The following is a 50,620-nucleotide window of genomic DNA, read 5'->3' on the forward strand; positions in this document are numbered from 1 at the left end:
GGGCGAGGCTCTGCCCATGAGTGAGACACCGGTCAAGCAGCAGAGCACCACCGCCTACTACGGTCAGGCCATCGCGTCGTTCGCCGTGGCGCTCGCCGCCGTGGCGATCGGCATCTACAGCCTCGACGTCAGCGGCTGGATCCGCGCCTTCCTCGCCATCTCCGTCCTGTACCTGACGACCTCCGCGTTCACCCTCGCCAAGGTGATCAGGGACCGGCAGGAGGCGGACCAGCTCGTCAGCCGCGTCGACCAGGCCCGTCTGGAGAAGATTCTCGCCGAACACGACCCGTTCAAGCCGGTGGCCTGACCGGCGTCCTAAGCGCTTGCTCACCGTCAGGGGTATGGTGTCCCTCCCGACCGGCGGAAGGAGTGGGCGATGAGCACGGCGGAGCAGACCGAGGGCGATGACCTGCCATGGGGCGAGGTCACGCCCGATGCGGCGCGGCGGCTGCTGATCGCCGCCGTCGAGGCCTTCGCCGAGCGTGGGTACCACGCGACGACGACCCGGGACATCGCCGGCCGCGCCGGCATGAGCCCGGCGGCGCTCTACATCCACTACAAGACCAAGGAAGAGCTGCTCCACCGCATCAGCCGGATCGGCCACGACAAGGCCCTGCGCGTCCTGCGCACCGCGGCCGACGGTCCGGGCAGCGCGGCGGAGCGGCTCGCCGACGCCGTACGGTCCTTCGTGCGCTGGCACGCAGACCACCACACCACCGCGCGCGTGGTGCAGTACGAGCTCGACGCGCTCGGCGACGAGCACCGTACGGAGATCATCGCGCTGCGCCGCCAGTCCGACGCCGCCGTGCGGGACATGATCAACGACGGGGTGCGGGACGGGGAGTTCGACGTCCCCGACGTGCCGGGCACCACGCTCGCCGTGCTCTCGCTCTGCATCGACGTGGCCCGCTGGTTCAACGTCGCGGGCACCCGCACACCCGACGAGGTCGGCGCGCTCTACGCCGACCTCGTGCTGCGGATGGTGGGGGCCAAGAAGCAGGACTCCTGAGCCCCTCGGCCCGCCTCAGAAGTAGTAGCGGGAGACCGACTCGGCGACGCAGGCGGGCTTCTCGCTGCCCTCGCGCTCGACGGTGACCACGGCGGTGACCTGTACGCCGCCGTCCTTGGTCGGCTCGACCTCCTTGAGCACGGCGGTCGCCCGCACCCGGGAACCCGAGGGCACCGGCGAGGGGAAGCGGACCTTGTTGGTGCCGTAGTTGACGCCCATCTTCATGCCCTCGACGCGCATGACCTCCGGCACCAGGCTCGGCAGCAGCGACAGCGTCAGATAGCCGTGCGCGATGGTCGTCTTGAAGGGGCCCTGCGCCGCCTTCTCCGCGTCCACGTGGATCCACTGGTGGTCGCCCGTGGCATCGGCGAACAGGTCGATCCGCTTCTGGTCGACCTCCAGCCACTCGCTGTGCCCGAGCTGCTCGCCGACCCCGGCACGCAGGTCGTCGGCCGACGCGAAGATCCTCGGCTCTGCCATGTCCCTGGCCTCCTCAAAATGTACGAACTAAGCGGTTGCTCAGCATGCTGCGTACGCCGACGCGTGTCAACGGACCGGGCATCGAGGCCGACGGATCTGCCATTAGGGTTGGAGGGGTGCCCCAGATCCCAGAGAAGATCCACGAGCTCACGGTCGGCCAGCTCTCGGCCCGCAGCGGCGCCGCCGTCTCCGCCCTGCACTTCTACGAGACCAAGGGCCTGATCACCAGCCGCCGCACCTCGGGCAACCAGCGCCGCTACCACCGTGACGCGCTGCGCCGCGTCGCCTTCGTGCGCGCCGCCCAGCGCGTCGGCATCCCGCTCGCCACGATCCGCGAGGCGCTCGACTCGCTCCCCGAGGAGCGCACCCCGACCCGCGAGGACTGGGCGCGCCTCTCGGAGGACTGGCGCTCCGAACTGGACGAGCGGATCAAGCAGTTGGGCCGCCTGCGCGATCACCTCACCGACTGCATCGGCTGCGGCTGTCTCTCCCTGGAGAACTGCGTGCTCTCCAACCCCGACGACGTCTTCGGCGAACGCCTCACCGGCTCCCGTCTGTTGGCGGAGCGCCGGCCTCAGTCGTGACGTCGGGCGTGGCTTCGGCCTGGTCGCGCGGCCCCAGGTGGCGGAAGGTCGCGCTCAGGATCACCGCGGCGAGCGCTCCCGCGGCCACCCCGCTGCCGAAGACGGTGTGCGCCCAGGGCGGCAGCGGCGCGTACAGGCCCGGGGTCATCACCGGCAGCAGCCCCACGACCAGGGCGAGGGCGACCACCACGCTGTCGCTGCCGTGCGTGAGGTCGACCCGGGACAGCATGCTGAAGCCGAGGACGGCGATCACCGCGTAGATCACCAGGCCCGCCGCGCCGACCACCGGCTCGGGGATGGCGGCGAGCAGGCGCGTCAACGGGGTCAGCAGACCGCAGACGACGAGCAGGACGCCCGCGCCCGCCGTGACGAACCTGCTGCGTACGCGCGTCAGTTGGACGATGCCGATGTTCTCGGCGCTCGTCACCATCAAGGATGTGCCGAAGACACCGGCGCCCAGCGACACGAGCGCGTCGGCGCGGGCGATGCGCGGCACGTCCCGGCCCGCGTCCGGGGTGCGGCCGACCGCCTCGCTGTTGAGCACGGTCTGGCCGGTGGCCTCGGCGAGCGAGGCGAGCGCGAAGACCAGCAGCGGGATCGCCGCGAGCAGGTCGAAGCGCGGGGCGCCGTAAGGGAAGGGGTCCGGCAGCGCGAACGCGGCGCCGGAGGCGAGATGGATGTCCGTGCCGAGCAGCAGCGCGATGGCCGTGCCGCCCACCAGGCCGAAGAGCACCGCCATCTGCCGCCACACGCCCCGCAGGACGAGGAAGAGCAGCGCGATGACGCCGAGCGTCGCGAACCCGGGCCCCGGCCCCGACGCCACCATCGGCGCCGTCACCTTGATCATGTTGATGCCGATCAGGACGACCGTCGTCCCCATCACCAGGGGCGGGAACAGCCTCACCACGCGTCCGTAGAAGGGCAGTACGCAGATCAGGAACACCCCGGCGATCAGGACGGAGCCGGACGCCGTCGCGGCCCCGTACTCCTTCCCGATCTGCAGGAAGATCGCCACCGCCGCCCCGCCCGGCAGCATCAGGAACGGCAGCCGGGCGCCGACCCGCAGCGCCCGTACCCCGAGGGACTGGAGCAGCGCCCCGATGCCGCACAGCACCAGCGTGGCGCTGAGGAGCGAGGCCGTCTGAGCGGTGGTCAGCCGCAGCGTCGTGCCGATCAGGATCACCGACGAGACGGGCGCGGCGATCCCGGCGAGAAGGTGCTGGAGGGCGAGCGGTGCGAGGCGCGGCAGCGGAAGGCGCTCGTCGACGGCGGCCACCACGGGCTCAGCCCTTCGCTGGTGCGGGAGCCGGGGTGAGCCAGGGCAGTTCCCAGGCGGCGTAACGGTAGGCGCGGAAGACGGCGTTGGGCTCCGACGGGAAGAGCTTGCGGACCTCTTCCTCCTCGTAGCCGCCGAAGAAGGGCACGACGTACTCCCAGCAGAGATAGCCGTCCGCGGTGACTTCGAAGAGGCGGCCAGCGGGGGAGTCGGTGATCAGGGTGTTGCCGTTCGGCAGGCGCTGGGCGCTGCCCATGAACGGCGCGAAGAACGACTCGCGGGCCGGGTCGTGGTACTCCCAGACGACCTTGCCACCGGCACGCTCGATCTCGACGACCCGGCTGAACGGGACGTCCCAGTGCGGCCGGAAGACGCCGTTGTCGAAGACGAGGAAGTTGCCGTTCGGCAGTTCGGTGGGGCAGTGCTGCTGGGAGACGACGCCGGGCTCCGAGCGCCAGATGATCTCGCCCGTCTCGCGGGATATGACGACGACGGCGGAGACCGAGCGGAAGCTGGCGAGGATGTTGCCGTCGCTCGTCGGCAGGACGCTGTTGATCAGCGGGTAGTGCTCGCGGGCGTAGTCGGGGTGGAGCGGGAAGTCCGCGCGGCCGAGGCGCTCGGAGACCTTCCACTCCCAGGTGGTGTTCCCCTCGGCGTCCACCTCGACGATGGTGTCGGCCCACACGGTCCCGTCCCCGGCCTCGGACCCGGGCACGCCCCCGTGTACGGCCGCGGCGTCCTGGCCCGTCAGGGGTTCGAGGGCCGTGTAGAGGAGCCGGCCGTCGCCGTAGTGGTGCGCGTCGTGGTGCTGGAAGCGGTCGCGGTGCTCGCGCAGGACCGTGCCGTCCGGGGCGATCTCCTGCATGATCCCGCCGCGGTACTTGTGCCACATGGGGAAGAGCGCGGGCTCGTCGGGGAGCACGCCGTTGTAGGCGAGGTTGCCGTTCGGCAGGATGCGCGCGTGCCGTCCCGGGCGGTGCGGGAGGTTCCACTGGTGGGCGATCCCGCCGTGGGCGTCGATGAGGTAGACCTCGCCGCTCCCGGTGAGCGGGGCGAAGAGGGTGTAGCCGCCGTAACTGGCTTCCTCGTCCAGGGCCATCAGGCCGGTGCCGCGGCGGCGGCGCTGGTTCTGGTCCACGCGGGTCATGGAGATCCCGTCCTCTCGGTCCGGTGCGCTCGATTCATCACTTAACTTTCTTAAGTGGTGCCGAAGAGGTTAACCCGACGGATAGGCTGAGGGACATGGGTACGAGTGAGGAAAGTGCGGCGGGCGTCCCGCAGGTCGGTCCCGGGATTCGCAGGCTCCGCCGAGCCCTTGACCTGACGCTGGCGGACGTGGCGGCGCGGGCGGGGGTCTCCGCGCCCTTCCTCAGCCAGGTGGAGAACGGCCGCTCCCGGCCCAGCATGGGGTCCCTGCAGCGCATCGCCGACGCCCTGGACACCACGGCCGTCCAGCTCCTCGCCTCGGCGGACCGGCCGAAACCGGTGGACGTGGTGCGCGGCGACTCCGCCTCGGTGGGCGGGGGTGAGGGTGAGGGCAAGGGTGACCGGGAGGCCCGGATGCGCCCCTTGGTTCGCGGCCACCAGCGGCTGCACGCACTGGAGTTCACCGGGGATCACGACTGGGGCCGTGAGTACCGCCACCGCAACGACGAGATCCTCTACGTGGCCGACGGCTCGGCCGAGGTGGAGGCGGACGGCTCCCTGTACCGCCTGGACCGCGGGGACACGCTGTACTGCGCGGCGGAACTACCGCACCGCTGGCGTCCGTTGGAGGCGGGGACGCGGGTGCTGGTGGTGGGGATCGCGGACGGGGTGCGGGTGACGGACGAGAGGGGCCGCTGACACGGCCGCCCGCTCGCCCGCCCGGGGAGTCACTCGAACTCCGTGCCGCCCTTCCTCGTCAGATAGGCCGCGCTGACCGCCTTGGCGATGGCGCGGCCGCCGGTCACGGGGGAGTACCGCTCGACCGCGGGCCGGATCACGACGCCCTCCCGCAGATGCAGGGCGCGCCCCGACACCGTCTCGCGGCCGGAGGCGATCTCCAGGACGTGTCCGGCGTCGTACGGGCCCTCGTACAGGCGCGGCACCAAGGGGAGCCGGTCCTTGAGCAGGGCCGCGGGGTCCAGCCACCGGACCTCGCCGTCGATCTCGGCGCTCACGTCGTAGACCGCGTACCCGAGCGTCTCGCGGCGTCCGTCCGCGCCGTACGTGAGGTCCTGGACCCCGGCTCCGTACACCTCCCCGAAGATCCCCACCCGGCGCGCGCCGAGCCGCTCGGCAAGCGCGGCGGCCTCGGCCACCACTCCGTGACCGTGGATCGCGCGCCAGTAGAGATTGCGCGCATCCTCCTTCAGGGCAAGGGACTTGGAACCGAAGCCCTTCGACGAGACATGCACCCGGCCGCCCTCGCTCCCGTCCTCCCCCTGTCCGGCCACGTAGGTCAGCAGGCAGGCGGAACCGTGCAGCTTCTCCGTGAGGACCACCCCCTCGCCGGGTGCGAAGATGTCCGGGTGGCGCTGGATGTTCTCGATGTCCACCCACGGCAGCAGGTCGGGTGCGGCCTCGACGTCGCCGTCCATGGTGGGCGGGATCGGCGGCACCCACTTCACGACCCCGAGCCGGTCCGCGAAGTCCGTGCCCTCCGCCGCGGCCCGCGTCAGGTCCACCTCCGCGAGCGCCCGGGGCCGGCACACGATGCCCTGCGACAGCTCGCCCCGCAGCCGTACCGCCTTCACCCGGTCCGACCTGCCGCCCGCGAGCCGCCCGGTGAGTCCCAGCTCGTCGATCAACTCGGCAGGCAGAACGGCCTGTTCGGGGATGTAGAGCGCCGTGTCGCCGGTCCGGTAGGCGCCCTTGGCGACGACCGCGCGGTACAGGCCCACCTGGGCCAGTTCGAGGGCGTCGGCGTTCGGATGCTCGTGGATGGTCAGTACTTCGGCGGTGACGCGCAGCGTCGACATGGGACGGGCTCCTGGGTTCTACGTGCCTCGCGGGCACGGGGACACGACTGTCATCGACGCCAACTGTGCCGACGGCAAAGCGCTGGAGCGACCGAATATGTGGCTGATAACGTCACGCTCCCGAGCGCCGGGCCCATCCCCGCCGGGACCCACCCCTGCCAGTACCCACCCCTACCGGGACGGCGTGTCGAGCATCGAGAGCGCCACCGACACCAACTGGGCGTTCGACACAGCCCGTTCCCCGTCCGGCAGGACGAGCGTGTCCTCCAGGCCGATGCGGGTGGCGAGACCCAGGCGCCCCGCGAGCCGCAGCACGGGCCAGGTGCCGCCCTCCTCGCCGTGCAGCAAAACGGGGCGGCCGTGTGCCCGGCCGATCACGGCGAGGAGGGCGCGGGCCGAGTCGCGGGCCGTGCCGGGGTCGGGGTCCGTCACCTCCGCGAGGACCCGCAGGACCCGTGGGCCGAGCGCCGACGCCATGAAGCGTTCCGTGCCGTCCGTGCCGGACCAGATGCCGGCCTCCACGCCCACGCCCCGGTCCATCAGCGCCTCGGCCACCGCCTCCGCCCCGGGCTCGTGCCAGTTCACCGACGCGTGGTCGGGCAGCACGGTCCACGCGCGGATGTGCGCCACCCGCTCCTTGGGGTCGGGGACGGCCCAGGCGCCCGTGGTCACGCCGACCGGCACGGAGGTCACGGAACGGACCGCTTCCAGCGCGGCCGCAACCGCTCGTGTCGTCAACGTGTCTTGCCCACAGGGGGACTTGGGGTGAACATGAACGTCCCGCGCACCGGCCGCGACGGCCGCCGCCGCGGACTCGGCCATCGCCCCGGGTGACAGGGGGATCAACGCACCATCGCCCGCGCCGCGGGCGCCGTTCAGACATACCTGCATCACCACAGGACAGCACAGACGACGACACACAGACGACTCACAGGGGGAAGGCCGATGGGCATAGCCATCTGCTCGTTGCTGTGGAGTGCCGAGCGCACGGGGCGGCAGAAGATCACCTACGACAGCGACGGCTACCACCTCGTGCGTTTTCCGTACACGGGCACCGACGAGTCGTACGACCCGTGGCACATGCACGACCCCGGCAAAGGCGCCACCAGCCCGTCGGGCTTCCCGGACGCCCGGTCCGGGCTCATCTGGCCGAGCCACCACGGCTGGGGCACCCTGTCGGCGATGATCTTCTGGGAGCCGGACGACCGGCCCACCGAGTACCGCGCGCGCTTCGTGCGCGATCCGCTCGGCGCCTCCACCGGTTACGACTCGACGGCCACCATCGACTGGGCGCCCACCAGGGGCGGGCAGTACCGGACGCACATGTGGCAGATGTTCGTCCGCCCGGGGACTCCGGTCGGCCTGAAGATGTCGGCGCGCGGCCCCGGCGACGTGAAGATCGCCGCACCGCTCATGTTCGCCGAGTTCAAGCTGGCCATACAGACGGACGTGGCGACGCCCTAGCCGCCGTACGCCCGCGGACACTCCGGGCGGACGTCATGCCGAGACCAGCGGCCGTGCCCGCCGCCCCCGTGCCCTGGCCATCGCGGCGGGCGTGAGGACCGGGGCCGGCACGACGATGCCGCAGCCGGTGCAGACGGCGCCCGCCGAGGGCTCGTGCGCCAAGCCGTGCGTCCAGACGAGGTCGGTGCGGTCGCACACCGGGCAGACCGTGCCCGGCTCCCGCTCCAGCGCCGCGATCAGCCGCCGCAGCACCTCGGCGAGCGGTCCCGAGGGGTGGATGCCGGGATCGTCGCACCACGCGACCCCGAACCCGCCCCAGGTGCACCGGTGCCAGTCGTCCACGCTGCCGGGGCGGCGCAGCCCGTCGTGCTTCTCCTTGCGGCGGCGCTCCGCGAAGTCCCGCTCGTAGGCGAGCCAGACCGCACGCGCTGCCTCCAGTTCGTCGAGCGCGGCCACCAGCCGCGCCGGATCGGGTGAGCGGTCCTCGGGCCCGAAGCCCGCCCGGGAGCACAAATGGTCCCAGGTCGCCCGGTGGCCGTAAGGGGCGAACCTCTCCAGGCACTTGCGCAGTGAATACCGCCGTAGTGCCAAATCGCTCAGCGGATCGCGCACCTGTCTCGCGAGACTCCGGAATCCGGCCATCGCCCTGCACCTCCGTCGCACGTTCTCGGACGTTGCCGAGTAGACGTATCGACTTGCGATTCGGCTCCCTCGACTTCCATCCGATTTTCGATGGACGACATAAGACGGCGGTGAGCTGGAGCTATGTGCGCATTTTGAAAAAGCGACGCATGCTCATCTTCCGGGTTCGGCAACCCGCCAGTAACCTCCGCCTCAACTCCACCCCACAGGAGCACGAGCGGAGCCCAGAGGAGCACACATGCGACGACGCATCGTCCGGCTCAGAACCCTCACCGCCACCGCGGCGCTCGCCCTCGCCGCGTCCCTCCTCTCACCACAGCCGGGGACGGCCGCCGACGCCGACGAGCCCCGGCCTACCGCCACGGATTACTGCGAGGGGCAGTGCGCCGACATCCTGCCGCCCGGCGCCAACGGCAACGCCACGCTCGCCGACATACTCGCCCATCGCGTCTTCGGAACTCAGCCCAAGCACGCCGATGACCAGTTGCGTCCGTATGACGCCCTCTCCTCCGGCTATCCGTCCCTCACCGACGGCAAACTGACGGAATTCTTCAACGACGCGTCCTTCGGCGTACGCGAAGGCCAGGTCGCCTCCGTCACCAGGCCGCGCGACGACGTGACGATCACCCGGGACAAGAAGTACGGCATTCCGCACATCAAGGGCACCACGCGCTACGGCACCGAGTTCGGCGCGGGCTTCGCGGCCGGGCAGGACCGGCTCTGGCTCATCGACCTGTTCCGGCACATCGGCCGCGGCCAGCTCACCTCCTTCGCGGGCGGCGCCCTCGCCAACCAGGGCCTTGAGCAGCAGTTCTGGCCGCAGGCCCCGTACACGGAGAAGGACCTGGAGAAGCAGGTCGAGTACATCAGGTCGACGCAGGGCGAGCGCGGCGAGCAGGCCATGGCGGACGCCCAGGCCTACATCGACGGCCTCAACGCCTACCGCGTGAAGGCGAAGAACGGCCGCTACTTCCCCGGGGAGTACGTCCTCACCGGCAAGATCGACGCGATCACCAACATCGGCGAGATAGAGCCCTTCAAGATCACCGACATGATCGCGCTCGCCTCCGTGGTCGGCGGGCTCTTCGGCAACGGCGGCGGCGGAGAGGTCGAAGCGGCCCTCTCGCTCCTCAAGTCCCAGGAGAAGTACGGCGTCGAGAAGGGCACGAAGGTCTGGGAGTCCTTCCGCGCCCGCAACGACCCCGAGGCCGTCCAGACCATCCACGACGGCACGAGCTTTCCGTATGCGGGCAAGCCCGAGAACGCCCGCGGGACCGCGATGCCCGACGCCGGTTCGGTCGAGCGCGAGCAGCTCGTGTACGACCGCGAGGGCGGCGCCAAGTCCGCCTCCGTGGGCAAGGCCGCCCCCAAGGACCCGGTGAAGGCGCCCAAGAGGCTCAAGCCGCTCCAGGGGATGTACGACGACGGAGTGCTGCCCGCCGACCTGTTCGGTCAGGACGGCCACAAGAAGGGCATGTCCAACGCCCTCCTCGTCTCCGGCAAGCACACCGCGAGCGGAAACCCGGTCGCCGTCTTCGGCCCGCAGACCGGCTACTTCGCCCCGCAGCTCCTCATGCAGCAGGAGCTGCAGGGCCCCGGCATCAGCGCGCGCGGCGTCTCCTTCGCGGGCGTCGGCATGTACGTCCAGCTCGGGCGCGGCCAGGACTACGCCTGGTCGGCCACGTCCGCCGGGCAGGACATCACGGACACGTACGCCGTCGAGCTCTGCGAACCGGGCGGCGGCGCCCCCACCAAGCAGTCCACCCACTATCTCCACGACGGCACCTGCACCCCCATGGAGAAGCTGGAGCGCAGGAACGCCTGGAAGCCGACCCTCGCCGACTCCACGGCCGCGGGCTCCTACCGGATGCAGGTCTTCCGCACGAAGTACGGCGTCGTGACGCACCGCGCGAGCGTGGAGGGCAAGCCCGTCGCGTACGTCTCGCTGCGCTCCACCTACCGCCACGAGGCCGACTCGATCATCGGCTTCCAGATGCTGAACGACCCGACGTACGTCAAGGACGCGTCGACCTTCATGAAGGCCGCCGAGAACATCAGCTACGCCTTCAACTGGTTCTACGCCGACGCGCGCGACACCGCGTACTACAACAGCGGCGCCAACCCCGAGCGGGCGAAGGACATCGACCCCGCCCTGCCGGTCAAGGCCCAGAAGGCGTACGAATGGCGGGACTTCGACCCGGAGAACAACACATCGGCACGCACCCCGTCGGCCGAGCACCCGCAGTCCGTCAACCAGGACTACTACATCTCCTGGAACAACAAGCAGGCCAAGGACTTCAGCACGGCGGGCTTCGGCCTGAGCGCCGTGCACCGCGGCGACCTGCTGGACGGACGGGTGAAGAAGCTCACCGAGGAGGGCGGCGTCACGCGGGCCAAGCTGACCCAGGCCATGTCCGAGGCCGCGGTCACCGACCTGCGCGGCGAACAGGTGCTCCCCGAACTGCTCAAGGTGGTCCGGAGCAAGCCCGTCACCGACCCGCAACAGGCCGAGGCCGTGCAGCAGTTGGAGGCGTGGCACAAGGCCGGGTCGCAGCGCAACCAGACCGCGGCGGGCTCGAAGACCTACGCCCACCCCGACGCCGTACGCATCATGGACGCCTGGTGGCCCCTGCTGATCGAGGCGGAGTTCAAGCCGGGCCTGGGCAAGGAGCTGTACGAGGCGCTGACGGCGCAGCTGAGCACCGACGAGTCACCGTCGGCCGGGCACGGCCCGACCGGGGCGCACGCCGGATCGGCCTTCCAGTACGGCTGGTGGGGCTACGCGGACAAGGATCTGCGGACCGTGCTCGGGCAGCCCGTGGAGGGCGAGCTCGGGGACGCCTACTGCGGCGGGGGAAAGCTGGACGCCTGCCGTGACGCGCTCCTGGCCACCCTGACGCAGGCCGCCGCCAAGCCCGCGACCGAGGTCTATCCCGGCGACGAGAGCTGCAAGCCGGGCGAGCAGTGGTGCGCGGACTCGATCATCCACCGGGCGCTCGGCGGCATCACGCACGGGCCGGTCCAGTGGCAGAACCGGCCCACGTACCAGCAGGTCGTCGAGTTCCCCGGGCACCGCTAGGCGAAGGGGAGTCACACGAGCGGAATCCGCCCTGCGGCGAACACGACACGCGCCAGTTCCTCGTGGCAGATGTCGCTGTGCGCGCCGGAGGGCGGACCCCCGCGCCGCACCACCGACGACGCGTCCACACTGACGCACCCCTTGGCCGGGATCGCCCGGCCGAGCTTGACGCGTTTGGCGCCGTCCACCGCCCGGATGCCGTCGTACCCGATGGCCCCCCAGCGCTCCCAGAGACCGAGGAAGGTCGAGGAGTCTCCGGCGATCTTCGACGCCAGGGGGTAGATCTTGCCCAGGGCGTCGTCGTGCCGGGAGTAGCAGGACACCAGCGGCCCGTCGATCCGCCGCTGCACGCCGTTGAGCGCGCCGCTGCGCGTGGGCGCGTGCGGCAGCCGCTTGGAGAACGCGTAGTGCGAGAAGGCCCCTTGGAGCAGGGTCGTGGACTTCACGCTGCGCACCGACGCCGGCATCCCGCGCAGGGCGTACGACACGAGCCGCGCGCCGAAGCTGTGCCCGATGAAATGCACCCGTACGTTCGGCGCCTCCCGGGCGAGCAGTCCGACCGCGGGGCCGAGCCCCAGTTGGCCCACGGAGCCCGCACGGCGCTTCATGGCGTAGTAGCTGGCCTGGCGCAGGAGTTCGTGCGCCCCGTTCCAGAGGCGTTTGCGCAGGCTGCCGAAGAGCTCCTGCTGGCCGGTGCCCTCCATCGCCGCGGCGAAGACCTGGCACACCTCGACCGCGTCGTCGGTCAGCATGGCGGGCAGGCCCGTCCAGGTGTCGTTGGCGAAGCGCCAGGCGGCGCTGTTCTGGTGCACGGCGACGAGGTTGCGCACGAGGCGGCTGTACTCGTAGAGGCGCGTGGGCACCTCGGAGCGTTCCTCAAGGAGCGCACCGATCCGCCGCAGGTCGTCGTCGTGACCGGGGAACGTGCGGGCCAGGAGCAGCCGCGTCGGCTCGTCGAGCAGGGGGCCCGCGCCCGGCACGGGCCCCGGCCCGGTGGCCGTGACCGAGGGCTCGAAGTCCGGGATGCGTTCGTCGGGGAAGCGGATGGCGGGCCAGAGCACGCCCACGTACCCCAGGCGTACGCGCGGTCCCGCGAGGTCGCGGCACGGCGTGAAGAACCGTCGGTAGAGGTCGGTCGCCATGTCTTGGTCGTTGTTCCAGCCGTGCGCGAGGACGAGGAGATCGGTGACGTTCTCGTCGGCCACCTCGGCGAGGAGATGGTCGCGTTGCGTGGTGTCGACATCCCCGTCGGCGTCGAAGGTCAATTCCCAGTAGGGCTCCACGTGGACCATCGTCCTGCGGCCCCGGTGTACTGACCAGATGTCCCGCAGCACGCATTGGGGCAGGCGTCCACCACGGTCACCGGGTCACGTCAGTTCCCGCTCCCGGGTCTCCGGCAGCGCGAGGACGCAGACCAGGGACACGACGGCCATCGCGCTCACGTACCAGCCCACCGAGGACGAGCCGAACGCGGACTGCAGCCGTGTCGCCACCAGCGGGGATACCGCGCCGCCGAGCACGCCGCCCAGGTTGTAGGCGAGCGAGGCGCCCGAATAGCGCACCTTCGTGCCGAACAGCTCCGGGAGGTAGGCGCCCATCGGCCCGTAGACGACCCCCATGCAGAACAGCGCGCCGCCGAGCGCCAGCGCCATGAGCACCGGCTGTTCGGTGTCCAGGAGCGGGAAGAGCACCAGCCCCCACACCACCGCGATCCCGGCGCCCACCAGGACCAGCTTGCGGCGTCCCGCGCCGTCGGAGCGCGTCGCGGCGAGCCACGTACCGGCCGCGAGGAAGAGGCAGGCCACCAGCGAGAGGCCCAGCATGGTGTTGCGGGAGACGCCCAGGGTGCCGGTGGAGTAGGCGAGGCAGTACGTCGTCGCCGTGTAGAAGAGGCCGTACGCGACGACCATCCCGCCCGCGCCGAGCAGGAGTTCACGCGGATGGTGCCGCAGCACGTCGAGCGTGGGGACCTTGCTGGCCTCCTGCGCGTCCATGACCTTCGCGAAGACCGGCGTCTCGCTGATCCGCAGACGGACGAAGAGTCCGACGCCGACGAGCAGGAACGAGAGCAGGAACGGCACGCGCCAGCCCCAGGAGCGGAACGCGTCGTCGGACAGGACCGCCGAGAGCAGCCAGAAGGTGCCGGTGGCCGCGAAGAACCCGACGGACGGCCCGAGTTGCGGGAAGGCCGCGTACAGGCCGCGCTTCTTCTTCGGCGCGTGCTCCACCGCGAGCAGCGCGGCCCCGCCCCACTCGCCGCCGAGCCCGATGCCTTGCAGGAAGCGCAGCAGGATCAGCAGGACCGGCGCCCAGATGCCCAGGGTGCCGTAACCGGGCAGGAGTCCGACGAGCGCCGTCGAAAGACCCATCAGGAGCAGCGAGGCCACGAGCACCGACTTGCGGCCGACCCGGTCGCCGAAGTGCCCGAAGACCACCGAGCCGATGGGCCGCGCCGCGAACGCCACCGCGTAGGTGGAGAAGGAGGCGAGGGTGGCGTTGACCGGGTCCAGGGTCGGGAAGAACGCCTCGTTCAGGACGAGCGCGGCCGCCGTGCCGTAGATGTAGAAGTCGTAGAACTCGATGGCCGTCCCGATGAACGAGGCCACGGCCACCCGGCGCATGCTCTCGGGGCTGCCGTCCGCGCCCGGGACCTGCTCTTTCTCCGCTGCTGTCGTTTCGCTCCGCACGACCGGCACTGTCGCGTTGGATGTAGGGGCCAGTCAATACCCGGGACGGCTTGTCTCGGTCATTGAGACCGCTTCACCCGGCCTGGCGGTGAGCCGCGGTGACGCGGTGCAGATGGATGAGGATGTCGTGCGAGGGCGCGAGCCGGATCTGGTGCGGGCCGTCCGGGAACGCGGTGCCGATGCTCTTGGTCAGGCGGCTCTTGCCCAGCCACTTCCGGGCCGTCGCGGGAGCGGTCCGCATGTCCAGGAAGTAGTCGTCGTATCGCACCTTGTCGAGCGTGTGCTCGTTCATCCCGCGCGTGGCGGCACCCACGGAGCGCGGCTTCCACACCTCGGACTCCGCGCTCTGCGCCATGAGCGAGCCCCGGTCGAAGGTGAACCCGATGCTGACGTAGCGCTCGCCGAGCCGGTCCCGCAGGAAGGCGCCCTGCATCTTCGGATAACGGGGGTCGTAACTCTCGTACCCCACATGGGCGTTGTGCGCCGACAGGAGCACCTTGTCGCCGGTCTGCCGCTGCCACCACGCGGTGTTCTGCGCCATGAGGCGGTCGCGGTAGAGCATGCCGTCCTTGACGCCCTCGGGAGTGTCGAAGGGGAAGGCGTAGATCGTGGCGGTCTGCGAGACGGACCGGGCGTGGTGCAGGGCCAGGGTGAACTCGCGGTCAGCGGCGTCGGGTTGCAGTTTCTTCAGCAGGTCGTGCGCCTCCCGCGCCTTCCCGGCCAGCTCCTTCCGCTCCTTCAGCGGCCTGCCCATGTACGTGTCCCCGTCCGCGAGGCGGCGGATCGGCGCGTACAGCTCGGTGATCCTGGGCAGCAGTCCGGGCTTGTGGGCGCGGACATAGTCCTTCACGCCGTCGAACAACTCGGAGCCGATCTCCGGGTAGTTGAGGTCGTTGCCCATGAAGCGCACCTGGCGGTGCGGGTGCTCGTCGTTGTACGTGCGCATCCAGGTCAGGAGCTCGACGTACTCCTCGGTGTCCCAGGGCGTCTTCGCCAGCTCCTTGTGGACCAGCTCGCGCACGTCTCCCTCGCCCCCGCGCACGTACGCGTCGAAACGCAGGCCCGTGGTCCAGCTGACCTCCTGCGCGAAGGTGGTGAACCCCTTCTCCTCCACGAGATAGCGGAAAACGCGGTCCTTCATGGTGAAGAACTCGTGCGAACCGTGTGTGGCCTCACCCAGGCCCACCACCGAGGCGTCACCCACCATCCGGCCCATCGGCCGCAGGTCCTTGGTGGAACCGCCCGGATCGGTCGAGCGCAGGGGGTGGGCCGCGCGTTCGATCGCCGGGACAGGGTTGGTGGACTCCGGCGCCGCGCCGGCCTGAGGGGCGACGAGCACCCCCAGGCCGAGCGTGCCGGCCACCGCCAGGGGGACGGTGCGTCGTGCTGTCCGGGCCATGCGGATCTCCTCAACTCGGGTGTACGGAGCTGAAGATCAGGATTCCGGCCCGGCAGGGGTGCCTGCCAACCGGCAGGCACCCCACTCGCCGGTAGGGCCTTCCCTACCGAAGACCTAGGGGTAGCGCAGGTACCTCTTCCGCACGGCACGGAACCGCGCGAGGTCGTCGTGCCAGCCGGCCACCACCTCGTCCGTGTCCGCGCCCGCGTCGATCATGGTGCGGACCCGCGTGGTGCCCGTCAGCTTGTCGATCCAGTTGTCGGGGCGCCAGGCGAAGCCGCTCCACGTCTTCTTGGCGGTCACCAGAAGCGCGATTCCGGTGCGCACCGGGTCGAACGACTCCCGGTCGTGCACATGGAGCTGCACGCCGCCGATCGTCTTGCCCTGGAACTTGGAGAACGTCGGCGCGAAATAGGCCTCCCTGAAGTCCACGCCGCGCAGCCCGGCGTCGTTCGCGGCGGCCGCCCACTTCCGGTCGATGCCCTCGGCGCCCAGCAACTCGAAGGGGCGGGTCGTGCCGCGCCCCTCGGAGAGGTTCGTGCCCTCGAAGAGGCAGGTGCCGCTGTAGACCAGCGCGGTGTCGGGCGTCGGCATGTTCGGGCTCGGCGGCACCCACGGGAGCTCGGACGCGTCGTAGAAGTCCGAGCGCTTCCAGCCCGTCATCCGTACGGTCTCCAGCTCGACCGGGCGCTCCAGGAACTCGCCGTTGAACAGCAGCGCGAGCTCCGTCACCGTCATCCCGTGCGCCTGCGCTATCGGCTGCCGCCCGACGAACGTCGCGAACTCCTTGTGCAGCACGGGCCCCAATGCGGCGCGTCCCGTGACCGGATTCGGCCGGTCGAGGACGACGAATCGTTTCCCCGCGAGCTCGGCCGACTCCATGCAGTCGAAGAGCGTCCAGATGTACGTGTAGAAGCGCGCTCCCACGTCCTGGATGTCGAAGACGATCGTGTCGACGCCGGACGCCGTGAAGATGTCGGCGAGGGCCTTGCCGCTCTTCTGGTACGTGTCGTAGACGGGCAGCCCGGTGGCCGGGTCGTCGTAGCGCCCCTCGGAACCGCCCGCCTGGGCCGTCCCCCGGAAGCCGTGCTCGGGGCCGAAGACCGCGACCAGGTCCACGCGCTCGTCGGCGTGCATGACGTCGACGATGTGGCGGACGTCCCTGGTCACGCCGGTCGGATTGGTGACGACGCCGACCCGCTCGCCGTCCAGGAGCGCGTATCCGTCGGCGGCCAGGCGGTCGAAGCCGGTGCGCAGCCTCCGGCCGCCGCCCGATCCGCCCCCGCCTCCTGCAGCGGCCGCCGGGGCCGCCGAGGTGAGGGCCGTGGCGGTACCGGCGGCCAGCAGGCCCCGTCTGGAGAAGCTGCGGCGGGACAGGTTCATGCAGAGACCTCCGTGTGCGCGGTGGCTGTCATGGCCACGCACGCTAGCGCGCGGACCGCGGCCGCGGAACGAACCTGGCTGCCCGACCCTCTTCCATCCGAACATACCGACTGGTTAGTCTGCGATCACAGCGGAGCCGCAGTCGAAGGAGACTGATCGTGGAGACCCTGCAGGACAAGGGAGTTGTCGTCACCGGTGCCGGAGGCGGGATCGGGGCCGCGCTGGCCCGCCGGTTCGCCGCCGCCGGGGCGCGCGTCGTGGTCAACGACCTGGACGCGGCCAAGGCCAAGGCGGTGGCCGACGAGATCGGAGCCGTCTGCGTCCCGGGCGACGCGTCCACGATCGTGCCGGAGGCCAGAGACGCGCTCAGCGGCACCGTCGACGTGTACTGCGCCAACGCGGGCCTCGGCTCCGGCGGCTCGGAGGCCGCGCCAGAGGAGGTCTGGGCCACGGCCTGGGACGTCAACGTCATGGCCCACGTGCGCGCGGCCCACGCGCTGCTGCCCGAGTGGCTCGAGCGCGGCAGCGGCCGCTTCGTCTCCACCGTCTCGGCGGCGGGGCTGCTCACCATGATCGGCGCCGCGCCCTACAGCGTCACCAAGCACGGCGCGTACGCCTTCGCCGAGTGGCTCTCGCTGACGTACCGCCACCGCGGGATCGACGTCCACGCGATCTGCCCCCAGGGCGTGCGCACCGACATGCTCGCCGCCACCGGCACCGCGGGCGACCTCGTGCTCACCCCGACCGCGATCGAACCGGACGACGTCGCCCATGCCCTCTTCGCCGGGATGGAGGAGGGCCGCTTCCTGATCCTGCCGCACCCCGAGGTCGCCGAGTACTACCGCATCCGCGCCGCCGAACCGGACAAGTGGCTCACCGGCATGAACCACATCCAGCAGAAGTGGGAGGCGACGGAGCGGTGAGCGACTCCTCCACGGTCGGCTCCTCCACGGCCGCCGGTGCCTCCATCTACGCCGCCAAGCCCTGGCTCGGCCGCCTCAGCGAGGCCCAGCGCGGCCCGGTCGAGCCCGCCGCGTCCGTCGTGCACGCCTTCCGCGCCGCGGTGCTGAGGGCCCCCGAGCACACGGCCCTCGCCTATTTCGACGGGCGCCTGAGCTACCGCGAGACGGACGCACTCTCCGACTCCGTCGCCGGACATCTGGCCGCACGCGGGGTGGCGCGGGGCGACCGGGTCGCGATCCTCCTGCAGAACACCCCGCACTTCGTGATCGCGCTGCTCGGCGCGTGGAAGGCGGGGGCCACGGTCGTGCCGGTGAACCCCATGTACAAGTCGGCGGAGGTCGCGCACGTCCTCGCGGACGCCGACGTGACCGCGCTGATCTGCTCCGACCGCGCGTGGGAGTCGTATCTGCGCGAGACGGCCGCCGCCTCGCCCGTACGCGTCGTGCTCACCGCGTGCCAGCTCGACCTGCAGACCCGGGGCGACACCCGCGTCCTGGACTTCGAGCGGCTCCCGCAGGCCGCCGACGCCGACGACCTGGTGACCGTCGCCCGGCAGGGACTCCCGGCGCCCGGCGACCGGCAGCTGGGCCCCGCCGACATCGCGCTCATCAGCTACACGTCGGGTACGAGCGGCCGGCCCAAGGGCGCCATGAACACCCACGGCAACATCACCTACAACGCCGAGCGGCAGCGCACGGGCTCCGGCATCCCCGAGGGCGCCTGCTACTTCGCGATGGCGCCGCTCTTCCACATCACCGGCATGGTCGCGCAGGTCGCCGCCTGTCTGACCAACGCCGGCACCCTCGCGCTCGCGTACCGCTTCGAGGCCGGGGTCGTCCTGGACGCCTTCGCCGAGCACAAACCCGCGTACACCGTGGGCCCGTCCACGGCCTTCATGGCGCTCGCCGCCCACCCCTCCGTGACGCGGGAGCACTTCGACTCCTTCGCGATGATCTCCTCGGGCGGCGCGCCGCTGCCGCCCGCCCTGGTGGAGAAGTTCCGCGCGGGCTTCGGCCCCTACATCCACAACGGCTACGGCCTCACCGAGTGCACCGCGCCCTGCGCCTCCGTGCCGCCGGGCCAGGAGGCACCGGTCGACCCGGTCTCCGGCACCCTCGCCGTCGGCGTCCCCGGCCCCGAGACGGTCGTCAGGATCGTCGACGACCACGGCGCGGACGTCCCCTTCGGGGAACAGGGCGAGATCACCGTGCGCGGCCCGCAGGTCGTGCCCGGCTACTGGAAGCGCCCCGAAGCCACGGACGAGGCGTTCCCCGACGGCGAACTGCGCACCGGCGACATCGGCTTCATGGACGAGCAGGGCTGGCTCTATGTGGTCGACCGCAAGAAGGACATGATCAACGCCTCCGGTTTCAAGGTATGGCCGCGCGAGGTGGAGGACGTCCTCTACAGTCACGCAGCCGTCCGTGAGGCGGCGGTCATCGGTGTCCCGGACAGCTACCGGGGCGAGACGGTCAAGGCCTTCGTCAGCCTGCGCCCGCAGGCCGACGTGGCGCCGGACGACCTGGCGGCGTACTGCAAGGAACGGCTCGCGGCGTACAAGTACCCCCGCGCGGTCGAGATCCTGCCGGAGCTGCCGAAGACCACAAGTGGGAAGATCCTCCGGCGGGAACTGCGTTCCCGCAACGACACGGGCTCTCGGCACGACGAGAGCTGAATACCCCGAAAGGCAGGTGGCGGCAGTGGCCAGGACGACGGACGGTGACGGCACGCCCGTCCCTCAGCGGCTGCTCGCCGCCGCCACGCGGCTCTTCGCCGACCGCGGCTACGACCGCACATCGGTGCAGGAGATCGTGGAGTCGGCAGGCGTCACCAAGGGCGCGCTCTACCACTACTTCGGCTCGAAGGACGACCTCCTGCACGAGGTTTACGCGCGGGTGCTGCGCGTCCAGCAGGAGCGTCTCGACGCCTACGCGGACGCCGACGCCCCCATCGAGCAGCGGGTGCGGGACGCGGCGGCGGACGTGGTCGTCACGACGATCGACAACCTCGACGACGCCTCGATCTTCTTCCGCTCCATGCACCACCTGAGCCCGGAGAAGAACAAGCAGGTGCGCTCCGAGCGCCGCCGCTACCACGAGCGGTTCCGCGCGCTGATCGAGGAGGGCCAGGAGGCGGGCGTCTTCTCCAAGGCGACCCCCGCGGACCTGGTGGTGGACTACCACTTCGGCTCGGTCCACCACCTGTCCACCTGGTACCGCCCGAACGGCCCGCTGACCCCGCAGCAGGTCGCCGACCACTTGGCAGACCTGCTGCTGAGGGCGCTGCGGCCGTAGCAGTCCCTACAGGTACTTCTTCAGCTCCCGACGCGCCAGCGACCGCTGGTGCACCTCGTCCGGCCCGTCGGCCAGGCGCAGCGTCCGCGCGGAGGCCCACAGCTCGGCGAGCGGGAAGTCCTGGCTGACGCCGCCCGCGCCGTGCAGCTGGACCGCCTGGTCGAGGATGCCGACGACCGTGCGCGGGGTGGCGATCTTGATGGACTGGATCTCGGTGTGCGCGCCCTTGTTGCCCACGGTGTCCATGAGCCACGCGGTCTTCAGGACGAGAAGGCGCAGCTGCTCCACCGCGACGCGGGCGTCCGCGATCCACTCCTGGACGACGCCCTGCTGGGCGAGCGGCTTGCCGAAGGCCGTACGCGCCACCGCACGCCGGCACATCAGCTCGATGGCCCGCTCGGCCATGCCGATCAGGCGCATGCAGTGGTGGATGCGGCCGGGGCCCAGGCGCGCCTGCGCGATGGCGAAGCCGCCGCCCTCCTCGCCGATCAGGTTGCTCACGGGGACCCGGGCCCCGTCGAAGACGACCTCGGCGTGCCCGCCGTGGGAGTGGTCCTCGTAGCCGTACACCTGCATGGCGCGCCGTACCTCGACGCCCGGGGTGTCGCGCGGCACGAGGACCATGGACTGCTGGCGGCGGGGGTCGGAGCCCTCGGGGTCCGTCTTGCCCATCAGGATGAAGATCTGGCAGTCGGGGTTCATGGCCCCGGAGATGTACCACTTGCGCCCGGTGATGACGTACTCGTCACCCTCGCGCTCGATCAGCGTCGTGATGTTCGTGGCGTCGGACGAGGCGACCTCGGGCTCGGTCATCGCGAACGCCGAGCGGATCTCCCCCGCGAGCAGCGGCTCCAGCCACTGCTTCTTCTGCTCGTCGTTGCCGAACTGGGCGAGGACCTCCATGTTGCCGGTGTCCGGGGCGGCGCAGTTCAGCGCGGTGGGCGCCAGGTGCGGGGAGCGGCCCGTGATCTCGGCGAGGGGCGCGTACTGGAGGTTGGTGAGCCCCGCGCCGTGCTCGGCATCCGGAAGGAAGAGATTCCACAGCCCCTGCTTGCGGGCCTCGGCCTTCAGCTCGCCGACGATCGCCGGGGTGTCCCAGGGGGAGGCGAGCTGGGCGCGCTGCTCCTCGGCGACCTTCTCCGCCGGGTAGACGTGCTCGTCCATGAAGGTGAGGAGCCTGTCGCGCAGCTCTTCGGTACGGGCGTCGAATGCGAAGTCCATGGCTGTCTCAGCCTTCCTGTCGTCCTTGGAGGGTGGTGAGGCCGTGCTCGATGAAGACGGGGACCAGCTCCCCGATGCGGTCGAAGCCCGCGCCGACCGTCTGGCCGAGCGTGTACCGGTAGTGGATGCCCTCCAGGATCACGGCGAGCTTGAACCACGCGAACGCCGTGTACCAGGAGACCGCGGAGACGTCGCGTCCCGAGCGCGCGGCGTACCGCTCGATCAGCTCGGCGGCCTCCGGGTGGCCCGGTGCGCCCGCCGTGGTGCTGATGGGGGAGTCGGGCAGTTCGAGGCGGGTGCTGTACATGACCAGCAGGCCCAGGTCGGTGAGCGGATCGCCGAGGGTGGACATCTCCCAGTCGAGGATCGCCTTGATCTGGTCGTCCTCGCCGATCAGGACGTTGTCGAGGCGGTAGTCGCCGTGGACGACGGTGGGCGCGGGGGAGTCGGGAAGCTGCCGGCCCAGGGCGGCGTGCAGCTCGTCGATCCCCGCCAGGTCGCGGTTGCGCGAGGCGTCGAGCTGCTTGCCCCAGCGGCGCAGCTGGCGGTCGAGGAAACCCTCGGGCCGTCCGAAGTCACCGAGGCCGATCGCTTCCGGGGCCACGGAGTGCAGGTCGACGAGGGTGTCGACGAGCCCCAGGACCGCCGCGCGGGTGCGCTCGGCGCCCAGCGGCGCGAGCTCCTCGGCGGTGCGGTACGGCGTGCCGTCCACGAAGTCCATGACGTAGAACGGCGCCCCGAGCACGTCGACGTCCTCGCAGAGCAGCACCGGCGCGGGCACCGGGACCTCGGTCCCCCGGTGCAGGGCGCTGATCACGCGGTGCTCGCGCTTCATGTCGTGCGCGGTCGCCAGGACGTGCCCCAGCGGCGGCCGCCGTACGACCCACCGCGCGCGGCCGTCCGTCACGGCGTATGTCAGGTTCGACCGGCCGCCCTCGATCAGCCGGGCGGTGAGCGGGCCGCCCACGAGGCCCGGCCGCTCGCGGTCCAGATGGCCGCGCAACTGGTCGAGGTCGAGGCCTGGCGGATGGTCTGAGCTCATCTTCGCTCCTGGTCGGACGGTCGTCGTCTGGGTGCCGCGCCGCTGACGCGCGGCGTCGCGCTGACGTTCATGATGCCGACCAGTCGGTATGTAGTCCAGAGCGCAGTGGGAACGTGATCAGGATCGCGGCGGGGGCGAAGGTGCCCGTACAGGCCGATCCCCCGCCCCAGACTGCCAGTTGGCGCCCGTGCGGGGGAAGTCGGCGGGGGCGGTCGGCCCCTCGGTGTGGCCCTCAGGCCTCAGTGATCGTCCCAGTGCCCGTCGTGCGCCGCGTGCCGGTGGCCGTCGTGCACGTAGTCCACGTGGTCGCCGTGCAGCACCGAGCTGTGCCCGCAGCCCTCGCCGTGGCGGTGGTCGTGCCCCTCGTGCACGGAGTGCTCGTCCGGCTCGCACTCGTCCCAGTGGCCGGAGTGCAGGCGGTGCATGTGGCCGTCGTGCGCGTAGTCGACGTGGTCGCCGTGCGGCACCTCGGCGTGCCCGCAGGCCGGGCCGTGGACATGCTCGTGGACGGGGTGTTCGTGGTGGAGCGTGGTCATGGCGAGTGCACCTTCTGTGGGAGGGGGTGACTCTCTCAGGCTAGTACTCGATGCCCCTTTGGTGGGGATATGGAAGCCTCGTTGATGTTTCCACCACCGGACCCCACCGGACCAGCCCCGCACCCTTGCCCCACCAGGGCGATTCCACGAAGGCGCTCCCAGGAAGCCGACCCCATGAAGGCGATCAGCTACCGCCGGTACGGCGGCCCCGAAGTCCTCGAGTACGGCGATGTGCGCGACCCCAAGGTCGGCCCCGACTCCGTCCTCGTGAAAGTCCGCGCCGCCTCGGTGAACCCCGTCGACTGGAAGTGCATGGGCGGGCATCTCGACGGCATCCTCGACCCCGTCTTCCCGGTGATCCCGGGCTGGGACGTCGCGGGCGTCGTGGTGCAGCCGGGCGCCTCCGTCCCGGAGTACGTGGTGGGGGACGAGGTCATCGGCTACGTACGCGAGGACTTCCTCTCCCGCGGCACCTTCGCCGAGTACGTGGCGGCCCCCGTGCGCACCCTGGCCCGCAAACCGCGCAACCTCACCTTCGAGGAGGCCGCGGGCCTGCCGCTCACCGGGCTCACCGCCTATCAGGTGATCGTCAAGACGCTCGCGGTGACCGAGGGCGAGGTCGTCCTCGTGCACGCGGCGGCCGGTGGCGTCGGCTCGATCGCCGTCCAGCTGGCCCGGCACGCGGGCGCCCGCGTCATCGGCACCGCGAGCGAGCGCAACCACGACTACCTGCGGGAACTCGGCGCGGAGCCGGTCACCTACGGCGACGGTCTGGCCGACCGCGTGCGGGCCCTCGCCCCGGACGGGGTGGACGCGGCCTTCGACACGGTCGGCGGCGACACCCTCAAGGTGTCCGCCGACCTCCTCGCGCCCGACGGCCGCCTCGCCTCGATCGCGGACGGCGCGGTCATCGGCCTCGGCGGCCACTACTGCTTCGTACGGCCGGACGCGGACGACCTCCGGCGCCTCACGCAGCTCGTGGAGCAGGGCGTCGTCACGGTCCACGTCTCCGAGACGTTCCCGCTGGAACGGGCGGCGGACGCGTACCGCCTGAACGCGGAGGGCCGCACCCGGGGCAAGATCGTCGTCACGGTGGACTGGACGGCGGAGGACGGCCCCTCCCAGCACTGAGGGCCGTGCATCCCGAGGGGCCGCTCAGAACACCATGGCCGTCGCGCACACCGCCAGCGCCATCGTGCACAGCGCGGCCGTCGCCGCGGCCCGCGCCAAAAGCCGCGGCGGCCTGCTGCTCGCGGCGAGCTCGGTCATCCTGCGGTGCGCCACGACCAGGAAACCGAGCCACAAAAGCAGGCAGAGGGCGCAGGCGACGACGGCCACCGCGGTGGTGCCCTCCTGGAGGGCGGCGCGCGCCGCGAGGACCGCGGCGACGGTGCACGACAGCGTCGTACGCCGCCAGGCGAGCCGGGTGCGCTCCGGCTGCAGCCCCGGATCGCGCGCGGGAACGGCCCCCTCGCCCCGGTCGGTCACCCCTCCCACCCGAAGAGCACGACGACGACCATGGCGAGCGCCACGACCGCGACGGCCAGGCTCAGGACGGTCGGGAAGCGCGAGACGGGCAGATCGTCGCCGCGCCGCATCGCCCGCTCGCAGCGCACCCAGTGGTTGACCGCGCGCAACGAGCTGAGCACGCCCGCGGCGAGCAGGGCGAGTGCGAGCCCGATGCGCCACCCCCAGCGCAGGTCCGGCAGGAACTGGTCCACCGCGAAACCACCGCCGATGAGGGCGAGCGCGGTGCGCAGCCAGGCGAGGAAGGTGCGCTCGTTGGCGAGCGAGAAGCGGTAGTCGGGGGTGTCGCCCTCGTCACGGATCCGCTCGGGCGCGAACCACAGACGCAGGCTCTGTACGAAGTTGCTCACTTGCCGACCCTAGCTGGCGCGATGTTCCCGCAGCCGTTCGTACGCCGCGAGCCCGTCCGGCACCCAGTCCCACTCGCCGAGGCGCTGCTCCAGCTCCTCGTCGCTGAGGAAGGCGTGCCAGGCGACCTCCTCGGCCTGCGGGTCCACCGGCAGGTCGCAGCGCACCTCGTAGAGGTACGACCACCAGCTGTGGCCCGCGCCGTCCTCGTACAGGAACTTGAACAGCGGTGTGGGCCGCGGCAGTCCGTGGACGCCGAGTTCCTCCTCCGCCTCGCGCAGGGCGGCGTCGTCGTAGGACTCGCCGGCCCCGACGACACCGCCGACGAACATGTCGTACATCGAGGGGAAGACCAGCTTGACCGGTGTGCGGCGGTGCACGAACACGCGGCCCTCGGCGTCCCGTGCCTGGATGAACACGCAACGGTGGCGCAGGCCGCGCGCGTACACCTCACCGCGCGGGGCCTCGCCGACGACCTCGTCGTTCTCGTCGACGATGGACAGGATCTCTTCGCTGGGATCGGGGGGATCGGGCACGGTCCGGCTGTTCGTCGTCATGCCGTCCATCCAACCCCACCCCGCCGAGCGGCCGGTCTCACTGCCCCATGACGTACTTGACGGTGGGGCCCGCGGTCCAGCCGCCGTCGACGGCGAGCTCGGCGCCGGTCACGTACGAGGCGGCGTCGGAGAGCAGGAAGACCATGGCGCCCGCGATCTCGTGCGGCTCGCCGACCCGGCCCATCGGGGTGTTGGGGTACTTGCCCTCGCCCCTCTCGATGCCCACCTGCGCGGTCATCGGGGTGTACGTCATGCCCGGGTGGACGGAGTTGACGCGGATGCGGGCGGTGCCGAGCTCCACGGCGCCGATCTTGGTGAGGCCGCGGACGCCCCACTTGGACGCGCCGTAACCGGCGGTGAGCGCCAGGCCCATGAGCCCGGCCGCCGACGAGATGTTGACGATGGAGCCGCCGCCGGCCTCCTTCATGGCCGGGACGACGCTCTTCATGCCGATGAAGACGCCGGTGAGATTGATGTCGAGGACCTTGCGGAAGTGCTCGACGGACTCCGACTCCAGGAACTGGCCCGTGGAGATACCGGCGTTGTTGACCAGGCCGTGCACCCCGCCGAACTCGGCGACCGCGAGGGCCACGACGCGCTGCCAGTCCTCCTCCGACGTCACGTCGTGGTGCGCGAAGCGGGCGCGCTCGCCGAGCTCGGCGGCGGTGACCTCGCCCTCCTTGTCGAGCACGTCGGTCAGGACGACGTTGGCACCGGCGGCGACCGCCTGGCGTGCGGCCTCGGCACCGAGGCCGCGGGCGGCTCCGGTGATGACGACGGTCTTGCCGGTGAGGTCGTGCGCTGCGCTCATGGTTCTCTCCGCTGGACGGGGGCCCGAAGCAGGGCCGTGGTGGTCTCGACGAGATCCGCGAGGAAGAGCGGTTCGTCGGTCAGGGGGGTGGTGCCGGCCAGGTACTGGCCCGCGCGGTCGGCCATGGCGGCGCCGATCAGGGTGAGCGCGAGGTCGAGGCGCTCCAGCCGCAGCGGCTCGGGGAGGTCGGTGAGGCAGTCCTCCACGCGGCCGATCAGACCCCAGTAGACGGTGCCGTCGAGGGCCGGGTGCGGGGTGCGGGTGCGGACGCCGCTCTCGTGGCTGAGCTGGGCCGAGATGCGCAGGCAGCGGCGGCCGCGGCCCGAGCGGAGCTCGGTGGCCTCCGCGTGCACCAGGGCCGTGAGCAGCCCCCGGAGTCCGTCCGCCGCCTGGTCCAGCTCGGCGGTGAGCATCTTCTCCGTACGGGACTGGCGCTCGGCCATGACGGCGTCCAGGAGGCCCGCGCGGCTGCCGAAGTGGTACTGCACGGCGGAGGGGTTGCTCTGTCCCGCGAGCCGCACGATGTCCCGCAGCTGCGCGCCGTGCACGCCTTGCGCGGCGAACACCTCCTCGCCCGCACGGATCAGTTTCTCGCGGGTCTCGGGTCCTGAGGTCCTGGCCATGAGGTCAACGTAATGCTGGCCATTATTAAAAGCGAGGCGCTGTTCCAGGAGCCAGACGGTTGACGCCGCTCCCGTGGTTACTCAGGATCTGACTCACCAGTAAGCCCCTGCTTAGGAGGAACCCCCGGATGGCCTACGACGCAGACGTCATCGTGATCGGCGCGGGCCTCGCCGGCCTCGCCGCCACCGCGGAACTCGTCGACGCGGGCCGCCGGGTCATCCTCGTCGACCAGGAGCCCGAGCAGTCGCTCGGCGGCCAGGCGCACTGGTCCTTCGGCGGGCTCTTCTTCGTCGACTCCCCGGAGCAGCGCAGGCTCCGCATCAAGGACTCCCGCGCCCTGGCCCTCCAGGACTGGATGGGCACGGCCGCCTTCGACCGCCCCGAGGACCACTGGCCCCGCAAATGGGCCGAGGCGTACGTCGACTTCGCCGCGGGCGAGAAGCGGCCCTGGCTGTACGGGCAGGGCGTGCGGTTCTTCCCCGTGGTGGGCTGGGCCGAGCGCGGCGGCTATGACGCGCAGGGGCACGGCAACTCCGTGCCGCGCTTCCACATCACCTGGGGCACGGGTCCCGGCCTCGTCGCCCCCTTCGAGCGCCGAGTGCGCGAAGGCGTGGCCCGCGGTCTCGTACAGCTCAAGTTCCGCCACCGCGTGTCGGCCCTGTCCCGCAGCGCGGGCAGCGTCGACACCGTGAGCGGCGAGGTCCTCGAACCCTCCGACGCCGAGCGCGGCACGGCCAGCAGCCGCGAGGTCACCGGCTCCTTCGAGTTCCGGGCCCAGGCGGTGATCGTCACCTCCGGCGGCATCGGCGGCAACCACGACCTCGTGCGCGCCAACTGGCCCGAGCGTCTCGGCACCCCGCCGGAGCGAATGGTCTCCGGGGTGCCCGCGCACGTCGACGGCCGGATGCTCGGCATCACCGAGGACGCGGGCGCGCGGCTCATCAACCGCGACCGCATGTGGCACTACACCGAGGGCATCCAGAACTGGAACCCCATCTGGGACAACCATGGCATCCGCATCCTGCCGGGCCCCTCCTCGCTCTGGCTCGACGCGCGCGGCGACCGGCTGCCCGTGCCGCTCTTCCCCGGCTTCGACACCCTCGGCACGCTCGAACACATCATGAAGTCGGGGTACGAATACACCTGGTTCGTGCTCAACCAGCGCATCATCGGCAAGGAGTTCACGCTCAGCGGCTCCGAACAGAACCCCGACCTCACCGGCAAGTCCGTGCGCGGCGTCATCGACCGGGCGCGCGCGGACGTGGCGGCCCCGGTGAAGGCGTTCATGGACAACGGCGCCGACTTCGTCGTGGAGAAGGACCTCTCCTCCCTGGTGCGCGGCATGAACGCGCTTACCAAGGAGCCCCTGATCGACGAGGCCGCGCTGCGCCGCACCATCACCGCGCGCGACCGCGAGATCGCCAACCCCTTCACCAAGGACCTCCAGGTCACCGCGATCCACGGAGCCCGCAAGTTCCTCGGCGACCGGCTCATCAGGGCCGCCGCCCCGCACCGCATCCTCGACCCCAAGGCGGGCCCGCTCGTCGCGGTGCGGCTCAACATCCTCACCCGCAAGACCCTCGGCGGCCTGGAGACCGACCTGTCCTCGCGCGTCCTGGCCCAGGGCGGCGAACCGCTGCCCGGTGTGTACGCGGCGGGAGAGGCGGCCGGTTTTGGCGGCGGGGGAGTGCACGGCTACCGCTCGCTCGAAGGCACCTTCCTCGGCGGCTGCCTCTTCTCGGGGCGCACCGCGGGCCGGGCGGCAGCCAAGTCCGTTGGCTGAACGCCGCGTTCGTCGCGTCGTGGCGTGATCGTCGCCGCTTGTCCGAATCGTGTCCTGTCGGCCAACACCGCAGGTGGGGGGTGAAGTCTTAAGGTTCTGAAACGAGTTGGTGAAGGGGCCCGGGTAAGGCAGACCTTGACTGGAGGGCTGCCTACCGCTTTGCTGTGCGTGATCATCCGTACGCGAGCCGCGCCGGGGAGGAAGTCCCGCGGTGTCACCACCCCCACCCCCCTTGGGCCGTTCCCGCAAGCGAGCGGCCTACGCCTTCGACCCCGCACTCGACGACGCCGAACTCGTGGACGCCCGCACCGCCTTGGCCCAGGGCCGCTGGACCGAGGTCCGCGCGCTGCTCGCCGCCACCGGCGACGACTGGGACCGCAGGGGCCACCGGTTCGACGTACTCGCGCAGGAGCCCACCACCACCGCCTGGGCCCGTGACTGGCGGCTCGCCGAGCCGGAGAGCACCGATGTCCTCGTGCTGCTCGCCTATGCCTCGGTGCACCTCGCGCTGCGCGGCAAGGGGCGCTCGGAGAAGGCGCGCGAGGCCTGCCGTGAGGTGGCCGCGCTGCTGCCCGTCGACCCCACGCCGTGGCTCGCGCTGCTCACCCTGGAGCGTTCACTCGGCCGCGAGGAGGACGTCGTCCGGCTCTTCGACGAGGTCCGCCACCGGCACCCCGAGCACCACCACGCCCACCACCTGATGGTGGCCAGGCTTGCCGAGCGGCGCCCCGCCGCGGGCCAGGACCCGCTGCACGAGGTGTACGACTTCGCCGCCTGGGCGGCCGAACAGGCGCCCGAGGACTCGCCGTTGGCGGTCCTGCCGGTCATCGCCCACGCCGAGCGCTACCGCGTGCTGGCCGCCGCGGGCAGCGAGCCCGTGAACCCGGCGGCCTCCGAGCACTGGACGGGGCGCCGGGCCCGGCAGGTCATGAAGGCCGCCTTCGACTGGTGGCTGGAGTGGCAGATGCCCACGGCCAGGGTCCACCCGCGCGGCCTCGTCGACCTCAACTTCCTCGCCCACGCCAAGTTCTGCGAGGGCCGGGCGGCCGAGGCGGCCGCCCTCTTCCACCGCATCGGGCGGCACGCGACCCGAGCCCCCTGGTCGTACCCGGACCGGGACCCGTACAAGGCGTTCACCGCCGCGCGCGGCGCCGCGCTCGGCTCCGCCTGACCCACGCACCAACCGGCGATTCGAAAGGACAACCGCGCCATGGCGACGGGCAGTTCGAGCAGCACGAGCGACACGAGACCCGCGAGCAAAGCCGCCGAGGGCGCTGCCGGCGGGATCAGCACGTACAAGGGTCAGGAGACGGCACTGCGCGCCGGCCGCCTCGGCACGGCGGGCCTCCTGTTGTCCGTGCTCGCGGCGACCGGGCCGCTCATGGTCGTCGCCGGTGTCATGCCCACCACATACGGCGTGATGGGTGTGGTCGGACAGCCGCTGCTCTTCCTCATCCTCGGTGTGGTCCTCGGCCTGTTCAGCTTCGGCTACGCCGAGATGAGCCGCCACGTCCACAACGCCGGCGCCTTCTACGCGTACATATCGAGGGGCCTGGGAGGCACCGCGGGCGCGGGCGCCTCGCTGGTCGCGCTCGTCGCCTACAGCGTGCTGCAGGCGGGGCTCTACGGCCTCCTCGGCTTCGAGGTGTCCGGGCTGCTCCACACCTACTTCGACGTCGAAGTCGCCTGGTGGATACCGGCACTCGTCACCGTGGCCGTCGTCGCGGTGCTCGCCTGGCTGAAGATCGACCTGAACGCGCGTGTCCTCGGCGTGCTGCTGCTCATCGAGGTGGCGCTCGTCGTCATCTTCGACATCGCGGCCATCGCGGACCCGGCCAAGGAAGGCCTGTCCATGCAGGCGTTCCACTTCGACACCCTCACGGGCGCGGGCGTCGCCACCTCGCTCTGCTTCTGCATCGCCGCCTTCACCGGCTTCGAGCAGGCCCCCGTGTACGCGGAGGAGACCGACCGCCCGCAGGTCGTCGTCGCCCGCGTGATGTTCTTCGCGGTGGGCTTCGTCGCGATCTTCTTCGCGATCAGCTCCTGGGCGCTCTCGGTCGCCGCGGGCCCCTCCAACATCGTCTCCGCCGCGCAGGAACAGAGCGCCGGGCTGCTCTTCGGGCTCACCGAATCCCGGCTCGGCGGCACCTTCACCGACGTACTCCATGTCCTGTTCGTGACGGGCATGTTCGCGGCGATCCTCTCCTTCCACAACGTGGTCGCGCGCTACGCCTTCGCCATGGGCCGCGAGGGGCTGCTGCCCGCCGCGTTCGGCAGGACCAACACCTCGACCGGCGCCCCCGGCACCGGCTCGCTGCTCCAGACGGTCATCTCCGTGCTGATCGTCGTGGCCTTCGCGGTCACCGACGACGGCCCGTTCGGCGACCCGACCGCCCCGGTCCTGCACCTGTTCACCTGGGGCGGGAACATCGGCGCCCTCGGCGTCATCCTCCTGATGGCCACGGCGTCCGTCGCGGTCATCGTCTTCTTCGTGCGGCGCGGCGCCGCGCGCGCCCAGGCCTGGCGCATCACCGCGTCCGCGCTCGCCGCGGTCGGCCTGCTCGTCATCGCGGGTTACACGGTCAAGGACTTCGACGTCCTGGTCGGCGCCGACTCCGGCTCGGCGCTCAGCTGGGTGCTGCCCGGCATCATCCTGCTCGCCGCCCTGATCGGCGTGCTCTACGGCCTGTTCCTGCGCTCGACCAAGCCGGAGGCGCACGCACGGATCGGTCTGGGCAACGAGGCGTTCCAGCTGGAGAAGGCGGCGAAGACGCCGGGCGAGTAGCCGGGCGAGCAAAAGGGCCCGCCGAATGTGACGGAACGCTGACGGACACCCGCTGCCCCTGTACCCCGGGGGCCGCGGGTGCTCGAATCGAGGGGTGACGACCTCCCCTCAGCACCCGCCCGAAGAGGACCACGGCGGCGGCGCGCCGGTCGGCCGCCGGCTGGTCCTGGGCATGCTCGGCCTCGGTGCCCTGGGCGTGGCCGCCGCGCCACCGCTCCAGCGGGGCCTGGAAGCCTTCCTGGGCGCCGCCTCCGACAAGGACCCCACGGGCTTGACGGACCTGCTCCCGAACGGCGGCGGCTTCCGCTACTACTCGGTGGCCGCGTCCGTCCCGCACAAGAACGCGGCGACGTACCGCCTCAAGATCGACGGCCTGGTGGAACGCGAGACCGACTACACGCCGGCCGAGCTGCGCGCCCTGCCGCAGACCCGCCTCGTGCGTGACGTCCAGTGCGTGACGGGCTGGCGAGTACCGAGCACGCCGTTCGAGGGCGTGCGGCTCTCCCGCCTGCTCGACGCGGCAGGCGTACGCCCCACTGCCCGCGCCGTCCGCTTCACCTGCTTCGACGGGACGTACAGCGAGAGCCTGACCCTGAAGCAGGCCCGGCGCGCGGACGTCCTGGTGGCGCTGCGCATGCAGGACAAGGACCTGGGCCACACCCACGGCGGCCCGGCCCGCCTCTACGTCGCCCCCATGTACTTCTACAAGTCGGCGAAGTGGCTCTCCGGGATCACGCTCACGGACGAGGTGGAGCCCGGCGCAGCGGTGGGTGCACCGGGTGACGGCCCTCCTGATGGGGGTCTGCGTCGCGACCGCCGCGTGCCTCTACCTTCCGCAGCTCGCCGAGCTGGTGGGGCGCCGCGCGCTGGTGGTGACCGTCCACGAATGGTCGGGTCTGCTGCTCCCGGCCCCCTTCCTGGCGGGCCTCGCCTCCCGGGCCTTCCGCGGCGACCTGCGCCTCCTGAACCGCTTCGGGCCGCACGACAGGGCCTGGCTGCGGCGCCGGAATCCGCACCGCAGGGCGGGGAAGTTCAACGCGGGCCAGAAGCTGTACGCGGGCTGGCTGGCGGGGGCGGTCCTGGTGATGCTGGGCACGGGCCTGCTGATGTGGTTCACGGACCTCGCCCCGCTGGCCTGGCGCACGGGAAGCACGTTCGTCCACGACTGGCTGGCGCTGGCGCTCGGCGTGGTGATCGCCGGTCACGTGGGGATGGCGTGGGCGGACCCGGAGGCGCGGCGGGGGATGCGGACCGGGTCGGTGGACGCGGAGTGGGCGGAGCGTCGGCATCCGCTGTGGCGCAAGTAAGGCAAACGCCGGACGGGCTGAATATTCCGGCCCGTCCGGCGCTTGAGGATGCTCCGACCCCCGCTAGATCACCAGGGACAGCAGAAGAACGAACCCGCCCGCGACCACGGAGATGATCGTCTCCATCACGGACCAGGTCTTGATCGTCTGCCCGACGCTCATACCGAAGTACTCCTTCACCAGCCAGAACCCCGCGTCGTTCACGTGCGAGAAGAAGAGCGAACCCGCTCCGATGGCCAGCACGAGCAGCGCCGTATGCGTGTCGCTCATGTTCGCGGCCAGCGGTGCCACGAGGCCCGCGGCCGAGATGGTGGCCACGGTCGCCGAACCCGTGGCGAGGCGGATCACCACGGCGATCAGCCACGCGAGCAGCAGCGCCGGAATCGACCAGTCCTCGGAGATCTCCAGGACCATCTTGCCGACACCCGAGTTGATGAGCGTCTGCTTGAAGCCGCCACCCGCACCGACGATCATCAGCACACCGGCGATCGGCGCGAGCGACTTCTCGACGGTGGTGGAGAGACGCTCCTTCGTGAAGCCGGCCGCACGGCCCAGCGTGAACATGCCCACGATGACCGCGGTGAGCAGCGCGATCAGCGGCGATCCGACGACGTCGAAGACGCGCTGAACCGTGTGCTCGGGGTTGTCGACGATGATGTCGACCAGGGCCTTGGCCAGCATCATCACGACGGGCAGCAGCACGGTCGCGACCGTCACGCCGAACCCGGGACGCTTCTCCAGGTCCTCCGAAGGACGCTGCGGCGTCATCTTCTCGGGGACGGGGACGTCCACCCACTTCGCCGCGTACTTCGAGAAGACCGGTCCGGCGATGATCACCGTCGGGATGGCGACGAGCACGCCGAGCGCGAGGGTGATGCCGAGGTTCGCGTCCACCGCGTCGATCGCGACCAGCGGGCCGGGGTGCGGCGGGATGAGCCCGTGCATCACGGACAGACCGGCCAGGGCCGGGATGCCGATCCGCATCAGCGAGTAGTTGCCGCGCTTGGCGACCATCAGGACGACCGGGATCAGCAGCACGATGCCGACCTCGAAGAAGAGCGGGAGCCCGATCACCGAGGCGATCAGGACCATCGCCCACGGCATGGAGCGCCCGCCCGCCTTGGCGAGGATCGTGTCGACGATCTGGTCCGCGCCGCCGGAGTCGGCGAGCAGCTTGCCGAGGATCGCGCCGAGCGCGATCAGCACACCCACGCCCGCGACCGTCGAGCCGAGACCCGTGGTGAAGCTGGCGATCGCCTTGTCGAGCGGGGCGCCCGCGAAGGCGCCGAGGGCGAGCGAACCAATGGTCAGGGCCAGGAACGCGTGCAGCTTGAACTTCGTGATGAGCAGGACGATGACGGCGATGCCCGCGAGGACGGCGATACCCAGCTGGGCATGGCCAGCGGAGGTGATCGGCTCGACGGCGTCCGCTGCCAGCATCTCAACGCTGAGACTGGTCACGGTGTCTTCCTTGTACGTCAGGGGAGGGGGGTGCGGGGGAAGCTGCGGGGACCTACGGGAACTTCGGGGGACTACTGGTCGAGCGCGCCCAGGGCCTCGAAGGCGCGCTCGCTGATCTCTTCCGGACTTCCGGTGACGTCGACCGCGACGCCCGCCTCGTCCGCGCCGAGCGGCTGCAGGGTGGCGAACTGCGAGTCGAGCAGGGCCGTCGGCATGAAGTGGCCCTGGCGGTGCGACATCCGGTCCTCGATGAGGGCCCGGTCACCGGTGAGGTGGACGAAGACGACGCCGGGGGCCGCGGCCCTCAGCCGGTCGCGATAGCTGCGCTTCAGCGCCGAGCTGCTGACCACACCGCCGAGTCCGGCCCTGCCGTGGGCCCAGGCACCGATGGCATCGAGCCACGGCCAGCGGTCGTCGTCGGTCAGCGGGGTCCCGGCCGACATCTTGGCGATGTTCGCCGGGGGGTGGAAGTCGTCGCCTTCGGCGTAGGGAACGCCGAGCTGTGCCGCGAGCAGGGGACCGATTGTTGTCTTGCCGGTTCCTGCCACGCCCATCACCACGACGACGTGGGGGGTGCTCATCGCTGTGCTGCCTCGCTGTCTTCTTCGACATCGGTCCGGAACGAGCCATCGGTCCGGAACGAGCCACGGGACGGGGGAGACCCGTGGCTCGTTCACGTCACTGAAACCCATTAGGTCTGACAAATTCAAGAGGCTGTGACACAAAAGTCTGACTTTTTGTTCCCGCGGGTCCCCACATACCCTGACGACATGACCGATCAGGCCCGTGGGCTGCACGCTCGCGTACTGGAAAGCCTCGGGCCCGCCATCACCGGCGGCGAGTACCCGCCGGGCAGCGTGTTGCGCACGGACGAGCTGGCCCAGCGCTTCGAGGTGTCACGCTCCGTCGTGCGCGAGGCGGTGCGGGTCCTGGAGTCGATGCACCTGGTCGAGTCCCGGCGCCGGGTCGGTGTGACGGTGCGGCCCACCGCGGAGTGGAACGTCTACGACCCCCAGGTCATCCGGTGGCGCCTGGCGGGCGCCGACCGGCCCCGCCAGCTGCGCTCCCTCACGGTCCTGCGCTCGGCGATCGAACCGGCCGCAGCCGGGCTCGCCGCCCAGCACGCCACCCCGGAGCAGTGCGCCGCCCTCACCGAATGCGCCCTCGGCATGGTCGCCACCTCGCGGGGCCAGCAGCTGGAGGGCTACCTCTTCCACGACATCAACTTCCACCGCATCGTCCTGAACGCGTCGGGCAACGAGATGTTCGCCCGCCTCGGCGACGTCGTCGCGGAGGTCCTCGCGGGCCGCACCCACCACCAGGTCATGTTCGAGGACCCGGACCCGGCCGCCGTCACCCTGCACGTCAGGCTCGCGGAGGCGGTGCGGGAAGGCGATCCGGCGCGCGCGGAGGAGCTGACGCGGGAGATCGCGGTGGGTGCGCTGCACGAGCTGGACATCCTCGCCCCGTAGCGTCGGGGACAATGGTCCGCATGTCACGCCATGCCCCCGCTGCCAAGTCCTGCCCCTGCGGTCACCCCCAGCCGTACGAGAAGTGCTGCGGGCGGCTGCACCGGGGCGAGGCCGCGGCCGCCGTACCCGAGGAGCTGATGCGCTCGCGGTACTGCGCCTTCGCCGTCCGGGACGAGGCGTACCTCCTGCGCACCTGGCACCCTCGCACCCGGCCGCCCCGCGTCGAGTTCGACCCGGGGATGCGCTGGGTCGGTCTGGACATCCTGGACACGGCTGACGGGACCGCGTTCCACACCACCGGCACGGTCGAGTTCCGGGCCCACTACACCGACGGGGGTCGCCCCGACGCCCTGCACGAGCGCAGCCGCTTCGAGCGCCTCGACGGGGCCTGGGTCTACGTCGACGGAGCCTTCATCGATTAGGGCCGGCGGGCCGCTGCCGCCGCCTCACAGGACGTCGCCGTACTCGCTCATGACCCCCGGCGGAGCCAGCGCGTTCACGTAGTGCCCCGGCCCGTGGTCCTCGAAGGAGTACGTGAACGGGATCGTGCGGGTCAGCGCCAGGCGGGTCGCGAAGAACGCGAGGGGCGCCACCACCGCGAGCCCGGCGAGGCTGTCCATCTGCGGGTAGTGCGGCGCCGGTTCGCGCACCTCGACCCAGCCGGCCTCCCGGCGCGGCCCTCGCGCAAGCCCCTCCACGGCCCGCCCCACCGCCTTCGCCCGCTGCCCCGCCGTGGCACGCAGCCTGCCTCCGAGCAGATCGCCGGGCAGGGAAAGCGCCTCCGTCAGCGCGTCCGCCACCAGCGAGAAGGCGCCGTCGGCCACGCCGCGCCGCCGCCGGTAGTGGAACTCGCGGCCGAAGGGCGCGTACGGCCCGACCGGGCGCGGCGGCAGCGCGGGCACGACATCGCGGTCGTAGATGTAGCGGATGAGCCGGTCACGCAGCACGTGCACGCCCCGCGGGTCGCGGGCCTCGTGGCAGGCGCGGGCCAGCTCAGGTCCGCCCAGCATGGGCTGGCCGAAGGTGTAGACGGCCCTCAGGCGTTCCGCGACGGCGGCATAGCGCGGCTCGTGGGTCAGCACGACACCCATCAGCGCGGCCATCGCACCGCCCAGGCTGTGCCCGGTGATGTAGAGCGCCTCCATCCCGTCGCCCACCGTGCCCTGCTCGTCGGGGTCGACCGACTCGCCGCGCAGCGCCCGCTCCAGGGCCTGCATGACCAGGTACCGGGAGGCCCGCATGTTGCGGTAGAAGCCCGCGTGGACGTCGTACCGCTCCTCGCCCAGGGCCACGCGGAGCGTCTCGGGCCGTACGTCGGCGTCGGTGAGGATGCTGATGATGTCCTCCGGCTGGGTGCCGCGGTAGCAGAGGATCACCACCCGCCGGTCCTTGTCCTGAAGCAGGTACGCCGCCGAGGCGATGTACATCGCGCCCACCCGCTGCTCGAAGACCCGGCAGCGGTTCTCCTCCAGACCGAGGCGCGCCATGATCATGGCGAGCGTCGCCGGGTCGGCGTCCTCGGCGGTGCCGGCGTACGAGTACGCCGCACATGTCGCGAGCGCGTGCGGGACCACGCCCTCCGGATCGGGCTGCGACTTGTCCTCCACCAGCCGTTCCACCAGGTCCGGGTAGACCGGGAAACCGGGCCCGGGACCGGTGTCCGCACCGGCCTTGTACGGGCGGCGCAGATCGCTGAAGGACGGAGCCCGGACGTGGTGGTCGCGCATGGTTCCCCCCGGAACGGGCGGCGACGGCAACGGAGTTGCGAGCACACCACCGGCCCGGTCCGCAGTCAACTCACATGCGCCGGGGCCCCGTCCACCCGTCATGGACCGGCCACCGGCGCGCCGCGCTCATGGGGTTGCTGTGAGAGAAGACCCCAGAGGGACAGCCGGACGATCACGCACGCCGCGCCACACGACCGTCCGCGGGCGCCCGACAGGCCCAAATGCCGCCGCCCGCCTGCCTGTTCGACGCCCGGACCGCGCCCCGCACATAGGCGGGAACCCGCGCTGCGGCCGTCCGGTGCCGCCAGTAGCGTCCTAGGCCCTGTCGTCAGACAGGGCCAAGCCACCCGTCCCGTACGCCTGCGTGCGAAGGAAGCGCCTGATGGCCGACACCGGACAGTACGAGCAGACCTACGAGCGCTACGTGGGCGGCAGCCCCGAGGCGGAGCACCGCCTCTTCGAGCGCCTGGCCCAAGAGATCATGAAGGTCCAGGCGACGAACCGGCGCACCAGTGACGCCGGTTCGCTCGCGCGCACCCAGCACGCGAAGCCCGCGCTCGGCGTGGAGAACGCCCGTCTCACCTTCCACGAAGACCTCCCCGAAGCACTGCGCGGCGGCTTCGCCCAGCCGGGCGCCGAGTACGCGGCGACCGTGCGGCTCTCCAACGCCAGTGGCACCCGGCAGCCCGACGCCGTGGCCGATCTGCGGGGCGTGGCCGTGCGGGTGACGGTGTCGGACGAGGAGAGCCATGACCTCCTTGCCACCAACTTCCCGGTGTCGCACGCCCGCGACGCCCGCGAGTTCGTGGCCTTCGCCAAGGCCATGGCGGGCGCGAACAGCACACTGCAGAAGGCCTTCGGCCTGTTCGTGAAGCTCCCGCTGGCCGTCGGGTTCTCCACCGCGACCCGGATGCGGCGCAACATCCAGGCCGCCACCCGGCACAAGGTCAGCAGCCTCGCCAAGGAGACGTACTGGAGCCGCGGCGCCATCCTCTGGGGCGAGGCGGGCCCCGTCCGCTACCTCCTGCGTCCCGTCACGGGCGGCGCCCCCGACCCCAAGCCGGAGCGCCACGACCCGAACTTCCTGCACCGGGAGCTCGCGCACCGCCTCATCACCTCGGACGTCGTCTTCGACCTGTGCGTCCAGCGGTACGTGGACGAGCAGCGCACGCCCATTGAGGACGGCTCCGTGGAGTGGAAGGACAACGTCGCGCCCCCGGTGCCCGTCGCACGCCTCACCGTGCCGCGCCAGGACCTGGCCACCGCCGATGCCCAGGCGGCCGCGGCCCGGGTGGAGGAGCTCGCCTTCAACCCCTGGTACACCACCGACGACTTCCGCCCCCTCGGCAATCTCAACCGCGCCCGCAAGGCCGCGTACGAAGCGAGCGTCGCCCACCGCCAGGGCCTGCGCTTCACCACCGGGGAGCCGCTGCGCAACACCGTCCTCGGCATCCCCGTCGGCCGGTTCTTCGGCGCTCTCAACCGCTATGTGCCGTGGTACAGGCTGCCGTTGGAGGCGAGCCTGCTGAACCTGGTCTTCCTGCGCAAGGTGCTCCGGCGCCTCAACCTCATCGACACCGACGTCCACGAGGCGCCGCCGAAGGCCGTCCGCGTGCCGCCGCCGGTCGACGAACGGCTGCGTACGGCCCGGTCGTACGACGGGACGTACAACGACCTCTCCGCGCCCAAGATGGGAGCCGTGGGGGCGGCCTTCGGACGCAACCTGAAGCCGGACTACCGGCCCGATCTGTTCGACACGCCGAACCCGGTCACCGTCAGCCGCACGCTCCTGCAGCGCGACACCTTCGTGCCCGCGACCTCGCTGAACATCCTGGCCGCCGCCTGGATCCAGTTCCAGGTGCACGACTGGGTCAACCACGGGCGCTACCCGACGGGCACCAAGTCGGTCGAGGTGCCGATGCCGCCCGGCAGCACCTGGCACAACACCCCCGGCGGGCCGCCCGAGAACGTCATGCGCTTCGCCGAGAACGAGGGCATCCAGCTTCCCGGCAACCAGCCGCCGATCCTCTTCGCCAACACGGCGTCGCACTGGTGGGACGGTTCCGAGGTGTACGGCGCGGACGAGCAGACCGCGAGGTTCCTGCGGGAGGCCGACGGCAGCGCCGACCTTCGCCTGGAGGACGGGCACCTGCCCACCGGCCAGAACGGCATCCCGCTCACCGGCTTCAACGAGAGCTGGTGGCTCGGGCTCAGCGCCATGCACACGCTCTTCGCCCGCGAACACAACGCGGTCTGTGCGGCATTGCGCCGGGAGTACCCGGCGATGAGCGAGGACAGCGTCTACCACACGGCGCGTCTGGTCGTCTCCGCCCTCATCGCCAAGATCCACACAGTGGAGTGGACCCCGGCGATCCTCGCCACCGAGGCCATCGACCTCGGCCTGCACACCAACTGGGAGGGCCCGCCCAACAATTGGCTCAACAAGCTGGGCCTGTGGCTCCTGGAATCCCACTCGCTGACCGGCATCCCCAAGACGCTGCCGGACCACCACGCGGCGCCGTACTCCCTCACCGAGGACTTCGTCACCGTCTACCGGATGCACCCGCTGATCCCCGACGACTACGTGATGCGCGAGCACCACTTCGGGCAGCGCCTGGAGAGCCTGACCTTCCAGGACATCCAGGGCGGCGCGGCCGAGGCCGCCATCCGCAAGACGGGCCTGGCCGACACCCTGTACTCGCTGGGCATCGCCCACCCGGGCGCGATCACGCTGAACAACTTCCCGCGCGCGCTGCAGCGCTTCGAGCGTGACGGCGAGATCATCGACCTGTCGGTCGTCGACCTCGTCCGCACCCGCAGGCGGGGCGTGCCGCGCTACAACGACTTCCGGGCGGGCCTGCACAAGCCGCGCATCCGCCGCTTCGAGGACCTGAGCCAGGACCCCGAGACCGTCGCGCGCCTCAAGGACGTCTACAGCTCGGTCGACGAGATCGACACGGTGGTCGGCCTGTTCGCCGAGAACCCGCCGACCGGGTTCGGCTTCAGCGACACGGCCTTCCGCATCTTCATCCTGATGGCGACCCGGCGCCTGCAGAGCGACCGCTTCCTGACCGTCGACTACCGCCCCGAGATCTACACGCCGCTCGGCATCGAGTGGGTCGAGAAGAGCGGCATGAAGTCCGTGATCCAGCGGCACGCGCCGGACCTCGCGGGTCTGCTGCCCCGCGACGCGAGTGCGTTCGCCCCGTGGCGGCAGGTCAAGCCGGTGCGGGACGGAGGCAGCGATGCAACCCCCTGAGGCCGGGCCCGAGAGCCGCGCGAACGGCCACCACCCCGGGCTCGCCGACCTCTTCGTACGCCCACTCCTGGAAACGGTCTGGCGCCGCCGCACCCACCGGGTGAGCCGCGGCGCCACCGTCCCCGCGGGCTCGATGAGTTACGTCTCCAAGGACCCTCCGCAGCCGCTGACCGAGCTGGAGGAGGCGGTCCTGATCGCCCTCACCGGCTGTACGGGGCTGACCATGCCCGACCGCCCCTTCGAGGACCCGCGCGACGGCAAACCGATCATGGCGAAGCCGAACCTGACCATGGCGGGGCGTACCGCGGGCAGCCCCGACAACGCGCAGGGCACGCACTTCTTCCTGATCAACGACACGGGCACGTACTACCTGCGGAAGCTGCCGCCGGCGCCGGAGGAGCCCTTCGACGACGTGACACTGACCGCCCGCGCGCGGCAGGCCAAGGTCAAGGTCCTCGGTCACCGTCTCGACGTGGCGGAGGGCCTGCGGGACTTCCCCGCCTACCTCGACTCGAACCGCTTCCTGTCGAACCTGCCGGGCACGACGGTCCTCTTCCCGGTGGTGGACCTGTCCCACCAGTACATCAACGCCCTGATGTACCTGCTCACGCAGCCGGACGGGGCGCGGCCCACGCTGGTGGACGACCGGAACTTCTACCGGCCCGCGGGCGTGCAGAAGTGGATCAAGAACGGTTTCCTGAACGGGGAGCTGAAGCTGCCGCTGGGGGCGTTGGGCCCTCTGCGTACTCAGATCGAGGCGGACCTGCTGCTCCAGAACCTGATGCTGGTGGCGGAGGCCATGGGTCTGGGCGCCTGGATCCACGCGTCCATCAACCCCCAGATCGCTCTGGGAGACCCGAAGTTCTCCCGCGCCTACGGCAGGATGCTCGGCTTCACCTTCGTCACCCCGCGCTGGCGCCCTGCCGACATCTGGCGCTGGCACATCCCGCTCCCCAAGTACGCGAACGTCCGCTCCCACCCGGTGGGCCTGAAGGCACCGGACGGCGAGCAGCTGATCTCCGCGATGTGCCCGCCCGCGTTCGCGTCGATGTCCGACGCGGTGGACGCGGTGATCCGCGACAAGTTCGGCCCCGGCGGCGTCTACGCCGACAAGGACGTCTTCACCCGCATCTACCGGGAGGACTACGGCCAGCGCTATCTCGCGGAGGCGAGCGAGTACGAGGAGCGGGTGATCGAGTGCGCCCGCGACATCTGCACGTACATCCTCCACACCCACCGCCGCTTCCCCGCACACACGGACGCGATCCACGTCCCCGGAATCTGGCTACAGGCCCACCACGTGGAGAACGAGTACTACGACAAGTACTTCACCCAGGGCCTCACCCCGGCCCACCGCCGCCACGGCGACCTGTGGGACGGAGCCGTGGACGCCCGGTGACGTGCTCGTTCGGCGGCATGGGGGGCGGGGTTCGGGGGGATTGCGGGTAATCGGTCTGATATGCCCTCAGTTCCCGATACGCCGCCGGGTGGCGGACGTCGATCTCCGCGTTTCTTCCGGCGCCCGCCGGCGTCCTCGTCGTTCGCCGGGCTCGCCTGGAATCGAGGGCGGGAGATGGAGCTGATGCACCGCGCCATGGGTTTCGCGGCGCTGAGTTTCCTCACGCTCGTGCCGCTGCTTGTCGTGGTTGCCGCGGCCGACCTCGCGAGAGGCGAGGGGTTCGCCCGGTGGCTGGTGCAGGGGCTCGGGGTGTCCGAGGTGCCGGAGGAGGAGATCAAGCAGCTCTTCGGGGTGCCGGGGCGGGCGTTGCAGCGGACCACGGCCCTCGGCCTCGGCGCGCTGGCCGCGTTCGGCGTGACCTTCGGATCCGCCGTACAGACCGGCTACGAACGTGCGTGGGACCTGCCGTCGGCACGCTGGCACACCATGTGGCGGCACGTCGTCTGGCTGGCCGGGCTCGTCTTCGTCCTGCTGCTCTTCGTCACCCTGCCCGCGCCGGAGGAGTCGTCCGCCGCCGAGACCGCTCTCGTCACCGTCGGCGACACCGTCGGCGTGTTCCTCTTCTTCTGGTGGTCACAGCGGCTGCTGCTCTGCGGCCGGGTCCGCTGGCGCGCCCTGGCCCCCGGGGCCGCGCTGACCGCCCTCGGGCTACTCGGACTGCGCGTCTTCTCGCAGTTCGTCTTCTCTCCGCTGATCGCGTCGAACGCGGTGACGTACGGCCCGTTCGGCACCGTGCTGATCCTGCAGTCCTGGCTGGTGGGGGTCGGCTTCGTCGTGTACGGCGGGGCGCTGGTGGGCCGACTCGTCCATGAGCGGCGGCTACAGCGCGGGCTGCCCGCCGAAGGACGGCACTGACGGCCGACCGCCGGGGGTCCGGAGCGCGGTGGCCACACGGACCAGGTGCGCTCGCTCCTCGGCCGGCGGGACCGAGGGCAGGGGAGCCGTGGGGGTGTCCGGCCGGGGCGGAACACCCCGCTGTTTGCGGTGGATGGCATCGATGAGCGTGGCGGCCGCACACGCGGCAGTGAGGTCCGGCGGGGGAGTGGTGGCGGGGGCCGCCCGCAGGACGCCGTCCGCGGGCTCGGGCCGCATCCAGGGGTGCAGGGCGTGGATGGCGTCGGAGATCTCCATGATGCGCCGGGGCAGATACCACGTGGTGACGTTCAGGGCGAGCTTCTCCGTGAGGGGGCCCGGCGGGGCGAGCGCCAGGCGTGGATCGCTGGCCTGCATGGTCAGCTCCCACAGGGGCCGCAGTGTGCGGAAGTCACGGCGCTCCTCGACCCAGGCGTCCAGCGCCGGCGCCAGGTAGCCGTACTGCACGAGAAGGATGCCCGCGCCGCTCAAGAGGGGCACGCCGAGGTGAAGTACGTCGATGTGATGGGCGCCGAAGGAACTGGCCGTCAGCGGCGGCAGCTTGAGCGCGAACGACGTACCCATCAGGAGCGCCCCGATCTGCACCGCGCGCAGCCCGCGGCTGATCGAGGGCCGTTCGTTCTGGTGGGCCAGGCGCATCGTGCCGCACCGGCGGGCGGTGGCGAGCAGGGGAGTGGCGATGGCCCCCCAGGTGGTGGCGAAGAAGCAGACCACCAGGGGATGGGTGTCGACGGTGATGCGCCCGGCCCCCAGGTCCTGCGGGTAGCGGAAGGCGGACAGGAAGTAGAGCGTGGCCATGGCGACGCCGAGCGCCGGATACAGCGTGGCCGGGCGGACCGGACGCCGCGGCCCCGGGCGGCCGACGCCGCCGTGGCCCTGACTCCAAAGACGCACCGCGACATGCGAGTTGACGGCGAAGCCGAAGAGGCACAGGTAGATCAGCAGGCTGCTGAACGTGGGGATGCCGGAGACGGCCCCGAGCCAACGGTAGAGGGCCGGATACATGAGCAGAAAGGAACCCGCTGCCAGCAGCGCCCCCCAGGCGAGGATGCTCAGGGAGCGGGCGGAGTTGTTGCGGAGGGCGAGCACCTTGCTGGCCGCCGTCATGACCGACAGACCGCTGAGGAGGAAGTAGAGGGTGACGTAGACGGTGTTGAGGGCCGTCATCAGACACCGGTTCTGCGATGCGCCAGAGAAGCCGAGAGCTGGGCGTTGCCGACCTGATCCGCCCGCAGGTCCAGCATGGTGACCAACTGGGTGGCCACCACTTCCGCCTCCCGCTCCTGCGGAGTGCCGTAGTGGGAGCGCCCCATCAGGACCCCGCGGACGACGTCCGGATGAATCCCGGGCAGCAGGGTCCGCACCGTGGCCCTGTCGAACAGGGCGCCTTGGGCCGGAACGTGCCCGCGCCACAGGTGCACCAGCTCATGGCAGGCCGTGAGAATCCTGTTCAGGGGTGAGGCACTGTCACCGATGACGATGACATCGCGGTGGGCCAACTGCGCGCAGAAGCCGGTGAGTCCGGAGGGAAGCCGGCGGTGACGGACCTCGACCGGCCTGTCGCGAGTCCGTGCCACCGACTCGACGACATCCTTTAGCACGGGCAATTCCGGAAGATCGAGTTCCCGGATGAGCCGTATCGCTCGCCGTCGTTCACGGCCGATTCGCATGGTGCCCCCGAAGTGTTTCGACGCCTGCGGTCTGGTCAGGACCACGTACGGGTGATCCTATGACCACCTGACCGGTCTCGGACACGGTGGCGCGTTTTCCCGGTCCGTCATCCTGTTTGCCCGTGTGATGCGGGAGATGCCGGGCGTCCGCTCGCAGACGCAGACGGGGCCGAGACGGAGACGGAGACGGGGGCTACGAGGCGGTGTCGTGCGGGCCCGGCTCCGCGAGCAGGCTCTCGATGACGGCCGCGACCTCCGACACCTGCCCCGGGGGAAGACCGGCCATGCGGAACGCGATCTGCGCGGCGGCGGGATTGTGAGAGATGCGGCGATAGGCGGCCAGCGCCTTGAGGGTGTCCTCCAGCTCGACGGCGACCGGCTCGCTGCTGTCGTACGTGAGGGCTTCCCGGCGGACCCCGAAGTGGTGCGCGACGGAACCGAGGTCATCCGTGAGGAGCGCGTCGATGCCGACGCGGAGGAAGGCCGCCAGCGGCGCCAGCTTCGACAGCGTCGGCTGGCTGTGGCCTTCGAGCAGCTTGTCGAGGTACGTCGACGACATCCCCGAGGCCCTGGCCGCAGCCCGCAGCGAGTAGCGCTGTCCACGCTCGTCCACGCGCTGCGCCAGCAGGTGGTTGAGACGGTCGGTGAAGCGCGCGGAGATCTGCTCCTGCGGAGGGTCGCGGTGCAGGGGTTCGAGCGGACGACCGCTGCGAAGGCCGGCGATCCGGGCCACGGTCACGCCCGTGGCATCGGAGACCTCCTGGTTCGTCCAAGGGCGGCCGAGGCGGGCGGGTATGACGTTCTGGAACAGCTTCTCCAGACGCACTGCCACGCGCTGAGCCAGCTCGTCACCACCATCACTCACAGCCAAGCTCCTTGTCTGCCCAGGGCGTAGGGGCCTGGGGAGTCTAGAGGGTCCTCGAAAGCCGCACCGGGCCACTCGGTCATCCGGGAACAACTGGGCGTTTCCGGGCGGGGCTTCGAGAGCTTCATGAGGGTGCCATTAATAGTTGACACTTGTGCGGGTGGCCAGTGAGGATTCGGTGCGAACGGCTGATCGGGCGGATGCACTTCCAGCACGGCATGTTCAGGGGGATTCTCATGTGTACTTACAGGCTTCGAGTGCCGAGAGGTGCGCATCTCGTGCCGCCTGACGCCGTCAACTTCCGTGCCGACGGCCGGTGTTCACCCCACGCGCGGAGGTCCCTCTGAGGCGGACGCCGCCGCCGCGCCTGCTGCGACCGGGCCGCCCGTGAGTCGCGATGCCCCCCATGGCGCCGGCTCCGCGTACGGAGACCATTGATCACGCCATTGATCCCCGCCCCCCCTCTGCGGTGCGCTCTTGATCGGCTTCGCCCCACGAGGCCGAAATGTCCCCGCGTGATGCACCTGTGATGAACCAGCATGATGCACATGTGTGATGCACCTAATTTGTGAGGCTTGACTTGCCCCCCACATCCGAGTCCGGTCCGTACCCGTCCTTCGCGCTCGCCCCGTTCTCCGACCGGGACACGCGTCGGCCTCCGCAGGAGCCGGCGCAGTTGAACGCCACACGCAAGGACGCCGAGCGTTTCGAGAGGCACACCCGCCAGGCACTCGTCCTCTGTCTGACCGCACCCCTTCTGGTCTTCGTCCTGATCGCGGAGCTGCCCGAACCGCACCCCGTCCTCGGGCTCGTGTCCGTCCTGTACGCCCTCCACCTGGGCGCCTTGCTGCGTCCGGTGTGTACCGGATGCCCCTACGCGTTCCCGCCGCTCGCCCTGCTCGCCCCCACCTTCGTGTGGCCGGCCTGTCTCTGGCTCCTCCCCTACACCGGGGCCCTGGCGCGGGCGGAGGTCGTCCCGTTCTCCGCGATGGCCGTCGTGCCCGCGGCCGTCGTCGCGGCCGAGCTGTCGCCGCGCGTCCAACTGGCCACCGGCGCCACGTGCCTTGTGCTGTCCGCCGCCGCCAGTCCGGACCCGGATGCCTCGGCGCTGATCGCCGGCGGGGTCTGTCTGTCCGTCATCCTCGCCGTCCGCAGCCTGATGCGGCCCGTGTCCGTCATCTCCCGGCTGGAGGCGGCCGCGGACGTGGCCGCCCTGCACGCGGTGGCCGAGGAACGGCTGCGGATGTCCCACGATCTGCACGACACGCTCGGCCGGCATCTGGCCGTCATCGCCCTCAAGTCCGAACTCGTCGCACGTACGGGGAAGTTGCAGGAGATGGAAGAGGTACAGGTGCTGGCGAGGACGTCACAGAGTGAGCTGCGGGCGGTGGTCAACGCCGTACGCACCGCCTCGCTCGACGACGAGCTGGAAGGCGCGCGCTCCCTGCTCCAGGCCTTCGGCATCCGGTGCGACGTGATCGACGAGGGGTGCGGCCCGAACTTGCCCCGCGAAGTGCGGGACGTCCTCGGCTGGGCTGTGCGGGAAGCGGCCACGAACGTCATCTGGCACGCGTCCGAGGCCACGGCCTGCACGTTCACGCTGGGCCTGTCCGGCGCGGGGGAGGAGAGGGAGTGCGTACTGCGGGTGGTGAACGACGGTGTGCGTGACACACGGGAGCGGGGAACGGCGCTCGGTACGGGCATGAGCGGGCTGAAGCGGCGCGTCGCACCGCTGGGAGGAAGCGTGGAGCACGGGCCTCAACCTCATGGCGCCTACCGCCTCCTGGTCACTGTCCCCCTCACGCGAGAGGTGTGAGGGGTGCGGATACGGGTCCTGCTGGCCGACGACGAGAAAATGATCCTGGGGGCGCTCTCCGCGTTGCTGGCGGCGGAGGAGGACCTCGAAGTGGTCGGCGAGGCGGCAGGCGGTGTGGAAGCGGCCGAGTTGGCGAGGAAACTCGTTCCGGACGTCTGCGTGCTGGACTTGAGCATGCCCGACAAGGGGGGAATCAGCGTCATCCGAGAACTGCGGCACGCCCGCCCCTCCATACGCTGCGTCGTGGTCACCTCCCATACGGCGCCCGGATATCTGGCCTCGGCTCTGTCGGCGGGCGCCTGGGGATTCGTGCCGAAGACGACATCGGCGAAGGAGCTGGCCGTCATCATCAGGTCGATTCATCGGGGCACCCGCTATGTCGATCCGGAGATGGCCGCGAAGGCGATGTCGGCGGGGAAGTCTCCGCTGACCCGGCGTGAGACGGACATCCTGGCGCTGTCGGCGGACGGGGCGCCCATAGACACGGTGGCGCGGCGCGCGGTCCTGTCCCCCGGGACCGTACGCAACTACCTCTCGAAGATCGCCGGGAAACTGCAGGCGGCGAACCGGCATGAGGCCGCCCATGTCGCCCGCCGGAAGGGCTGGATCTGACCGGCGGGCCTGCGCCGCTGCTTGTGTGCTGCTTGTGTCGCACCCGCCCGCCGCCGTGTGGCGTCGGTCACATTTACTCGGACAGCGGCGACCGCAGGGCCGATTTCCACGGCGAATTCGCAGGTCAGGGCCGCAACCGCGGCATGGGTCACGGTGACATCCGTCATGCCGGAGCCGTGGCACATGTCAAAGATGCGGAAGGACTGGCTCCCCTTTCCGCCGTGACCTGCGCCATGACAAAGGTTCTTCAGGGCTGCTTGTATCCCTTGCGGGTGGCCGACGGAGACTGCCGCACGAGCCCTCCGTAAGACCTCCGTAGGACCTGCAGGAGGGTGCGTCGTATGCCGGATGCCGTGATCGTCGGCACGGGGCCCAATGGGCTCGCCGCCGCCGTGACACTCCTGCGGGCGGGTCTGAGCGTCGAGTTGTACGAGGCGCACGACACCCTGGGTGGCGGTCTGCGCACCAAGCCGCTCTTCGACTCCGACATCGTGCACGACCTGTGCGCGGCCGTGCACCCCATGGCGGCCGCGTCCCGCTTCTTCCGCGAGTTCGACCTGCCCGCGCGCGGCGTCGACCTGCTCCAGCCCGAAGTCCCCTACGCCCACCCGCTTTTCGGGGAGGACACCGTCCTCGCCCACCGCGACCTCGCCGAGACGAGCGCCGGACTCGGCGCGGACGGCGCACGCTGGCGACGGCTTATGGCGCCGCTCGCCGCCCACAGCCAAGGCGTCGTCGACCTGATCCTGTCCGGCCAGCGCGGCATCCCGGACGACCTGGCGGCGCCGCTGCTCCTGGCGCCCAGGGTCCTCGCCCACGCCACCAGGATGCCCTTCCGCACCGAGCGGGCCAGGGCCCTGCTCACGGGGGTCGCCGCGCACGCCGTCGGCAGACTTCCCTCGCTGGCCGCAGGAGCCGTCGCCCTGCTCCTGGGACACCTGGCGCACACCACGGGTTGGCCGCTGCCCCGGGGTGGCAGCGCGCGCATCGCCGACGCCCTCGCCGCGGACATCACCGCGCACGGCGGCCGCATCCACACCGGACAGCCCGTCAAGGACCTCGGCGAACTCGGGGACGTACCCCTGGTGTTGCTCGACACCAGCCCCAAGGGGCTCCTCCAGCTCGCCGGCGACCGGCTGCCCGCACGCTACCGGCGCTCCCTGGAACGCTTCCGGTACGGGCCCGGGGCGTCCAAGGTCGACTTCCTGGTGTCCGGCCCCATCCCGTGGACCGACCCCGAGACCGGGCGGGCCGGCACCGTCCACCTCGGCGGCACCCGCGCCGACATGTTCCGCACGGAATCGGCGGCCGTACGCGGCACCCGGGACCCCGAGCCGTTCGTGCTCCTCGTGGACCCCGCCGCGACGGACCCCGGCCGGGCCGTCGGCGGCAGACGCCCGGTCTGGGCCTACGCCCACGTTCCGAACGGCGACCGGCGGGACCCCGTCGACCTCGTCCGCCGCCGCATCGAGAAGTACGCCCCGGGGTTCGGCGACACGGTCGTCGCCGCGCGCGGCATGAGCGCCGCCGACTACGAGACCTACAACCCCAATTACGTCGGTGGTGACATCGGCGCCGGGGCCATGACCCTGCGTCAGTCGCTGCTGCGACCCGCCGCGAGATGGGACCCGTACAGAGTCCCGCTGCCCGGCGTGTACCTGTGCTCGGCCTCCACGCCGCCGGGACCCAGCGTGCACGGGATGTCCGGCTATCTGGCCGCGCTCTCCGCGCTGCGCAACGAATACGGCGTCCGCACCCCGCCGTCGCTGCGCCCGCACGGGCACACGTGATGGCGCCTTGTTGTGCACCGCCGGTTGGCTTGTTCCATTCCCGAACGGAACCCTCGTCTGTTGCCGCCACTTACATTTGTCACATTCGACGGCAATCCCTCGTCAGCGTTCTCGCTGGTCACCGCAGAAAAGCATGACTAATGTCATCACCAACTTCACGCCACGGCTGTCTCCACCCCTGGAATCTTCATATAGTGGTGCCTCGCTTCACATCAACAGGAGGAATCATGGGCAAGATTGCTGCCTTTATGAACCAGCAGGAGCTGGGCTCCCTCGAAGAGGGTCTGATGAACGCCGACGGCACGCCCGTCATGGCCACCCCGGCCGTGGCCGTTCCGGTGACCGCCAAGATCACGGCCGGCATCGTCGCCTTCACCGTCCCGGTGGGCGCGTACGTCGCCGGCCGAGTCGTCAACTAAAGTCCGCCAGGCTTTCCGAGCATTTCGAAAAGGAAGTCAGAATGACTCACATCATCGACAGTGTGCGTTCGATCACGGAGCCGACCCTGACCGAGGGTGAGCAGGACCGTGTCACCCGCACCATGCCGGTCGCCTTCACCCCGGCCGTTCTCGTCACCTGCCCGTACGCGGGCGGCGGTCTCGCGGCCGGCGCGACCATCGTCGGCGCGTACGAGCTCGGCCGTGCCGCCGGTGCCGGCGGCAAGTAGAGAACACCGTCAGCAGCCCGTGACCTGAGCGTGGGCTTCTGAAGCCGCTCGGAGCGACGTCTGCGAGCACCAGGCGAGTTGTGGGGGCGCGCCCCCCACGCCGGCCCCCCAAAAAAAAAAAAATTATAACACCAAATTAATTAGTGGGGGAAAAAATTTTTTTAGAAATAAAAAAAATTTATAGT

Annotated in this window: 48 protein-coding genes and 1 pseudogene; 25 read left to right on the forward strand and 24 right to left on the reverse strand. The window is 70.7% G+C overall.

All coding sequences use genetic code 11. The annotated features are described in order from the left end of the window. Window positions 1–16: 16 nt before the first annotated feature. Entirely contained in the window at window positions 17–307 is a 291-nt protein-coding gene (locus tag ACWFRU_RS25900) for a YiaA/YiaB family inner membrane protein (RefSeq protein WP_453690568.1), read from the forward strand. A gap of 69 nt (window positions 308–376) precedes the next feature. Then, window positions 377–1,009 carry a TetR/AcrR family transcriptional regulator gene (locus tag ACWFRU_RS25905; protein ID WP_453690569.1) on the forward strand — a complete coding sequence of 211 codons (633 nt, stop codon included), beginning with the start codon at window positions 377–379 and terminating at the stop codon, window positions 1,007–1,009. A gap of 15 nt (window positions 1,010–1,024) precedes the next feature. Here the strand turns inward: ACWFRU_RS25905 and ACWFRU_RS25910 are convergent, their stop codons facing one another. Further along, window positions 1,025–1,489 (reverse strand): MaoC family dehydratase, encoded by a 465-nt coding sequence (locus ACWFRU_RS25910; RefSeq protein WP_363210804.1) that lies wholly within the window; start codon window positions 1,487–1,489, stop codon window positions 1,025–1,027. A 116-nt stretch (window positions 1,490–1,605) separates the two neighbouring features. Here ACWFRU_RS25910 and soxR point away from each other — a divergent pair, with 116 nt between their 5' ends. Beyond that, window positions 1,606–2,073, forward strand: coding sequence for a redox-sensitive transcriptional activator SoxR (soxR, locus tag ACWFRU_RS25915; protein ID WP_365820809.1), 468 nt, complete (start codon window positions 1,606–1,608; stop codon window positions 2,071–2,073). On the opposite strand, the gene ACWFRU_RS25920 is transcribed toward soxR, so the two are convergent. Together ACWFRU_RS25920 and ACWFRU_RS25925 are read right to left on the reverse strand one after the other, a co-directional pair. Then, complete coding sequence (locus tag ACWFRU_RS25920; protein WP_453690570.1) at window positions 2,030–3,352, reverse strand: uracil-xanthine permease family protein; 1,323 nt, start codon at window positions 3,350–3,352, stop codon at window positions 2,030–2,032. The two genes, soxR and ACWFRU_RS25920, sit on opposite strands and share 44 nt — an antisense overlap. Before the next feature lie 4 nt (window positions 3,353–3,356). After that, window positions 3,357–4,496 carry an aryl-sulfate sulfotransferase gene (locus ACWFRU_RS25925; RefSeq protein ID WP_453690571.1) on the reverse strand — a complete coding sequence of 380 codons (1,140 nt, stop codon included), beginning with the start codon at window positions 4,494–4,496 and terminating at the stop codon, window positions 3,357–3,359. A 95-nt stretch (window positions 4,497–4,591) separates the two neighbouring features. Here ACWFRU_RS25925 and ACWFRU_RS25930 point away from each other — a divergent pair, with 95 nt between their 5' ends. Further along, on the forward strand, window positions 4,592–5,194 hold the full coding sequence (locus tag ACWFRU_RS25930; protein WP_453690572.1) for a helix-turn-helix domain-containing protein: 603 nt from the start codon (window positions 4,592–4,594) through the stop codon (window positions 5,192–5,194). A 29-nt stretch (window positions 5,195–5,223) separates the two neighbouring features. Here the strand turns inward: ACWFRU_RS25930 and ACWFRU_RS25935 are convergent, their stop codons facing one another. Then, window positions 5,224–6,312 carry an RNA ligase (ATP) gene (locus tag ACWFRU_RS25935; RefSeq protein WP_453690573.1) on the reverse strand — a complete coding sequence of 363 codons (1,089 nt, stop codon included), beginning with the start codon at window positions 6,310–6,312 and terminating at the stop codon, window positions 5,224–5,226. Between the two features lie 171 nt (window positions 6,313–6,483). Further along, window positions 6,484–7,206: a 3-keto-5-aminohexanoate cleavage protein gene (locus ACWFRU_RS25940; protein WP_453690574.1), complete on the reverse strand. Its 723-nt coding sequence runs from the start codon at window positions 7,204–7,206 to the stop codon at window positions 6,484–6,486. Between the two features lie 51 nt (window positions 7,207–7,257). On the opposite strand from ACWFRU_RS25940, the gene ACWFRU_RS25945 reads away from it, so the two are divergent. Continuing rightward, on the forward strand, window positions 7,258–7,776 hold the full coding sequence (locus ACWFRU_RS25945; RefSeq protein WP_453690575.1) for a hypothetical protein: 519 nt from the start codon (window positions 7,258–7,260) through the stop codon (window positions 7,774–7,776). Window positions 7,777–7,809: 33 nt separating this feature from the next. Here ACWFRU_RS25945 and ACWFRU_RS25950 read toward each other — a convergent pair whose 3' ends face one another. Further along, window positions 7,810–8,418 carry a hypothetical protein gene (locus tag ACWFRU_RS25950; RefSeq protein ID WP_453690576.1) on the reverse strand — a complete coding sequence of 203 codons (609 nt, stop codon included), beginning with the start codon at window positions 8,416–8,418 and terminating at the stop codon, window positions 7,810–7,812. Window positions 8,419–8,656: 238 nt separating this feature from the next. On the opposite strand from ACWFRU_RS25950, the gene ACWFRU_RS25955 reads away from it, so the two are divergent. Next, window positions 8,657–11,497 (forward strand): penicillin acylase family protein, encoded by a 2,841-nt coding sequence (locus ACWFRU_RS25955; RefSeq protein ID WP_453690577.1) that lies wholly within the window; start codon window positions 8,657–8,659, stop codon window positions 11,495–11,497. Window positions 11,498–11,508: 11 nt separating this feature from the next. Here the strand turns inward: ACWFRU_RS25955 and ACWFRU_RS25960 are convergent, their stop codons facing one another. The 4 genes from ACWFRU_RS25960 to ACWFRU_RS25975 form a co-directional block, all read right to left on the reverse strand. Then, window positions 11,509–12,789 (reverse strand): serine-threonine protein kinase, encoded by a 1,281-nt coding sequence (locus tag ACWFRU_RS25960; protein ID WP_453690578.1) that lies wholly within the window; start codon window positions 12,787–12,789, stop codon window positions 11,509–11,511. Window positions 12,790–12,864: 75 nt separating this feature from the next. After that, entirely contained in the window at window positions 12,865–14,118 is a 1,254-nt protein-coding gene (locus ACWFRU_RS25965; protein WP_453690731.1) for an MFS transporter, read from the reverse strand. Window positions 14,119–14,257: 139 nt separating this feature from the next. Further along, window positions 14,258–15,583 carry an erythromycin esterase family protein gene (locus tag ACWFRU_RS25970; RefSeq protein WP_453690579.1) on the reverse strand — a complete coding sequence of 442 codons (1,326 nt, stop codon included), beginning with the start codon at window positions 15,581–15,583 and terminating at the stop codon, window positions 14,258–14,260. A 114-nt stretch (window positions 15,584–15,697) separates the two neighbouring features. Beyond that, on the reverse strand, window positions 15,698–16,966 hold the full coding sequence (locus ACWFRU_RS25975; RefSeq protein WP_453690580.1) for an exo-beta-N-acetylmuramidase NamZ family protein: 1,269 nt from the start codon (window positions 16,964–16,966) through the stop codon (window positions 15,698–15,700). A gap of 155 nt (window positions 16,967–17,121) precedes the next feature. On the opposite strand from ACWFRU_RS25975, the gene ACWFRU_RS25980 reads away from it, so the two are divergent. From ACWFRU_RS25980 to ACWFRU_RS25990, 3 genes are read left to right on the forward strand one after another with little or no spacing between them, the layout of a single operon-like run. Then, window positions 17,122–17,889, forward strand: a complete 768-nt coding sequence (locus tag ACWFRU_RS25980) for an SDR family NAD(P)-dependent oxidoreductase (RefSeq protein WP_453690732.1) — start codon at window positions 17,122–17,124, stop codon at window positions 17,887–17,889. After that, entirely contained in the window at window positions 17,886–19,604 is a 1,719-nt protein-coding gene (locus ACWFRU_RS25985; RefSeq protein ID WP_453690581.1) for a class I adenylate-forming enzyme family protein, read from the forward strand. The genes ACWFRU_RS25980 and ACWFRU_RS25985 overlap by 4 nt, the downstream gene beginning before the upstream one ends. Window positions 19,605–19,629: 25 nt before the next feature. Beyond that, complete coding sequence (locus ACWFRU_RS25990) at window positions 19,630–20,223, forward strand: TetR/AcrR family transcriptional regulator (RefSeq protein ID WP_453445059.1); 594 nt, start codon at window positions 19,630–19,632, stop codon at window positions 20,221–20,223. Between the two features lie 6 nt (window positions 20,224–20,229). Here ACWFRU_RS25990 and ACWFRU_RS25995 read toward each other — a convergent pair whose 3' ends face one another. From ACWFRU_RS25995 to ACWFRU_RS26005, 3 genes are all read right to left on the reverse strand, one after another. Continuing rightward, on the reverse strand, window positions 20,230–21,444 hold the full coding sequence (locus ACWFRU_RS25995; RefSeq protein WP_453690582.1) for an acyl-CoA dehydrogenase family protein: 1,215 nt from the start codon (window positions 21,442–21,444) through the stop codon (window positions 20,230–20,232). A 7-nt stretch (window positions 21,445–21,451) separates the two neighbouring features. Beyond that, window positions 21,452–22,486 (reverse strand): phosphotransferase family protein, encoded by a 1,035-nt coding sequence (locus ACWFRU_RS26000; RefSeq protein WP_453690583.1) that lies wholly within the window; start codon window positions 22,484–22,486, stop codon window positions 21,452–21,454. A 239-nt stretch (window positions 22,487–22,725) separates the two neighbouring features. Continuing rightward, window positions 22,726–23,022, reverse strand: coding sequence for a hypothetical protein (locus tag ACWFRU_RS26005; protein ID WP_453690584.1), 297 nt, complete (start codon window positions 23,020–23,022; stop codon window positions 22,726–22,728). A gap of 174 nt (window positions 23,023–23,196) precedes the next feature. Here ACWFRU_RS26005 and ACWFRU_RS26010 point away from each other — a divergent pair, with 174 nt between their 5' ends. Further along, window positions 23,197–24,153 carry an NADP-dependent oxidoreductase gene (locus ACWFRU_RS26010; RefSeq protein ID WP_453690585.1) on the forward strand — a complete coding sequence of 319 codons (957 nt, stop codon included), beginning with the start codon at window positions 23,197–23,199 and terminating at the stop codon, window positions 24,151–24,153. Between the two features lie 24 nt (window positions 24,154–24,177). Here ACWFRU_RS26010 and ACWFRU_RS26015 read toward each other — a convergent pair whose 3' ends face one another. From ACWFRU_RS26015 to ACWFRU_RS26035, 5 genes are read right to left on the reverse strand one after another with little or no spacing between them, the layout of a single operon-like run. Continuing rightward, a complete protein-coding gene (locus tag ACWFRU_RS26015; RefSeq protein WP_453690586.1) occupies window positions 24,178–24,519 on the reverse strand; it encodes a DUF202 domain-containing protein in 342 nt (113 codons plus the stop codon). Then, on the reverse strand, window positions 24,507–24,899 hold the full coding sequence (locus ACWFRU_RS26020; protein ID WP_361052801.1) for a YidH family protein: 393 nt from the start codon (window positions 24,897–24,899) through the stop codon (window positions 24,507–24,509). The genes ACWFRU_RS26015 and ACWFRU_RS26020 overlap by 13 nt, the downstream gene beginning before the upstream one ends. A 9-nt stretch (window positions 24,900–24,908) precedes the next feature. Next, window positions 24,909–25,454, reverse strand: coding sequence for an NUDIX hydrolase (locus tag ACWFRU_RS26025; RefSeq protein WP_453690587.1), 546 nt, complete (start codon window positions 25,452–25,454; stop codon window positions 24,909–24,911). Between the two features lie 37 nt (window positions 25,455–25,491). Further along, window positions 25,492–26,265, reverse strand: coding sequence for a glucose 1-dehydrogenase (locus tag ACWFRU_RS26030; protein ID WP_453690588.1), 774 nt, complete (start codon window positions 26,263–26,265; stop codon window positions 25,492–25,494). Continuing rightward, on the reverse strand, window positions 26,262–26,888 hold the full coding sequence (locus ACWFRU_RS26035; protein ID WP_453690589.1) for a TetR/AcrR family transcriptional regulator: 627 nt from the start codon (window positions 26,886–26,888) through the stop codon (window positions 26,262–26,264). The genes ACWFRU_RS26030 and ACWFRU_RS26035 overlap by 4 nt, the downstream gene beginning before the upstream one ends. A gap of 128 nt (window positions 26,889–27,016) precedes the next feature. Here ACWFRU_RS26035 and ACWFRU_RS26040 point away from each other — a divergent pair, with 128 nt between their 5' ends. The 5 genes and pseudogenes from ACWFRU_RS26040 to ACWFRU_RS26060 all read left to right on the forward strand — a co-directional run bounded on the left by ACWFRU_RS26040 (window position 27,017) and on the right by ACWFRU_RS26060 (window position 32,764). Then, window positions 27,017–28,672 (forward strand): FAD-binding dehydrogenase, encoded by a 1,656-nt coding sequence (locus tag ACWFRU_RS26040; RefSeq protein ID WP_365820829.1) that lies wholly within the window; start codon window positions 27,017–27,019, stop codon window positions 28,670–28,672. Window positions 28,673–28,883: 211 nt separating this feature from the next. Next, a complete protein-coding gene (locus ACWFRU_RS26045) occupies window positions 28,884–29,843 on the forward strand; it encodes a hypothetical protein (RefSeq protein WP_453690590.1) in 960 nt (319 codons plus the stop codon). Window positions 29,844–29,882: 39 nt separating this feature from the next. Continuing rightward, complete coding sequence (locus tag ACWFRU_RS26050; protein WP_453690591.1) at window positions 29,883–31,457, forward strand: APC family permease; 1,575 nt, start codon at window positions 29,883–29,885, stop codon at window positions 31,455–31,457. Window positions 31,458–31,629: 172 nt separating this feature from the next. Next, window positions 31,630–32,217: pseudogene (locus ACWFRU_RS26055) on the forward strand (molybdopterin-dependent oxidoreductase); the annotation flags it as partial. A 34-nt stretch (window positions 32,218–32,251) separates the two neighbouring features. Then, window positions 32,252–32,764: a cytochrome b/b6 domain-containing protein gene (locus ACWFRU_RS26060; protein WP_453690733.1), complete on the forward strand. Its 513-nt coding sequence runs from the start codon at window positions 32,252–32,254 to the stop codon at window positions 32,762–32,764. A 63-nt stretch (window positions 32,765–32,827) separates the two neighbouring features. Here ACWFRU_RS26060 and ACWFRU_RS26065 read toward each other — a convergent pair whose 3' ends face one another. Then, window positions 32,828–34,225, reverse strand: coding sequence for a GntT/GntP/DsdX family permease (locus ACWFRU_RS26065; protein ID WP_453690592.1), 1,398 nt, complete (start codon window positions 34,223–34,225; stop codon window positions 32,828–32,830). Window positions 34,226–34,296: 71 nt separating this feature from the next. Further along, on the reverse strand, window positions 34,297–34,806 hold the full coding sequence (locus ACWFRU_RS26070; protein WP_453690593.1) for a gluconokinase: 510 nt from the start codon (window positions 34,804–34,806) through the stop codon (window positions 34,297–34,299). A gap of 189 nt (window positions 34,807–34,995) precedes the next feature. Between ACWFRU_RS26070 and ACWFRU_RS26075 the strand changes: the two genes are divergently transcribed. Together ACWFRU_RS26075 and ACWFRU_RS26080 are read left to right on the forward strand one after the other, a co-directional pair. Next, on the forward strand, window positions 34,996–35,697 hold the full coding sequence (locus ACWFRU_RS26075; protein WP_453445034.1) for a FadR/GntR family transcriptional regulator: 702 nt from the start codon (window positions 34,996–34,998) through the stop codon (window positions 35,695–35,697). A gap of 20 nt (window positions 35,698–35,717) precedes the next feature. Then, the gene (locus ACWFRU_RS26080) at window positions 35,718–36,119 is read left to right on the forward strand and encodes a YchJ family protein (RefSeq protein ID WP_453690594.1); all 402 of its coding nucleotides are present in this window, start codon (window positions 35,718–35,720) and stop codon (window positions 36,117–36,119) included. A gap of 24 nt (window positions 36,120–36,143) precedes the next feature. On the opposite strand, the gene ACWFRU_RS26085 is transcribed toward ACWFRU_RS26080, so the two are convergent. Further along, window positions 36,144–37,424 carry a lipase family protein gene (locus tag ACWFRU_RS26085; protein ID WP_453690595.1) on the reverse strand — a complete coding sequence of 427 codons (1,281 nt, stop codon included), beginning with the start codon at window positions 37,422–37,424 and terminating at the stop codon, window positions 36,144–36,146. A 382-nt stretch (window positions 37,425–37,806) separates the two neighbouring features. Here ACWFRU_RS26085 and ACWFRU_RS26090 point away from each other — a divergent pair, with 382 nt between their 5' ends. Genes ACWFRU_RS26090 through ACWFRU_RS26100 form a run of 3 tightly spaced genes read left to right on the forward strand, consistent with a single transcriptional unit; the run spans window position 37,807 to window position 42,997 of the window. After that, a complete protein-coding gene (locus tag ACWFRU_RS26090) occupies window positions 37,807–40,683 on the forward strand; it encodes a peroxidase family protein (protein WP_453690596.1) in 2,877 nt (958 codons plus the stop codon). After that, a complete protein-coding gene (locus ACWFRU_RS26095) occupies window positions 40,670–42,082 on the forward strand; it encodes a hypothetical protein (protein WP_453690597.1) in 1,413 nt (470 codons plus the stop codon). Before ACWFRU_RS26090 ends, ACWFRU_RS26095 begins: the two co-directional genes overlap by 14 nt. A 60-nt stretch (window positions 42,083–42,142) precedes the next feature. After that, on the forward strand, window positions 42,143–42,997 hold the full coding sequence (locus tag ACWFRU_RS26100; protein WP_453690598.1) for a YhjD/YihY/BrkB family envelope integrity protein: 855 nt from the start codon (window positions 42,143–42,145) through the stop codon (window positions 42,995–42,997). Here the strand turns inward: ACWFRU_RS26100 and ACWFRU_RS26105 are convergent. The 3 genes from ACWFRU_RS26105 to ACWFRU_RS26115 all read right to left on the reverse strand — a co-directional run bounded on the left by ACWFRU_RS26105 (window position 42,962) and on the right by ACWFRU_RS26115 (window position 45,550). Next, on the reverse strand, window positions 42,962–44,182 hold the full coding sequence (locus tag ACWFRU_RS26105) for an MAB_1171c family putative transporter (RefSeq protein ID WP_453690599.1): 1,221 nt from the start codon (window positions 44,180–44,182) through the stop codon (window positions 42,962–42,964). The two genes, ACWFRU_RS26100 and ACWFRU_RS26105, sit on opposite strands and share 36 nt — an antisense overlap. Continuing rightward, entirely contained in the window at window positions 44,182–44,592 is a 411-nt protein-coding gene (locus ACWFRU_RS26110; protein WP_453690600.1) for a hypothetical protein, read from the reverse strand. Before ACWFRU_RS26110 ends, ACWFRU_RS26105 begins: the two co-directional genes overlap by 1 nt. 286 nt (window positions 44,593–44,878) lie before the next feature. Then, window positions 44,879–45,550 (reverse strand): helix-turn-helix domain-containing protein, encoded by a 672-nt coding sequence (locus ACWFRU_RS26115; RefSeq protein ID WP_453690601.1) that lies wholly within the window; start codon window positions 45,548–45,550, stop codon window positions 44,879–44,881. Window positions 45,551–46,226: 676 nt separating this feature from the next. Between ACWFRU_RS26115 and ACWFRU_RS26120 the strand changes: the two genes are divergently transcribed. From ACWFRU_RS26120 to ACWFRU_RS26140, 5 genes are all read left to right on the forward strand, one after another. Continuing rightward, window positions 46,227–47,366 carry a sensor histidine kinase gene (locus ACWFRU_RS26120; protein WP_453690602.1) on the forward strand — a complete coding sequence of 380 codons (1,140 nt, stop codon included), beginning with the start codon at window positions 46,227–46,229 and terminating at the stop codon, window positions 47,364–47,366. Between the two features lie 3 nt (window positions 47,367–47,369). After that, a complete protein-coding gene (locus ACWFRU_RS26125) occupies window positions 47,370–47,978 on the forward strand; it encodes a response regulator (RefSeq protein ID WP_453690603.1) in 609 nt (202 codons plus the stop codon). 341 nt (window positions 47,979–48,319) lie between these two features. Next, complete coding sequence (locus ACWFRU_RS26130; protein ID WP_453690604.1) at window positions 48,320–49,768, forward strand: phytoene desaturase family protein; 1,449 nt, start codon at window positions 48,320–48,322, stop codon at window positions 49,766–49,768. Window positions 49,769–49,995: 227 nt separating this feature from the next. After that, window positions 49,996–50,187 carry a hypothetical protein gene (locus ACWFRU_RS26135; protein ID WP_365820848.1) on the forward strand — a complete coding sequence of 64 codons (192 nt, stop codon included), beginning with the start codon at window positions 49,996–49,998 and terminating at the stop codon, window positions 50,185–50,187. A gap of 41 nt (window positions 50,188–50,228) precedes the next feature. Continuing rightward, window positions 50,229–50,435, forward strand: coding sequence for a hypothetical protein (locus ACWFRU_RS26140; protein WP_365820849.1), 207 nt, complete (start codon window positions 50,229–50,231; stop codon window positions 50,433–50,435). Window positions 50,436–50,620: the final 185 nt, after the last annotated feature.

The organism is Streptomyces sp. NPDC055099, assembly GCF_053607685.1.

Excerpts from the sequence above, each read along its gene's own strand:
- ACWFRU_RS25975 (WP_453690580.1), bottom strand. The coding sequence starts at position 16,966 with ATGAACCTGTCCCGCCGCAGCTTCTCCAGACGGGGCCTGCTGGCCGCC.
- ACWFRU_RS25935 (WP_453690573.1), bottom strand. The coding sequence starts at position 6,312 with ATGTCGACGCTGCGCGTCACCGCCGAAGTACTGACCATCCACGAGCAT.
- ACWFRU_RS26005 (WP_453690584.1), bottom strand. The coding sequence starts at position 23,022 with ATGACCACGCTCCACCACGAACACCCCGTCCACGAGCATGTCCACGGC.
- ACWFRU_RS25900 (WP_453690568.1), top strand. The coding sequence starts at position 17 with ATGAGTGAGACACCGGTCAAGCAGCAGAGCACCACCGCCTACTACGGT.
- ACWFRU_RS26060 (WP_453690733.1), top strand. The coding sequence starts at position 32,252 with ATGGGGGTCTGCGTCGCGACCGCCGCGTGCCTCTACCTTCCGCAGCTC.
- ACWFRU_RS25950 (WP_453690576.1), bottom strand. The coding sequence starts at position 8,418 with ATGGCCGGATTCCGGAGTCTCGCGAGACAGGTGCGCGATCCGCTGAGC.
- ACWFRU_RS26100 (WP_453690598.1), top strand. The coding sequence starts at position 42,143 with ATGCCCTCAGTTCCCGATACGCCGCCGGGTGGCGGACGTCGATCTCCG.
- ACWFRU_RS26135 (WP_365820848.1), top strand. The coding sequence starts at position 49,996 with ATGGGCAAGATTGCTGCCTTTATGAACCAGCAGGAGCTGGGCTCCCTC.
- ACWFRU_RS25910 (WP_363210804.1), bottom strand. The coding sequence starts at position 1,489 with ATGGCAGAGCCGAGGATCTTCGCGTCGGCCGACGACCTGCGTGCCGGG.
- ACWFRU_RS25945 (WP_453690575.1), top strand. The coding sequence starts at position 7,258 with ATGGGCATAGCCATCTGCTCGTTGCTGTGGAGTGCCGAGCGCACGGGG.
- ACWFRU_RS26105 (WP_453690599.1), bottom strand. The coding sequence starts at position 44,182 with ATGACGGCCCTCAACACCGTCTACGTCACCCTCTACTTCCTCCTCAGC.
- ACWFRU_RS26035 (WP_453690589.1), bottom strand. The coding sequence starts at position 26,888 with ATGGCCAGGACCTCAGGACCCGAGACCCGCGAGAAACTGATCCGTGCG.
- ACWFRU_RS26085 (WP_453690595.1), bottom strand. The coding sequence starts at position 37,424 with ATGCGCGACCACCACGTCCGGGCTCCGTCCTTCAGCGATCTGCGCCGC.
- ACWFRU_RS26040 (WP_365820829.1), top strand. The coding sequence starts at position 27,017 with ATGGCCTACGACGCAGACGTCATCGTGATCGGCGCGGGCCTCGCCGGC.
- ACWFRU_RS25905 (WP_453690569.1), top strand. The coding sequence starts at position 377 with ATGAGCACGGCGGAGCAGACCGAGGGCGATGACCTGCCATGGGGCGAG.
- ACWFRU_RS26080 (WP_453690594.1), top strand. The coding sequence starts at position 35,718 with ATGTCACGCCATGCCCCCGCTGCCAAGTCCTGCCCCTGCGGTCACCCC.
- ACWFRU_RS25930 (WP_453690572.1), top strand. The coding sequence starts at position 4,592 with ATGGGTACGAGTGAGGAAAGTGCGGCGGGCGTCCCGCAGGTCGGTCCC.
- ACWFRU_RS25970 (WP_453690579.1), bottom strand. The coding sequence starts at position 15,583 with ATGGCCCGGACAGCACGACGCACCGTCCCCCTGGCGGTGGCCGGCACG.
- ACWFRU_RS26000 (WP_453690583.1), bottom strand. The coding sequence starts at position 22,486 with ATGAGCTCAGACCATCCGCCAGGCCTCGACCTCGACCAGTTGCGCGGC.
- ACWFRU_RS26030 (WP_453690588.1), bottom strand. The coding sequence starts at position 26,265 with ATGAGCGCAGCGCACGACCTCACCGGCAAGACCGTCGTCATCACCGGA.
- ACWFRU_RS26010 (WP_453690585.1), top strand. The coding sequence starts at position 23,197 with ATGAAGGCGATCAGCTACCGCCGGTACGGCGGCCCCGAAGTCCTCGAG.
- ACWFRU_RS26050 (WP_453690591.1), top strand. The coding sequence starts at position 29,883 with ATGGCGACGGGCAGTTCGAGCAGCACGAGCGACACGAGACCCGCGAGC.
- ACWFRU_RS26025 (WP_453690587.1), bottom strand. The coding sequence starts at position 25,454 with ATGACGACGAACAGCCGGACCGTGCCCGATCCCCCCGATCCCAGCGAA.
- ACWFRU_RS25925 (WP_453690571.1), bottom strand. The coding sequence starts at position 4,496 with ATGACCCGCGTGGACCAGAACCAGCGCCGCCGCCGCGGCACCGGCCTG.
- ACWFRU_RS25960 (WP_453690578.1), bottom strand. The coding sequence starts at position 12,789 with ATGGTCCACGTGGAGCCCTACTGGGAATTGACCTTCGACGCCGACGGG.
- ACWFRU_RS26090 (WP_453690596.1), top strand. The coding sequence starts at position 37,807 with ATGGCCGACACCGGACAGTACGAGCAGACCTACGAGCGCTACGTGGGC.
- ACWFRU_RS26130 (WP_453690604.1), top strand. The coding sequence starts at position 48,320 with ATGCCGGATGCCGTGATCGTCGGCACGGGGCCCAATGGGCTCGCCGCC.
- ACWFRU_RS26140 (WP_365820849.1), top strand. The coding sequence starts at position 50,229 with ATGACTCACATCATCGACAGTGTGCGTTCGATCACGGAGCCGACCCTG.
- ACWFRU_RS25995 (WP_453690582.1), bottom strand. The coding sequence starts at position 21,444 with ATGGACTTCGCATTCGACGCCCGTACCGAAGAGCTGCGCGACAGGCTC.
- ACWFRU_RS26075 (WP_453445034.1), top strand. The coding sequence starts at position 34,996 with ATGACCGATCAGGCCCGTGGGCTGCACGCTCGCGTACTGGAAAGCCTC.
- ACWFRU_RS26095 (WP_453690597.1), top strand. The coding sequence starts at position 40,670 with ATGCAACCCCCTGAGGCCGGGCCCGAGAGCCGCGCGAACGGCCACCAC.
- ACWFRU_RS25955 (WP_453690577.1), top strand. The coding sequence starts at position 8,657 with ATGCGACGACGCATCGTCCGGCTCAGAACCCTCACCGCCACCGCGGCG.
- ACWFRU_RS26070 (WP_453690593.1), bottom strand. The coding sequence starts at position 34,806 with ATGAGCACCCCCCACGTCGTCGTGGTGATGGGCGTGGCAGGAACCGGC.
- ACWFRU_RS25965 (WP_453690731.1), bottom strand. The coding sequence starts at position 14,118 with ATGCGCCGGGTGGCCGTGGCCTCGTTCATCGGGACGGCCATCGAGTTC.